The organism is Kribbella sp. NPDC056345, assembly GCF_042262745.1.
In the GTDB taxonomy this organism is placed as follows: Bacteria; Actinomycetota; Actinomycetes; order Propionibacteriales; family Kribbellaceae; genus Kribbella.
Genome location: NZ_JBHJQQ010000008.1, coordinates 334312 through 389492 on the forward strand (window position 1 = coordinate 334312; position 55181 = coordinate 389492).

General features: G+C 67.7%; 58 protein-coding genes and 1 pseudogene (2 of these 59 only partly in view). 27 read left to right on the top strand and 32 right to left on the bottom strand.

Annotated elements, in window-relative coordinates:
- The 6 genes from ACFCV3_RS28290 to ACFCV3_RS28315 form a co-directional block, all read left to right on the top strand.
- A protein-coding gene (locus tag ACFCV3_RS28290; protein ID WP_376035130.1) for a 2-isopropylmalate synthase crosses the window boundary here: on the top strand, positions 1-443 show its final stretch. Its footprint begins 892 nt before the window's first position; the window shows 443 of its 1335 coding nt (coding positions 893-1335); the start codon falls outside the window, past its left edge; it ends in the stop codon at positions 441-443.
- Positions 444-526: 83 nt separating this feature from the next.
- Complete coding sequence (locus ACFCV3_RS28295) at positions 527-1021, top strand: hypothetical protein (protein WP_376034851.1); 495 nt, start codon at positions 527-529, stop codon at positions 1019-1021.
- The gene (locus ACFCV3_RS28300) at positions 1014-1520 is read left to right on the top strand and encodes a hypothetical protein (protein ID WP_376034853.1); all 507 of its coding nucleotides are present in this window, start codon (positions 1014-1016) and stop codon (positions 1518-1520) included. Before ACFCV3_RS28295 ends, ACFCV3_RS28300 begins: the two co-directional genes overlap by 8 nt.
- Positions 1504-2019 (top strand): hypothetical protein, encoded by a 516-nt coding sequence (locus ACFCV3_RS28305; RefSeq protein ID WP_376034855.1) that lies wholly within the window; start codon positions 1504-1506, stop codon positions 2017-2019. The genes ACFCV3_RS28300 and ACFCV3_RS28305 overlap by 17 nt, the downstream gene beginning before the upstream one ends.
- Entirely contained in the window at positions 2003-2488 is a 486-nt protein-coding gene (locus ACFCV3_RS28310) for a hypothetical protein (RefSeq protein WP_376034857.1), read from the top strand. Before ACFCV3_RS28305 ends, ACFCV3_RS28310 begins: the two co-directional genes overlap by 17 nt.
- Positions 2488-2973: a hypothetical protein gene (locus ACFCV3_RS28315; protein WP_376034859.1), complete on the top strand. Its 486-nt coding sequence runs from the start codon at positions 2488-2490 to the stop codon at positions 2971-2973. Before ACFCV3_RS28310 ends, ACFCV3_RS28315 begins: the two co-directional genes overlap by 1 nt.
- Before the next feature lie 27 nt (positions 2974-3000).
- Here the strand turns inward: ACFCV3_RS28315 and ACFCV3_RS28320 are convergent, their stop codons facing one another.
- Positions 3001-3681 (bottom strand): DUF1707 domain-containing protein, encoded by a 681-nt coding sequence (locus ACFCV3_RS28320; protein ID WP_376034861.1) that lies wholly within the window; start codon positions 3679-3681, stop codon positions 3001-3003.
- A 120-nt stretch (positions 3682-3801) separates the two neighbouring features.
- On the opposite strand from ACFCV3_RS28320, the gene ACFCV3_RS28325 reads away from it, so the two are divergent.
- The 3 genes from ACFCV3_RS28325 to ACFCV3_RS28335 all read left to right on the top strand — a co-directional run bounded on the left by ACFCV3_RS28325 (position 3802) and on the right by ACFCV3_RS28335 (position 6545).
- Positions 3802-5463: a fumarate hydratase gene (locus ACFCV3_RS28325; RefSeq protein ID WP_376034862.1), complete on the top strand. Its 1662-nt coding sequence runs from the start codon at positions 3802-3804 to the stop codon at positions 5461-5463.
- Between the two features lie 150 nt (positions 5464-5613).
- Complete coding sequence (locus tag ACFCV3_RS28330; protein WP_376034864.1) at positions 5614-6114, top strand: VOC family protein; 501 nt, start codon at positions 5614-5616, stop codon at positions 6112-6114.
- The gene (locus tag ACFCV3_RS28335; protein WP_376034866.1) at positions 6111-6545 is read left to right on the top strand and encodes a nitroreductase/quinone reductase family protein; all 435 of its coding nucleotides are present in this window, start codon (positions 6111-6113) and stop codon (positions 6543-6545) included. The genes ACFCV3_RS28330 and ACFCV3_RS28335 overlap by 4 nt, the downstream gene beginning before the upstream one ends.
- Here the strand turns inward: ACFCV3_RS28335 and ACFCV3_RS28340 are convergent.
- From ACFCV3_RS28340 to ACFCV3_RS28360, 5 genes are read right to left on the bottom strand one after another with little or no spacing between them, the layout of a single operon-like run.
- Positions 6534-7187, bottom strand: a complete 654-nt coding sequence (locus tag ACFCV3_RS28340) for a DUF402 domain-containing protein (RefSeq protein WP_376034868.1) — start codon at positions 7185-7187, stop codon at positions 6534-6536. The two genes, ACFCV3_RS28335 and ACFCV3_RS28340, sit on opposite strands and share 12 nt — an antisense overlap.
- A complete protein-coding gene (locus ACFCV3_RS28345; protein WP_376034870.1) occupies positions 7184-8584 on the bottom strand; it encodes a class II fumarate hydratase in 1401 nt (466 codons plus the stop codon). The genes ACFCV3_RS28340 and ACFCV3_RS28345 overlap by 4 nt, the downstream gene beginning before the upstream one ends.
- Before the next feature lie 10 nt (positions 8585-8594).
- A complete protein-coding gene (locus ACFCV3_RS28350) occupies positions 8595-9236 on the bottom strand; it encodes a hypothetical protein (protein WP_376034872.1) in 642 nt (213 codons plus the stop codon).
- Positions 9236-9895 (bottom strand): response regulator, encoded by a 660-nt coding sequence (locus ACFCV3_RS28355; RefSeq protein WP_376034874.1) that lies wholly within the window; start codon positions 9893-9895, stop codon positions 9236-9238. The genes ACFCV3_RS28350 and ACFCV3_RS28355 overlap by 1 nt, the downstream gene beginning before the upstream one ends.
- Positions 9896-9899: 4 nt before the next feature.
- On the bottom strand, positions 9900-10991 hold the full coding sequence (locus ACFCV3_RS28360; RefSeq protein ID WP_376034876.1) for a sensor histidine kinase: 1092 nt from the start codon (positions 10989-10991) through the stop codon (positions 9900-9902).
- Between the two features lie 112 nt (positions 10992-11103).
- Between ACFCV3_RS28360 and ACFCV3_RS28365 the strand changes: the two genes are divergently transcribed.
- Positions 11104-12666, top strand: coding sequence for an alpha-L-fucosidase (locus ACFCV3_RS28365; RefSeq protein WP_376034878.1), 1563 nt, complete (start codon positions 11104-11106; stop codon positions 12664-12666).
- On the opposite strand, the gene ACFCV3_RS28370 is transcribed toward ACFCV3_RS28365, so the two are convergent.
- Both ACFCV3_RS28370 and ACFCV3_RS28375 read right to left on the bottom strand, forming a co-directional pair.
- Positions 12663-13349, bottom strand: a complete 687-nt coding sequence (locus ACFCV3_RS28370) for a transglycosylase SLT domain-containing protein (RefSeq protein ID WP_376034880.1) — start codon at positions 13347-13349, stop codon at positions 12663-12665. The two genes, ACFCV3_RS28365 and ACFCV3_RS28370, sit on opposite strands and share 4 nt — an antisense overlap.
- Positions 13350-13542: 193 nt before the next feature.
- Entirely contained in the window at positions 13543-14877 is a 1335-nt protein-coding gene (locus tag ACFCV3_RS28375) for a PhoH family protein (RefSeq protein WP_376034882.1), read from the bottom strand.
- A gap of 350 nt (positions 14878-15227) precedes the next feature.
- Between ACFCV3_RS28375 and ACFCV3_RS28380 the strand changes: the two genes are divergently transcribed.
- Positions 15228-16298 carry an NYN domain-containing protein gene (locus tag ACFCV3_RS28380; protein ID WP_376034884.1) on the top strand — a complete coding sequence of 357 codons (1071 nt, stop codon included), beginning with the start codon at positions 15228-15230 and terminating at the stop codon, positions 16296-16298.
- Here ACFCV3_RS28380 and ACFCV3_RS28385 read toward each other — a convergent pair.
- Positions 16258-17037: an isoprenyl transferase gene (locus ACFCV3_RS28385; RefSeq protein WP_376034886.1), complete on the bottom strand. Its 780-nt coding sequence runs from the start codon at positions 17035-17037 to the stop codon at positions 16258-16260. The genes ACFCV3_RS28380 and ACFCV3_RS28385 overlap by 41 nt on opposite strands.
- Positions 17038-17263: 226 nt before the next feature.
- Here ACFCV3_RS28385 and ACFCV3_RS28390 point away from each other — a divergent pair, with 226 nt between their 5' ends.
- The 4 genes from ACFCV3_RS28390 (at position 17264) to ACFCV3_RS28405 (ending at position 20499) form a co-directional block, all read left to right on the top strand.
- Positions 17264-17956, top strand: a complete 693-nt coding sequence (locus tag ACFCV3_RS28390; protein WP_376034888.1) for a hemolysin III family protein — start codon at positions 17264-17266, stop codon at positions 17954-17956.
- A gap of 42 nt (positions 17957-17998) precedes the next feature.
- Positions 17999-19120, top strand: a complete 1122-nt coding sequence (locus tag ACFCV3_RS28395; RefSeq protein ID WP_376034890.1) for a phosphotransferase — start codon at positions 17999-18001, stop codon at positions 19118-19120.
- 137 nt (positions 19121-19257) lie between these two features.
- Positions 19258-19797, top strand: a complete 540-nt coding sequence (locus ACFCV3_RS28400) for a hypothetical protein (RefSeq protein WP_376034892.1) — start codon at positions 19258-19260, stop codon at positions 19795-19797.
- A 198-nt stretch (positions 19798-19995) separates the two neighbouring features.
- Complete coding sequence (locus tag ACFCV3_RS28405; protein WP_376034894.1) at positions 19996-20499, top strand: hypothetical protein; 504 nt, start codon at positions 19996-19998, stop codon at positions 20497-20499.
- Here the strand turns inward: ACFCV3_RS28405 and ACFCV3_RS28410 are convergent.
- From ACFCV3_RS28410 to mca, 7 genes are all read right to left on the bottom strand, one after another.
- On the bottom strand, positions 20496-21923 hold the full coding sequence (locus ACFCV3_RS28410; RefSeq protein WP_376034896.1) for a M28 family metallopeptidase: 1428 nt from the start codon (positions 21921-21923) through the stop codon (positions 20496-20498). The genes ACFCV3_RS28405 and ACFCV3_RS28410 overlap by 4 nt on opposite strands.
- A gap of 92 nt (positions 21924-22015) precedes the next feature.
- The gene (locus ACFCV3_RS28415; protein WP_376034898.1) at positions 22016-23599 is read right to left on the bottom strand and encodes a M4 family metallopeptidase; all 1584 of its coding nucleotides are present in this window, start codon (positions 23597-23599) and stop codon (positions 22016-22018) included.
- A 119-nt stretch (positions 23600-23718) separates the two neighbouring features.
- Positions 23719-25791, bottom strand: coding sequence for a M4 family metallopeptidase (locus ACFCV3_RS28420; RefSeq protein WP_376034900.1), 2073 nt, complete (start codon positions 25789-25791; stop codon positions 23719-23721).
- 224 nt (positions 25792-26015) lie between these two features.
- Entirely contained in the window at positions 26016-27986 is a 1971-nt protein-coding gene (locus tag ACFCV3_RS28425; RefSeq protein WP_376034902.1) for a thioredoxin domain-containing protein, read from the bottom strand.
- A gap of 10 nt (positions 27987-27996) precedes the next feature.
- A complete protein-coding gene (locus ACFCV3_RS28430; protein WP_376034904.1) occupies positions 27997-29031 on the bottom strand; it encodes a CopD family protein in 1035 nt (344 codons plus the stop codon).
- Positions 29032-29160: 129 nt separating this feature from the next.
- Positions 29161-29430 carry a hypothetical protein gene (locus ACFCV3_RS28435; protein ID WP_376034905.1) on the bottom strand — a complete coding sequence of 90 codons (270 nt, stop codon included), beginning with the start codon at positions 29428-29430 and terminating at the stop codon, positions 29161-29163.
- A 40-nt stretch (positions 29431-29470) separates the two neighbouring features.
- Positions 29471-30334 (bottom strand): mycothiol conjugate amidase Mca, encoded by an 864-nt coding sequence (mca, locus tag ACFCV3_RS28440; protein WP_376034907.1) that lies wholly within the window; start codon positions 30332-30334, stop codon positions 29471-29473.
- Between the two features lie 58 nt (positions 30335-30392).
- On the opposite strand from mca, the gene ACFCV3_RS28445 reads away from it, so the two are divergent.
- The 3 genes from ACFCV3_RS28445 (at position 30393) to ACFCV3_RS28455 (ending at position 32579) form a co-directional block, all read left to right on the top strand.
- Positions 30393-30809 (top strand): DUF4307 domain-containing protein, encoded by a 417-nt coding sequence (locus ACFCV3_RS28445; RefSeq protein ID WP_376034909.1) that lies wholly within the window; start codon positions 30393-30395, stop codon positions 30807-30809.
- 243 nt (positions 30810-31052) lie between these two features.
- Positions 31053-31565: a transcription elongation factor GreA gene (gene greA / locus ACFCV3_RS28450; RefSeq protein WP_132411515.1), complete on the top strand. Its 513-nt coding sequence runs from the start codon at positions 31053-31055 to the stop codon at positions 31563-31565.
- A 252-nt stretch (positions 31566-31817) separates the two neighbouring features.
- Positions 31818-32579 (top strand): class I SAM-dependent methyltransferase, encoded by a 762-nt coding sequence (locus ACFCV3_RS28455; protein WP_376034911.1) that lies wholly within the window; start codon positions 31818-31820, stop codon positions 32577-32579.
- Here ACFCV3_RS28455 and ACFCV3_RS28460 read toward each other — a convergent pair.
- The 4 genes from ACFCV3_RS28460 to ACFCV3_RS28475 form a co-directional block, all read right to left on the bottom strand.
- A complete protein-coding gene (locus ACFCV3_RS28460; protein ID WP_376034913.1) occupies positions 32511-33218 on the bottom strand; it encodes an alpha/beta fold hydrolase in 708 nt (235 codons plus the stop codon). The two genes, ACFCV3_RS28455 and ACFCV3_RS28460, sit on opposite strands and share 69 nt — an antisense overlap.
- 216 nt (positions 33219-33434) lie before the next feature.
- On the bottom strand, positions 33435-34289 hold the full coding sequence (locus ACFCV3_RS28465) for an ABC transporter permease (RefSeq protein WP_376034915.1): 855 nt from the start codon (positions 34287-34289) through the stop codon (positions 33435-33437).
- Positions 34286-35263, bottom strand: a complete 978-nt coding sequence (locus ACFCV3_RS28470; protein ID WP_376034917.1) for an ATP-binding cassette domain-containing protein — start codon at positions 35261-35263, stop codon at positions 34286-34288. The genes ACFCV3_RS28465 and ACFCV3_RS28470 overlap by 4 nt, the downstream gene beginning before the upstream one ends.
- 87 nt (positions 35264-35350) lie before the next feature.
- Positions 35351-36241 carry a hypothetical protein gene (locus ACFCV3_RS28475; protein ID WP_376034919.1) on the bottom strand — a complete coding sequence of 297 codons (891 nt, stop codon included), beginning with the start codon at positions 36239-36241 and terminating at the stop codon, positions 35351-35353.
- A 295-nt stretch (positions 36242-36536) separates the two neighbouring features.
- Between ACFCV3_RS28475 and ACFCV3_RS28480 the strand changes: the two genes are divergently transcribed.
- From ACFCV3_RS28480 to ACFCV3_RS28490, 3 genes are all read left to right on the top strand, one after another.
- Positions 36537-36854 (top strand): hypothetical protein, encoded by a 318-nt coding sequence (locus ACFCV3_RS28480; RefSeq protein WP_376034921.1) that lies wholly within the window; start codon positions 36537-36539, stop codon positions 36852-36854.
- A 218-nt stretch (positions 36855-37072) separates the two neighbouring features.
- Positions 37073-37657 carry a copper resistance protein CopC gene (locus ACFCV3_RS28485; RefSeq protein WP_376034923.1) on the top strand — a complete coding sequence of 195 codons (585 nt, stop codon included), beginning with the start codon at positions 37073-37075 and terminating at the stop codon, positions 37655-37657.
- A 2-nt stretch (positions 37658-37659) separates the two neighbouring features.
- Positions 37660-38667: a copper resistance D family protein gene (locus ACFCV3_RS28490; RefSeq protein ID WP_376034925.1), complete on the top strand. Its 1008-nt coding sequence runs from the start codon at positions 37660-37662 to the stop codon at positions 38665-38667.
- A 56-nt stretch (positions 38668-38723) separates the two neighbouring features.
- Here ACFCV3_RS28490 and ACFCV3_RS28495 read toward each other — a convergent pair whose 3' ends face one another.
- The gene (locus tag ACFCV3_RS28495) at positions 38724-40223 is read right to left on the bottom strand and encodes an MFS transporter (RefSeq protein ID WP_376034927.1); all 1500 of its coding nucleotides are present in this window, start codon (positions 40221-40223) and stop codon (positions 38724-38726) included.
- Positions 40224-40311: 88 nt separating this feature from the next.
- On the opposite strand from ACFCV3_RS28495, the gene ACFCV3_RS28500 reads away from it, so the two are divergent.
- Complete coding sequence (locus tag ACFCV3_RS28500) at positions 40312-40743, top strand: MarR family winged helix-turn-helix transcriptional regulator (protein ID WP_376034929.1); 432 nt, start codon at positions 40312-40314, stop codon at positions 40741-40743.
- A 12-nt stretch (positions 40744-40755) separates the two neighbouring features.
- The gene (locus tag ACFCV3_RS28505) at positions 40756-41769 is read left to right on the top strand and encodes an alpha/beta fold hydrolase (RefSeq protein ID WP_376034931.1); all 1014 of its coding nucleotides are present in this window, start codon (positions 40756-40758) and stop codon (positions 41767-41769) included.
- Here ACFCV3_RS28505 and ACFCV3_RS28510 read toward each other — a convergent pair.
- From ACFCV3_RS28510 to ilvA, 4 genes are read right to left on the bottom strand one after another with little or no spacing between them, the layout of a single operon-like run.
- Positions 41759-42565, bottom strand: a complete 807-nt coding sequence (locus tag ACFCV3_RS28510) for a carbohydrate ABC transporter permease (RefSeq protein ID WP_376034933.1) — start codon at positions 42563-42565, stop codon at positions 41759-41761. The genes ACFCV3_RS28505 and ACFCV3_RS28510 overlap by 11 nt on opposite strands.
- Positions 42562-43416 (bottom strand): carbohydrate ABC transporter permease, encoded by an 855-nt coding sequence (locus tag ACFCV3_RS28515; protein WP_376034935.1) that lies wholly within the window; start codon positions 43414-43416, stop codon positions 42562-42564. The genes ACFCV3_RS28510 and ACFCV3_RS28515 overlap by 4 nt, the downstream gene beginning before the upstream one ends.
- A complete protein-coding gene (locus ACFCV3_RS28520) occupies positions 43413-44726 on the bottom strand; it encodes an extracellular solute-binding protein (protein WP_376034937.1) in 1314 nt (437 codons plus the stop codon). Before ACFCV3_RS28520 ends, ACFCV3_RS28515 begins: the two co-directional genes overlap by 4 nt.
- Positions 44727-44737: 11 nt before the next feature.
- Positions 44738-45940 carry a threonine ammonia-lyase gene (gene ilvA, locus ACFCV3_RS28525; protein ID WP_376034939.1) on the bottom strand — a complete coding sequence of 401 codons (1203 nt, stop codon included), beginning with the start codon at positions 45938-45940 and terminating at the stop codon, positions 44738-44740.
- A 28-nt stretch (positions 45941-45968) separates the two neighbouring features.
- On the opposite strand from ilvA, the gene ACFCV3_RS28530 reads away from it, so the two are divergent.
- Positions 45969-47045, top strand: coding sequence for a phosphotransferase family protein (locus ACFCV3_RS28530; RefSeq protein WP_376034941.1), 1077 nt, complete (start codon positions 45969-45971; stop codon positions 47043-47045).
- Here the strand turns inward: ACFCV3_RS28530 and ACFCV3_RS28535 are convergent.
- The 5 genes and pseudogenes from ACFCV3_RS28535 to ACFCV3_RS28555 form a co-directional block, all read right to left on the bottom strand.
- Positions 47026-47772, bottom strand: coding sequence for a hypothetical protein (locus tag ACFCV3_RS28535; RefSeq protein ID WP_376034943.1), 747 nt, complete (start codon positions 47770-47772; stop codon positions 47026-47028). The genes ACFCV3_RS28530 and ACFCV3_RS28535 overlap by 20 nt on opposite strands.
- A gap of 73 nt (positions 47773-47845) precedes the next feature.
- Positions 47846-48646, bottom strand: a complete 801-nt coding sequence (locus ACFCV3_RS28540; RefSeq protein ID WP_376034945.1) for an ABC transporter permease — start codon at positions 48644-48646, stop codon at positions 47846-47848.
- The gene (locus ACFCV3_RS28545; RefSeq protein WP_376034947.1) at positions 48646-49428 is read right to left on the bottom strand and encodes an ABC transporter permease; all 783 of its coding nucleotides are present in this window, start codon (positions 49426-49428) and stop codon (positions 48646-48648) included. Before ACFCV3_RS28545 ends, ACFCV3_RS28540 begins: the two co-directional genes overlap by 1 nt.
- Entirely contained in the window at positions 49428-50375 is a 948-nt protein-coding gene (locus tag ACFCV3_RS28550) for an ABC transporter ATP-binding protein (protein WP_376035132.1), read from the bottom strand. Before ACFCV3_RS28550 ends, ACFCV3_RS28545 begins: the two co-directional genes overlap by 1 nt.
- A 78-nt stretch (positions 50376-50453) precedes the next feature.
- Positions 50454-51194, bottom strand: a pseudogene (locus tag ACFCV3_RS28555) (MerR family transcriptional regulator); the annotation flags it as partial.
- Between the two features lie 56 nt (positions 51195-51250).
- Here ACFCV3_RS28555 and ACFCV3_RS28560 point away from each other — a divergent pair.
- On the top strand, positions 51251-52819 hold the full coding sequence (locus ACFCV3_RS28560) for an amidohydrolase family protein (protein ID WP_376034949.1): 1569 nt from the start codon (positions 51251-51253) through the stop codon (positions 52817-52819).
- Here the strand turns inward: ACFCV3_RS28560 and ACFCV3_RS28565 are convergent.
- Entirely contained in the window at positions 52816-53541 is a 726-nt protein-coding gene (locus tag ACFCV3_RS28565; protein WP_376034951.1) for an SDR family oxidoreductase, read from the bottom strand. The two genes, ACFCV3_RS28560 and ACFCV3_RS28565, sit on opposite strands and share 4 nt — an antisense overlap.
- Positions 53538-54320: a type II CAAX prenyl endopeptidase Rce1 family protein gene (locus ACFCV3_RS28570; protein ID WP_376035134.1), complete on the bottom strand. Its 783-nt coding sequence runs from the start codon at positions 54318-54320 to the stop codon at positions 53538-53540. The genes ACFCV3_RS28565 and ACFCV3_RS28570 overlap by 4 nt, the downstream gene beginning before the upstream one ends.
- Positions 54321-54510: 190 nt before the next feature.
- Here ACFCV3_RS28570 and ACFCV3_RS28575 point away from each other — a divergent pair, with 190 nt between their 5' ends.
- Both ACFCV3_RS28575 and ACFCV3_RS28580 read left to right on the top strand, forming a co-directional pair.
- Positions 54511-55092 carry a MarR family winged helix-turn-helix transcriptional regulator gene (locus ACFCV3_RS28575; protein WP_376034953.1) on the top strand — a complete coding sequence of 194 codons (582 nt, stop codon included), beginning with the start codon at positions 54511-54513 and terminating at the stop codon, positions 55090-55092.
- Positions 55089-55181 carry the 5' end (the start) of an MDR family MFS transporter gene (locus tag ACFCV3_RS28580; protein ID WP_376034954.1) on the top strand. 1509 nt of this gene lie beyond the right edge of the window, so only the first 93 of its 1602 coding nucleotides appear in the window; its start codon is at positions 55089-55091; its stop codon lies off the right edge, out of view. The genes ACFCV3_RS28575 and ACFCV3_RS28580 overlap by 4 nt, the downstream gene beginning before the upstream one ends.

Here is a 55181-nt window from a genome sequence, read left to right on the forward strand (position 1 = left end):
ACGCCCAGGGCGTCGACCCGATGATCGACTTCTCCGACATCGACGGGATCCGGGAGACGGTCGAGTACTGCACGCGGATGCCGATCCACCCGCGGCATCCGTACGTCGGCGAGCTGGTCTACACGGCGTTCTCCGGCACCCATCAGGACGCGATCCGGAAGGGGTTCGCCGTCCAGGGGGACGGGCTGTGGGAGGTACCGTATCTGCCGATCGACCCGGCCGATGTGGGCCGCGGGTACGAGGCCGTGGTGCGGGTGAACAGCCAGTCCGGCAAGGGCGGAATCGCACACGTCCTGGAGACCTCGTACGGCGTGCGGCTGTCGGCCGAGCAGGAGGTCGCGTTCGCGCGGCACGTGCAACGGCGTACCGACGCGACCGGGCGCGAGGCGACGGCGGCGGAGCTGAAGGCGTTGTACGAGGAGGTCTACGGGCACTCGAACTGAACGATGACCCCGGTTCGGCCGATTCTGCCGTTGGTGTCCCCCTCAGGCATTAGAGTTGCGCTTCCTGGGGAGGGGTGGGGCGCATGGCGGTCGTCATGGGTGAGTCGTCGGCGGAGGTTTGGGCCGAGGAGTACCGGCGGGTCAGCCGGGTCGAGTTCAGGAGCCGGGCGACGCCGTACCGGCGGGAGATGGTGGCGCTGCAGTTCTTGACGGCGATTCTGATCTGGCTGAATCTTTTCGTGATGCCGGATCGGTTGTGGTTGTTCCTGGTCACGCTGGTTGCGTCCGGGCGCGTGGCCTGGGTGGTGGCCCAGCTGGTTGGCAATCGGTTGCTGCTGCTCGTTGATGCCAACGGGATCCGGTACGGCAAGACTCGGCTGGAGTGGGGGCAGATCGGCGCGATCGGCGTACCGCATCAGAAGACGCTCGCGATCATCCCTGTGGCCGGCAAGGCGCGGCCGCTGACGATCAGGCATTGGGCGGTGCAGGACATGCCCGCGCTCGCCGGGTGGCTCGAGGAACTGCTGAAACAACACCGCGCGAACCTTCAGGGGGATTCACATGCCGACCATGGGTGAACGGCCGCCGGCCGACTGGACCGCGGAGTACGAGCGGACCGGACGGGTCGAGTTTCCCTTGCGCAGAATGGCTTTCGCCGTCCGGAGCACGCCTGTCTTCCTGATCCTGGTCCCACTGATTGTCCTGTCGGCGACCTCGATCGGGAACAGCAACGCTGTCGCGAAGCTCGCGATGGTGCTCGCCGGCCTGGGGTTCCTGCTCGGCGTCGGCGGTGTGAGCTGGCAGCTGATCACCCGTAAGCCGTACCTGATCGTCGACGCCGACGGCATCCAGCTGGGCCGCCGGGCGATCCTGTGGCCGGGCTTTGCCATGGCCCGGCTGCCTGCCGGCCGGCGCGGCAACCGATACGTCGCGCTCAAGCCGGTCGACGCCCGCGGGCTCGAGATCCGCGTCTCACAGGTGAGCGTCCAGGACCTCGACGCGTTCGCCCACTGGCTCAACGCCCTCCGCGACAGCCGCCGTACGGCGGAAGGAGACGCGCGTGCCGACCATGGGTGAGCTGGGCCCGGCGGAGTGGACCGAGGAGCTGCAGCGGAGCGGGCGGGTGGTGTTCCCGTTGCGGCGGCGGCCGGCGGCGTTGCGTGCAGCAGTCATCCTGCTGCTGCTGACGCCGACCAATGTGTTCAATATCGTCGACTTCGCGGACGAATCCACGGTGGGACGGATCTTCAACGCGGTCGGCCTGGCGGGGTATGCAGTCCTTCTCGGCGGGGCCACCTGGCAACAGGTGACCCGGCGGCCGATCGTGGTCGTCGATACGGAAGGCATTCGCAGTGGGAGCAAGTTCATGCCGTGGGACGCTGTCGGCACGGCCGGGATTCCCACCGGGACGAAGATCCTCCGGACGATGCCTGTGCTTCCCGCGGATGTGTGGGCCAAGCAGATCAGCATCCTCGGGGACAACGTCCGCGACCTGACCGCCTTCTCCGCCTGGCTGAACGATCTCCGGCCGCAGCGCCGCCGTACCGAAGAGGAACCACATGCCGACCACGGGTGAGCTGACCGCCGACGTCTGGGACGCCGAGTACCGCAGTACCGGTCAAGTCGTCTTCCCGGTACGACGTTTTCCTGCCGTCCTGCGGGTGGTTCTGATCGGCTTGCTGACGTTGTTGCAGATCGCCAGCATGGCCACCACTGATCAGGCTGTCGCCTGGTGGGTGATCGACTGGCTGATCTTGGCGATGGCCACGACCGCCCTGACCTACTGCCTCTGGCAGCTCGCCACTCGTCGTCCGACGGTGGTCGTCGACCGCGAAGGCATCCGGAAGGGCCGGAAGCTGATCACCTGGTCGACCATCACCACGCTCGACTTCTCGGCCTCGTCCAGCGGCCTGCGGGTCCGCTCCGAGGCGCCGCCGAAACGGATGTTCATCCCGCGGGACAACTTCCGCGACCTCGCGATGGCCCGCGCCTGGCTGATGCACCTGCACGAATTCCACCGCAACTCCGGGAGCCAGCAGTGGTGATGGGAGACACCGGCCCCGAACACTGGGACGCCGAATACCGCCGTACCGGCCGCGTGGTCTTCCCCCGCCGCCGGCAGTCGCTCTACAGCTGGCAGATGCTGCTCTCGTGGGTCATCGTGATCGGGCCTGTGTTCGGGACCGTCAACGACTGGGACACCCGCGGCACCTGGTTCTACATCCGCGCGGTCCTCGGCCTCATCCTGCTCGCAGGAGCCATCAGCACCACCGCCCAGATCCTTCGCGGCGGCCCTGTCCTGATCGTCGACACCACCGGCCTCCACCTCGGTAACAACTTCATCCCCTGGTCCGCCGTCACCACCATCGGCACCCCTGTCAGATCCTTCTTCAACAGCCATCTCCCGGTCCACCTGCTCGACGAGGACGGTGACGAAGACGAGCTCGAGATCCCGCGCGACAACGTCGACGACCTCCCCTCCCTGGCCGCCTGGCTGAACCACCTCCACACCGAACGCCAAGTCAGCTGAGCAGCCGAGCCTGGAACGCCTGGGCGCTCAGCTGAGGCCGAGGCGTTTGGTGAGGCGGGGGCCTCGTTTGATCTTGATGTCGCCGAGGATCGCGGTGCCGCGGATGTGGAAGGTTTTGGGGCGGTGGGGGGTGTTGGGGTCGGGGGCGGGGAGCAGGGTGGCGGCTTGTTCGGAGACGGCACCGAGGATGGGGTTGGAGTCGAGGTGGACGATCGCGTCGGCGGGGACGCGGATCTTGACGTCGGCGAGGATGCACTTGATGTCGACGTAGACCTCGTCGAACGGGATCTGGGCCTCGGTGTAGTCGAGGGTGACGTCGCCGAGGACCGCGTGCACCTCCTGGCGCTGGGGGGCGACCCAGTTGCCGAGGCGTTTGGTGTCGGAGAGGAAGACGTTGATCGTCGGCCCGTCCTGTACGACGGTTCCCGGGGAGTACTGGGGTGGCTGCGGAGCCGCGGGCTGCTGGAGACCGTTCGGGAGGTCGGCGGTCAGCGGGACGAGCTCGCCGTACGTCTTGGAGGAGTACAGCGTCTCGAGCCGCTCCTCGAGCTCGGTGTAGGACAGCCGGCCCTCGCCCGCGGCGTCGCGCAGGACATCGGCGACCTGCTCGCGTTCGAGGTCGGACACCCGTCGGCGCAGCGCCGGATCCACCGGCGCCGGTACAGCGTCCTGCGGTCGATTGTCCTGGGGAACCTCATCCTGTGCCACGGACAAAACCTTACGCTCGCCACGGGCCCTCCGCGCTCCGAAACCTCCCCTACCCGCCCCTGATCGGACCCCTGAGATTAGGCTGGATCAGTCCAGTCCACTGTCCATGGAGGTCTGCCGGTGTCCGCCGACTTCACGTACTCCGATCTGCTCCCGTTAGGTTCTGACGACACGGAGTACCGGCTGCTGAGCACCGAAGGTGTCAGCACGTTCACGGCGGGCGACCGCACCTTCCTCCAGATCGAGCCCGACGTACTGCGGATGCTCACCGCGGAGGCGATGCACGACATCTCGCACTACCTGCGGACCGCGCACCTCGCGCAGCTGCGCCGGATCATCGACGACCCCGAGGCCTCGGGGAACGACCGGTTCGTGGCGCTCGACCTACTGAAGAACGCGAACATCTCGGCCGGTGGTGTGCTGCCGATGTGCCAGGACACCGGTACGGCGATCGTGATGGGCAAGAAGTCCGAGGGTGTCCTGACCGGTGCGGTCGACGAGGAGTGGATCAGCCGGGGCGTGTACGACGCCTACACCAAGCTGAACCTGCGGTACTCGCAGATGGCCCCGCTGACCATGTGGGACGAGAAGAACACCGGCTCCAACCTGCCCGCGCAGATCGAGCTCTACTCGACACCGGGTGGCGGCGATCCGGCGTACAAGTTCCTGTTCATGGCCAAGGGTGGCGGGTCGGCGAACAAGTCGTTCCTGTTCCAGGAGACGAAGGCCGTGCTGAACCCGGCCGGGATGATGAAGTTCCTGGACGAGAAGATCCGCTCCCTCGGTACGGCGGCCTGTCCGCCGTACCACCTGGCGATCGTGGTCGGTGGCACGTCGGCCGAGTTCGCTCTGAAGACTGCGAAGTACGCGTCGGCGCACTACCTGGACGCGTTGCCGACGACCGGTTCGCCGGTGGGGCACGGGTTCCGGGATCTGGAGCTGGAGGAGGAGGTCTTCAAGCTCACCCAGGACTTCGGGATCGGGGCACAGTTCGGCGGGAAGTACTTCTGCCACGACGTCCGCGTGATCCGTCTCCCGCGGCACGGTGCGTCCTGCCCGGTCGCGATCGCGGTCTCCTGCTCGGCCGACCGCCAGGCCCGCGCGAAGATCACGCCGGAAGGTGTGTTCCTGGAGCAGCTGGAGCGCGACCCGGCCCGCTTCCTGCCGGATACGACCGACGAGCACCTGTCCGACGACGCGAACGTCGTACGGATCGATCTCAACCGGCCGATGTCGGAGATCCGGGCCGAGCTGTCGAAGCTGCCGGTGAAGACGCGACTGTCGCTGACCGGGCCGCTGGTGGTCGCCCGCGACATCGCGCACGCCAAGATCAAGGAGCGCCTGGACGCCGGCGAGCCGATGCCGCAGTACCTGCGCGACCACGCCGTCTACTACGCCGGCCCGGCCAAGACCCCCGAGGGCTACGCCTCCGGCTCCTTCGGCCCGACCACGGCCGGCCGGATGGACGCGTACGTCGACCAGTTCCAGGCGGCCGGCGGTTCCTTCGTCATGCTTGCCAAGGGCAACCGTTCCGCCAAGGTCACCGAGGCCTGCAAGACCCACGGCGGTTTCTACCTCGGCTCCATCGGCGGCCCCGCCGCCCGCCTCGCCCAGGACTGCATCAAGTCCGTCGAGGTGATCGAGTACGCCGAGCTAGGCATGGAAGCCGTCTGGAAGATCCAGGTCGAAGACTTCCCCGCCTTCGTCGTCGTCGACGACAAGGGCAACGACTTCTTCACCGACACCCGCAAACCGGTCCCCCTCACCACCCGCCCCCGCTAGCCCCACCCCGGCTGGGTGGGTGGGTGGCTCGTGCCGCGGGCGGGGCGGCTGGGTGCGGGTAGACCTCCTGTCGTTCGTGTTGAGGATCAACAGTGCTGAGGATTTAGTAGAGGCCATTTGTTGTCCTCTATTGGCGGCAGAATCGGGGGTATGACGACGACGCAGCGGTTTCCTGGTGGTAAGGCGGCAGTTACTCCTTATGTGGTGGTGAAGGGGGCGGCTCGGTTCCTGGAGTTTGTGGAGGAGACGTTCGAGGTCAAGCGGTCCTTCGACGTGCCGAACGAGGACGGGACACTGGGGCATGCGGAGATCACGGTTGACGGGTCCGTGCTGATGACGTTCGACGCGCAGCCGGATTGGCCGGATACGCCGGCGTTCTTGAGTGTGTTCGTGGCGGATGTGGATGCGGTGCTGGCGAGGGCGTTGGCGGCTGGGGCGACGTTGCTGACGCCGATGATGGAGTCGCGGATCAGTGGCGACCGGGGGTGCCGGATCACGGATCCGGTGGGGAACATCTGGTGGGTGCAGACGCCGCTGCATGAGGTTGACCCGGCCGAGCTGGAGGATGTGTTCAGGGACCCGGAGGAGCTTGCCAAGATGAAGATCGCGGTCGATACGCTGGTCGATGAGATGCGCGGCCGCGCCAAGTGACCCAGCCTGAAGAGATTCACGACAGCCCGACCGGCTGGGTGCACAAACACCTGCAGCAGTTCCTGGCCACGGACGGGAAGCAGAGCCGCGGCGCCACGCCGCGGCTGCTGTTGACCACGCGCGGTCGGCGGAGTGGGGTGCTGCGGCGGACGGTGCTGAACTACTGGACGGACGGTCCACGGTTCCTGGTCGTCGGCTCCAACGCCGGCTCCGCCACGCACCCGGCCTGGTACCTGAATGTGTGCGCCGAGCCGGAAGTGACTGTCCAGGTCGGCGCTGAGGTCTTCCAGGCCAGAGCGTCCACCGCGACCGCCGACGAGAAGGCCGGGTACTGGCCGCAGATCGTTGCGACCATGTCGTCGTACGCCGGCTTCCAGCGCAAGACCAGCCGGGACATCCCGGTCGTGATCCTCACACGGTTAGCTGGCTAGGTCTTCCGCGATCAGCGTGGGTTGGGGCGCGGTGGGAGCTGCGGGCAGGGGCCAGTCGGGCGGCGCCGTCCAGGACTGCCAGTTGGCGTTGAACGGGGCGGTCCAGGCGTGGATCTCGGCTACGGCCTGGTGGGCGGTGGCCGTGATGGCGTCGGCTTGGGACTGGGTGAAGCGGCCGGCGGTGACGGCGCCTTCGAGTTCGTCCTCGTCCTTCCAGTGAACCTCGCGGTCGGGGGTGATCCAGAGGTCGAGGACGTGGTCCTGGGTGGTGGTGCGGCGGCCTTCCAGGTCGCGGGTGTGCGGGTCCTCGAGGTTCACGTACCAGCCGCGGAAGTCGCCGTCGGAGCCCCAGAAGTACCAGACGGACCAGGGCTTCCCGGTGGGCGCCACCTTCAGGATGCCGGTGCCGTGCCAGATGTCGAGCTTCAGGACACGAGGTTCGGTGAACATGCCGACCGGGCCGGCGTGCCGGAGCTCACGACCGTCGGCCAGCACCGCCTTGAGGATCGGGGTCCGCGGGGCGAGCCAGGCGACCAGGCCGTCCGCGTCGTCGCGGACGACCGTCATCGGCCGCACGGTGGGCAGGGCGGGATTGCCGGCGTAGACCCACTCGATCGTGGTCCCGGGAGTCCAGTAGGTCATGACTCGGACGGCCGAGTCATCGACAGCACGTCGAGCGCCGCATCCAGCTGCTCTTCGGTCAGGTCACCTTGCGAGACGTGCCCGTTCTCGATGACGACCTCGCGGATCGTCTTGCCCTGCTTCAAAGCGCTCTTCGCCACCGCGGCCGCGTTCTCGTAGCCGATGTAGCGGTTCAGCGGTGTCACGATCGACGGCGACGACTCGGCCAGCGCGCGGGCGTGGTCGACGTTCGCGGTGATGCCGTCCACGCAGCGCTCGGCGAGCAGGCGGGACGCGTTGCTGAGCAGGGTGATCGACTCGAGCAGGTTGCGCGCGATCACCGGCAGCATCACGTTCAGCTCGAAGTTGCCGCCGGCACCGGCCACGGTGATCGTGGTGTCGTTGCCGATCACCTGGGCGGCGACCATCAGTGTGGCCTCGCAGATCACCGGATTCACCTTGCCCGGCATGATGCTCGATCCCGGCTGCAGATCCGGCAGCGCGATCTCACCGAGCCCCGCGCGCGGCCCGGAACCCATCCAGCGCAGGTCGTTACAGATCTTCGTCAGGCTGACCGCGATCGTCTTCAGCTGCCCCGACAACTCCACGAGCCCGTCGCGAGCACCCTGCGCCTCGAAGTGATCCTCCGCTTCGGTCAGCGCCAACCCGGTACGCCGGTTGAGCTCAGTGATCACCAAAGCCGCGAACCCGGGCGGCGTGTTGATCCCAGTCCCCACTGCAGTTCCACCCAACGGGAGCTCGGCAACCCGCGGCAGCGACGACCGCACCCGCTCCGCACCCCGCCGTACCTGCTGGGCGTATCCGTTGAACTCCTGCCCGAGCGTCACCGGCGTCGCGTCCATCAGGTGCGTGCGCCCCGACTTCACCACCTCGGCGAACTCGGCACCCTTCCGCGACAGCGACTCCACCAGTACGTCGAGCGCCGGCAGCAGCTCGCGGACGACCCCGGCCGTTGCGGCCACGTGGATCGCCGATGGGAAGGTGTCGTTGCTCGACTGCGACGCGTTCACGTGGTCGTTCGGGTGCACGTCCACGCCCGCCTGGGTTGCCAGGGTCGCGAGAACCTCGTTCACGTTCATATTGGTCGACGTACCGGAACCGGTCTGGAACACGTCGATCGGGAACTCCGCGTCGTACGCCCCCGAAGTCACCTGATCGGCGGCCGCCACGATCGCAGCCGCCCGCTCGCCGGACAGCACCCCGAGCTCGGCGTTCACCACGGCCGCCGAGGCCTTGATCTGCGCGAGCGCGTGCACCAGCTCCGGGGCCAGCGGCCGGCCGGAGATCGGGAAGTTCTCCACCGCACGCTGGGTCTGTGCCCGCCACAACGCGTCCTTGGGGACCTTGACCTCGCCCATGGTGTCGTGCTCGATCCGGTATTCCACGTTCTCGCCCATACCAGTCAGCCTACGTCGCGCCCTGATAGACGTAGTAGAGCTCCTCCCGTCCCTGCAGCAGCACGGGGACCGGCGTCACCTGGCACGCCCCGAAGACCACTTCCACCGCCTCACCCAACGCCGGCGACTCCGACGACGACCACACCGTCAGCACCCCACCGGCCCGCAACCGCTCCCGGCAGACGGTCAGGAACGACGACTCGTAGATGGCCGAATTCTCGTTGTACACAAGGAAGTCCGGCCCGTTGTCCACATCCAGCAGGATCGCGTCGTACGACGCCTTCGCCGCCGCCGCGATCACCGCCCGCACGTCCCCGACCTGCACCGACACCCGCGGATCGTCCAGCACCGACGGCACCAGACCACCCCGCATCCACCCCACCAGCTCCGGCTCGATCTCCGCGACCACCACCGCACCGAGACGAACATCACGCAGCAACGCCCGCACCGTGTACCCGAGCCCCAGCCCACCCACCAGCACCCGCTCGGGCCGCCCCACCGCCGCTAGCGCCACCGACGCCAGCAGCTCCTCACTGGACGTCTCCACGTCGTCCATCACAAACACCCCGTTGACCCGCAACTCCAGCGCCCCATCCGCGCGCCGCCGCAACAACAGATCTCCCCGCTCCGACTGAGCCCGCGCGATCTCCATCAGACGAGCTCCGCGTCGTGGGCGAGCAGCGCGAGCTGGACCCGGCTGCTGAGCTGAAGTTTGGTGAGTGCGTTGGCAAGGTGGGTCTTCACCGTGGCTACGCCCAATTGCAGGACGTCGGCGATCTCGGCATTGGTTTTGCCTTCGGCGACGGCTTGTACGACGTCTCGTTCGCGGTCGGTGAGTTGGGCCAGGGCGGCGCGGGCCGTCGTACGGCGGGTGCCTGGGTCGCCGTGAGCGGCTTGGGTCATGAGCTGGCGGGTGGATTGCGGGGAGAGGACGGATTCGCCGGCAGCGACCTTGAGGACTGCGGCGAGGATCTCGGCGGGCGCGGCGTCCTTCAAGAGGTAGCCTGCGGCGCCGGCTCGGAGGGCGTTGATCAGGTGGTCGTCGGAGCCGAAGGTGGTGAGGATGAGGACTTCGGGGGCGGCCGCGTGCCGGCGGATCTCGGTGGTGGCGGCGACGCCGTCGAGGACGGGCATGCCGATGTCCATCAGGACGACGTCCGGGCGCAGGTCGCGGACGGCGTCGATTGCTTCGCGTCCGTTGGCTGCCTCGCCGATCAGCTGCACCGAGGGGGTTCCGCCGAGCATGCTGGCGAGACCGGCTCGGACGAGCGGGTCGTCGTCCACCAGGAGCAGCCGGACGGGAGAACTCACGCGGTCATCGTAGGGTCCACGGCAGCCAGGCCGCCAACCGGAATTCGCCGTCCGCGGTGGCGCCGTACTCGATCCGCCCGCCGGCCAGTGTGGCTCGCTCGGTGAGGCCGATCAGCCCAACACGCGATCCCGGTCCATCAGCGCCCGGCTCAAGGCGGTTGGCCAGCTCAACCGTGAGCCCGTCGCCCGGTCCACCGCTGATGGTCAGGTGGACGGCCTGGTGTGGCGCGTGTTTGCGGGCGTTGGTGAGGCCTTCCTGGATGATCCGATAGGCGTGCCGCCCGATCGAGTCCGGTACGTCGGCCGGCTCGACCCGGACCGTCAGGTCCAGCTCCATCCCGGCCTGCTGGGATTCAGCCACCAGACGCAGTACGTCGAAGGTGTCGTGAGCCCGCAGTACGCCGACGATCTCGCGCAGGTCTTCGACGCACTCCCGAGCGCTCGTCCGGATCACGCCGGCCGCCCGGGACAGCTCGTCGGCCGGCATGTCCGGGCGGAACTCCAGCGCCCCGGCGTGGACGCTCAGCAAAGACAACCGGTGGCCGAGTGCATCGTGCATCTCCCGGGCGATCCGCTCCCGCTCCTCCCGAACCGCACGCTCGGTCAGCGAAGCCATCAACTCCCGGCGCGTCCGTACGACGATGCCCCAGGCAACGATCGCCAGACAGGCGAACGCGAACAGCGCGACCGCGATTGCATAAGAATGAGGCCCTTCCGCGATCGGGTAGAGCCAGAACTGCACCAGGCAGGACGCCATCGCAACGGCCCCGAGCGACAGGCTGACCGCCGGCCGCCGATGCACCGCGACACTGAACAACGCGATCCCCGCCGAACCACCGACGGACGGCACCAGCGTCGACGCCAGGATCATCACCACGGTCAACGCCACCGGCCACCGCCGCCGCGACAGCAACGCCAGCGCGCCGATGATCGCCAGCCCGAGGTCCAGCCAGAGCGGCAACGGCCCGAACCGTGGCGGCGGCTCCACGTCCCCGACAGCCAGCAGGCTGAGCAGGAACCCGAGCAGCACAGAAGCGATATCGACCACCCGATACCGCGCGATCAGCGCGGCCAGGGACCCCTGTGTACTCTGCACCCGACCGAAGGTACCGCGACTTTCGGTGGAGCCGGCGATCCACCGAAAGTCTCCACACCAGCTCCCGCCGACGGATCCGCCGTACCGGCCCGGTCGGGCAGAGTGACGGAGTATGAAGCGGCTCGGGAAGTTCCTCCTGCGGTTTGTTGCCTTGGTCATCGTCCTGGTGCTGGCGTTCGTGATCTCGTCGAAGGTCTGGATGTGGCAGGACGATCGCAAGGCGGAGCTGACGACCACCGGGCCCTATACGGCCGATGTGGAGTCGCTGAACAAGCATCCGCTGCCGAAGTGGTTCCAGGACGCGAAGTTCGGGGTGATGCTGCACTGGGGGCTCTACTCGGTGCCTGGGTTCGCGCCGAAGGGCAAGACGTTCACCCAGCTGCTCCAGACCGAGTACGGGCACACGATGACGCACAACCCGTACGCCGAGGACTATGCGAACGCCATGAAGGACCCGGACTCCCCCACCGCCCGCTATCACCGCGAGCACTACGGCAATGCGCCGTACAGCGACTTCGCCAAGCAGTTCGAGGCCGGACTGGCCAAGTGGGACCCGGACCGGTGGGCGAGTCAGTTCAAGGCGGCAGGGGCGTCGTACATCGTGGTGACTGCGAAGTACGCCGACGGCTACTCGCTCTGGCCGACCAAGGTCCGCAATCCGCACGCACCGGACTTCCACTCGCAGCGGGACCTGATGGGTGAGCTGGCCACCGCCGTACGCAAGCAGGGGCTCAAGTTCGGCGTGTACTACTCCGGCGGCGTCGACTGGACCTTCCAGAAGAAGACGGTGAAGACACTCGGCGACTACTCGTACCTGCACTACGGGGAGGACTACCGCCAGTACGCCGTCGCCCAGGTGCGCGAGCTGATCGACCTGTACAAACCGGACATCCTCTGGAACGACATCTCCTGGCCGACCGGTTCCAAACGCCTCTACGCCGTCATCGCGGACTACTACAACAAGGTTCCGGAGGGCGTGGTCGACGACCGCTGGAGTACGGCGTCGTTCGGCCGGCAGGTGATGGGGCTGAAACCGATCCGGTGGGGATTCGACCAGTTGATGCGCGGACTCTTCAAACTGCCCGAGGTGACCGACAGCGTCAGCACTCCGCGCGAAATGCCGCACAGCGACTTCAGAACACCCGAGTACGCCGATTTCGACACGATCCAGACCAAGTTCTGGCAGCAGGATCGCGGGATCGGCGGGTCGTTCGGCTACAACCGCGAAGAAACCGAGGCCGACTACACCAAGTCGCCCGAGCTGATCGGCGAACTGGCCAAGGCGAGCGCGAACAACGGCGCCCTACTCCTGAACGTCGGCCCGCGCGGCGGCGAGGGGGAGATCGTCCCGGAGCAGCTGAGCCGGCTCACCGATATCGGCGCCTGGCTGAAGACGAACCGGGAGGCGTACGACGGTTCCCGGCCCTGGACGCAGTCGTCGGCCGAGACCGCGGCCGGTGACACCGTCACCTTCACGCGGAAGGGCGAGACCGTTTATGCCACGGTGCTCGGCCGGCCGAAGGGCGACATCGTCATCCAGGGCGTCACGTTCCGGGGCACCGCAAGCCGTCTGGGCGGGGCGGCCGTCGTACTCGGCACTGCTGGTGGCAGCACCACGCTCAAAGCGGCCGCAGACGGGTCCTATGCGCCCGTCTACCGGCTGAGTGCGGGTTAGTACCAACCCTTGGCCTGGGAGTGGCTCCAGGCCGAGCAGGGCGAGCCGTAGCGGTCCTCGATGTAGTCGAGGCCCCACTTGATCTGGGTGACCGGGTTGGTCCGCCAGTCCGAGCCGTACGCCGCCATCCGGTTCCCCGGGAGGGCCTGGGCGATGCCGTACGCCGAGGAGGTCGGGTTGTCGGCGCGGGGGTTCCAGCGCGACTCCTTGTTCCACAGCTTCTCCAGGCAGCTGAACTGGCCCTGGCCCCAGCCGTGGTCGGGCAGCAGGTTCATCGCGATCTGCTTGGGGGTGCCCTCGTACTTCTTCCGCTCGGCATCCCGGCTGGCGCGCGCCTCGCGGGAGCTGCGGTCGGTCTTCTGCAGCGCCTGGTAGCGGGCGAGGGCGGCGTTCTTGGCGACGCGGCGGCGCCAGGCGGCGTCCTGGGAGGCCTGCATCTCCTGCGCCTTGGCCTCGACCTGGTTGCGGATCCGGATCGCTTCCTCGGCCTGTTCCTGTGCGGTCAGGACCTTCTCCGTCGGCTGCTTGACCGCGGACGCCTTCTCGCTGTTCACGACCGCGAGCTCGGCCCGCCCGGACGCGGAGCTGCTGCCGGCGGAGCTGAAGAGGTCGATACCCGTCACCAAGGTGACCACGGCGATCCCTGTCACAGAGAGAGCCGCGACGGAGCGCTTCGCTTTCATCTTTCCTTCCGAGAAACCCGACCCCCGTCGGCTGCAACAGAAACATACTTTGGCCTAAACCGACCGTGATCACAAGCAGGTCACAAGCCTCGGCGCGGCCGCCGCAGGGGCGACCGCGCCGTGGCGGACGAAGTCTTACGCGTGTCTTACAGACAGTGATGAGCGAAGCTCACCATGACTCCTTACCGGTCAGTCAGATCTGCAGGTCGTCGAGCATCTCGGTGACCAGCGCGGCGATCGGCGAACGCTCCGAACGGGTCAGCGTGACATGGGCGAACAACGGGTGGCCCTTGAGCTGCTCGACCACCGCGACCACACCGTCGTGCCGGCCGACCCGCAGGTTGTCGCGCTGGGCGACGTCGTGGGTCAGCACGACCCGCGAGTTCGCCCCGACCCGGGACAGCACGGTCAGGAGCACGTTGCGCTCCAGCGACTGCGCCTCGTCGACGATCACGAACGCGTCGTGCAGCGACCGGCCGCGGATGTGGGTCAACGGCAACACCTCGAGCATGCCGCGGTCCATCACCTCGTCGATCACGTCGGAACCGGCCAGCGCGCCCAGCGTGTCGAAGACCGCCTGCGCCCACGGCTGCATCTTCTCCGACTCGCTGCCCGGCAGGTAGCCGAGCTCCTGACCGCCGACCGCGAACAGCGGCCGGAAGACGACCACCTTCTTGTGCTGGCGGCGCTCCATCACCGCCTCCAGACCGGCGCACAGCGCGAGGGCCGACTTGCCGGTCCCCGCCCGGCCGCCGAGCGAGACGATCCCGACGTCCGGGTCGAGCAGGAGGTCGAGCGCGACCCGCTGCTCGGCCGACCGGCCGCGGATCCCGAAGGCCTCGCGGTCGCCGCGGACCAGCCGGACCCGCTTGTCCGGCATCACCCGGCCGAGCGCACTGCCCCGGTCCGACAGCAGCACCAGCCCGGTGTGGGTCGGGAACTCACCGGCCTGCTGAAGCTCCAGCACGCCTTCTTCGTACAGGTCGTCGACCACCGCGGTCTCGACCTCGAGCTCGGCCATACCGGTCCAGCCGGACTCGAAGGTGATCTCGGCCCGGTACTCCTCGGCCACCAGCCCGCAGGCCGAGGCCTTCACGCGCATCGGCAGGTCCTTGGAGACCAGCGTGACGTCGCGGCCCTCGGCCTTGAAGTTGCACGCGACCGCCAGGATCCGGCTGTCGTTGTCGCCGAGCCGGAAACCGGCCGGCAGGCTCTCTGGGTCGGTGTGGTTCAGTTCGACCCGCAGGCTTCCACCGTTCTCCCCCACTGGCAGGGGTGCGTCGAGACGTCCGTGCTGAATCCTGAGCTCGTCGAGCAGGCGTAGTGCGGTGCGAGCGAAGTAGCCGAGTTCAGGATGATGCCGTTTGGCCTCCAATTCGGTGACGACGACCACCGGGACGACCACCTCGTGCTCGTCGAACCGCAGCAGTGCGTGCGGGTCCGACAGAAGCACCGAGGTGTCCAGCACAAAAGTGCGCTGGTCCGGTGTGGATGAGGTACTTGACGCCTTGGCGTGGGTGGCAGCCATGTCGCACGTCCTCTCGGGCCGCGACGTGCACACCACGCCCGGCCCACCAGTGTTAGGTGTTGGACCGGGAGTCGGGGATCAGCCGGACCGAGACAGACCGTCTCGGACACTCCGTTCTGCCCCTCATAGGGCAACCGGCTGGCGAACGATTCTCAAACTGATCGCACCTCCCGTAACAGCCGGCTTCCCCTCCGACCGTCATTGTCAGAGTAGGAGGGTCCGGCAAACCCCGCAGCCCGACACGCCCGGCCACGGGGTTAACACGGTGTTACACGTTCCCCTCGCCCGGGGGACCCCGCTCACCCCGCCGGGTGATCCGGTACGACGGCGTTCCGGCCGACGCTCATGTCATGCGAAAAAACTGGCCGCTCCTGATGGGGTGTGCGACCGCCCTGTGGTCGTTTCTCTACGGCATTGCTGGCGTTTACTGGTCGTTAGGAGGTGCTGACTACCCGTTCGCCAAGGTGGAGGACGACCAGGCGACGGCGTCGATCCTGGAAGGCGCTCCAGTGGCGGTTGTCGGGCCGGTGATGGCCGTCGTGGGACTCGGCGGCGCCGTACTGGCAGTGGTGATGACCGTACGCCGGCCGCGCGGGTGGTTGCTGCAGACAATCGCCGCCGTACTCGCGGTCGGCCTGGCCCTCGTGATCCCCGACTACACGCCGCTCGGGATACTCGCCCTGTCTCCGGCGCTGGTGATCTTCGCCTTCACCGGGATCCCGGGCGAGCAGGATGGGGTCGGCGACATCCTGTACTGGCATCGGCTGAACCTGCTCATCGTGTTCGTCGGCGGCTTGCTGTGGGCGGGTACGGCGATCGCGTACCACCGCCGTACCCGCGACGCCTGCGTTTCCTGCGGCCGCAGCGACCGGCCCGCACCCGCGTGGACCACGCCCGAATCCGCACTGCGCTGGGGTCGCGTCGCGGTCGGCGTCTCCGTCGTGGCAAACCTGCCGTACGAGGCCACCCGGATCGCCTGGTACTTCGGCTGGCCGCTGGGCATCACCGACGAGTTCCACCAGATGATGGCCGATACGCCGGGCATGCTCGAGATGGGCCTCGGCCTGGCTGTGCTGGCCATCGGCGGCAGCATCCTCACCCACGGCCTGGTCCAGCGCTGGGGCGAGGTCTACCCACGCTGGATCTGGTTCAAAGCCGGTCGCCGGGTACCTCCACGACTGGCGATTATTCCGGCGTCGATCGTGGCCGTGGTTCTGATCCCGGCCGGCCTGATGAACGCCCAGCTGCCCCTGGACGGCGACAACTGGGCGCTGAACGCACCTGGCATCCTCTGGATCCTCTGGGGCGCAGGACTCGGTGCAGCGACGTACGCCTACTACCTCAGGCGTCGTACGGCGTGTGTGCGATGCGGACGCGGAGTCACGCGCCGAAGCGACGCTCTCGCTGGGAATAACTCCTGATCGCTCGCAGGAAGTCGACGTGGCGGAAGTCCGGCCAGAGGGCTTCGCAGAAGTAGAACTCGCTCCGGGCGCTCTGCCAGAGCAGGAAGCCGCCGAGGCGCTGCTCACCGGAGGTGCGGATGACCAGATCCGGGTCCGGCTGGCCCTTGGTGTACAGGTGGCGGGCGATGTGCTCGACGTCGACCCGCTCGGCCAGCTCCTCGATCGAGATGCCCTGGGCGGCCTCCTCGAGCAGCAGCGAGCGGACTGCGTCGGCGAGCTCGCGGCGGCCGCCGTACCCGACGGCGACGTTGACGAGCATGCCGTCGACGTCCCTGGTCGCGGTCTCGGCGCGCTTCAGCGTCTCGGCGGTCACACTCGGCAGCAGGTCCAGCGCGCCGACCGGGTGGATCCGCCAGCGGCCGATCGCGGTCAGCTCGTCGACGGCCTGCTCGATGATCCGCAGCAGCGGCTCGAGCTGGTCGGCGGGCCGGGTCAGGTTGTCGGTGGACAGCATCCAGACGGTGACGACCTTGACGTCGACCTCGTCGCACCAGTGCAGGAACTCGGTGATCTTGTTCGCGCCGGCCTCGTGGCCGTGCGACACCGGGTTGCCGGCCGAGCGGGCCCAGCGCCGGTTGCCGTCGATGATCACGCCGATGTGCCCCGGGATCCGGTCCGGCGGCAGCGAACGCCGCAGCCGGCGTTCGTAGATCAGCATCAGCGCGTCGCGCAGCTTCTGCTTGCCTGGTGTCTGCATGAGCAGGGATTCGCCTCCAACGTCCTCACCCTGAGGCTAGCCCACAACACCGGTGGAAAGAGAGGCCGAACTTTTCACTTGTTCGCCGCATCGTAGACACGGGACAAGGTGCGTCGACCGGGTGACTTCGCCTACATTTCAGCCTGCGGGGAGTCGTACCTACGGTTGCGTAGGTACGGTTGTGTAGATGCGGGTACAGCACACCCGGGACGATGAAAGGACAGCGATGACCGCTACCGGTGCCCAGCCCCAGAATGTCGGTCATGGACTGTCCGGACGACTCGGGCCGCTGAAACCGAAGCTGCGCGGCTGGCTGCACGCCGGCACCTTCCCCCTGGCCACCGCCGGCGGCATCGTGCTGATCTGCCTGGCCCCGCATTCGAACGCGCGCTGGGCGGCCGCGGTCTACACGATGGGCGCGATGCTGCTGTTCGGTATCTCCGCGCTCTACCACCGCTTCTACTGGGGTGCGACCGGCGAGGCGATCCTGCGCCGGCTGGACCACAGCAACATCTTCCTGCTGATCGCCGGCACCTACACCCCGCTCGGGATGCTGCTGCTGAGCGGCAAGGACCGCATCCTGATGCTGAGCCTGGTCTGGGGCGGCGCGACGCTGGGCATCCTGTTCCGGGTCTTCTGGGTCGGCGCCCCGCGCTGGCTCTACACCCCGATCTACCTGGCCATGGGCTGGGTCGCGGTCTTCTGGATGGGCGACATCTACCGCCAGGGCGGCGCGGCGGTCGTCACGCTGATCGCGGTCGGCGGCCTGCTCTACTCGGTCGGCGCGGTGATCTACGGCACCAAGCGGCCGAACCCGTCCCCCCGCTGGTTCGGCTTCCACGAGATCTTCCACGCCCTGACGGTGGCCGCCTTCATCTGCCACTACGTCGCTGTCAGCATCGTTACGTACCAATCCTGACGATCTGAAGGCTGTCTGAAGGGTCCGGCGCGACCCTGAGGTATGAGCACTCTTCCGGCGCTGAACGACGACGAGCTGGCCGAGCTGGGCCGCACCGTCACCGGAGTACCCACCGCACGCATCGGCGACGTACGGGTCGAGGTCGTGGACTACCCCATCGGGACGCCCACCACCGCAGGGCTCTACCGCGTCTTCGGTACGGCGGACGGCGTCGGCTGGTCGTGTTTCGTGAAGCAGCTCCAGTCGGTGCGGCACTGGGAGTTCCTCGGCATGGTCCCGGAGGAGCTGCGGGAGGAGTTCGTGCAGAACCTGCCCTGGCAGCTCGAGCTCGCCGTCCACCGCAGCAACCTGCCCGAGCTGCTACCGGACGGCATGCGCCTGCCCGCGACGTACCGGATCGACCTGTGCGACGACGATCGCGGCACACTGTGGATGGAGAACATCACCCCGGAACCGGGCCCCTGGCCGATCGCCCGGTTCGAGCGAGCGGCGTACCTGCTCGGTCGGCTCTCGGCGCGCAGACAGCCGCATCTGGTCGACCCCCTGCTCCCCCGCGCCGGAGTGACCACACCGGGCATCGGACTGCGGTACTACACCGGCGGCCGGGTGATGCGGAACGCCATACCGGCCCTTGCTGCCCCGGAGACCTGGAAGAACCCGATGCTCGCCGAGGCGGTCGACAACTTGGGTGATCACACCCTGCGGGACGACCTACTGGCGCTGGCGACGCGCCTGCCCGCCGTGCTGGATGCGCTCGACACCCTGCCGCAGTGCTACCAGCACGGCGATGCGAGTCCGCAGAACCTCCTTGTGCCGCAGGACTGCCCCGACGAGTTCGTAGTCATCGACTGGGGCTTCGACTGCCCCCAGGCGGTCGGCTTCGACCTAGGACAGTTGCTGATCGGCCTGGCCCACGCTGGAGAGCTCTCCCCAGAGGCACTGCCCGCTGTACACAAGGTGATCCTGAATGCCTTCCAGACCGGCCTGGCCGAGGAGGGCATGCAGGTGACCGAGGAGCAGGTCCTCTACGGCTACCTGGGTTCACTGTGCGCACGAGCAACGTTCACCGCGCTACCCCTCTGGGAGCCGGCCACCCCTGCACTCTTCGAGCAGCGCGTCCACCTCACCCGCGCCCTCGTCGACCTGGTCTCACCAGTCGTTTGAACGTAGTTGCCCGCCCTGCCCGGCCCCTGGCGCCCCGCCGCAGGCAGCTGCCCGTTCCACTCGGCACCTTCTGACCGACGAGAAGGCTCCGCCGCGCAGACTTGGGCCGAACAAGTTGCCACCTGGAGGAATCCAGCATGACTGCGACTGCCGGCTTGGAACTGCGCACGTTCACCACGATCGACGACGTACGAGGCGATCTCGTCGACGTCTACGCCGACGTGCGTTCAGAACTGCTCCACCTCCCGAACTACGCGGTGCCGGCGTTCGGTGAAAGGCTCGACAGGCACGGTGTCGAGCCGGGGTTCGTGGCGGTCCTTGCCTACGTGAATGGCGTCCCCGTCGGCTACGCCTACGCCAACACGATTGAGCATGGCGACCGGTATTGGGCACGCACGAGCCCGCCGCCCGCGGACAAGTACACCGACGGTCCAGCGGCCGCGCTCAAGGAGATCGGCGTACGCACGACCTGGCGCAAGACCGGTACGGCTCGACGGATCCACGATGCGCTCCTGGCAACTCGTACTGAGCCGTTCGTGACGCTCATGGTCAATCCGGCGGCCGGGGACGGAAAGGTCTACGCGCTCTACGAGTCGTGGGGGTACGAGGAGATCGGGCAGAGCCAGCCGTCACCCTCGTCACCCCTGCTCAAGGTGATGATCCGCCCAACGGGGTGACAGCCTGGTCGTTGTCCGGGTGTTACGCCGACGCCTCATCCGGCGGTTAGCTGCCCGCGGCGGGCCACCACGCACCGGGCCCGGGCGGGCAAAGCCTCCCGCACCACAGCGAAGCCGCACGGGTGGGCTCGACCACCTTTTTGATCTCAGTCCTGTTTCGGCTGCAACGAATCGGGGTGGATCGGGTATCCATGGTGCGTGAAGAACCTCAGTAGGTACACAGCGCTCGTTGCCCTCGCTGGTTTGGTTCTGAGCGGCTGCGGTGACGAGTCCAGCGTCGGTGGTACGCCGGCGACTACGCCAACGCCCAGTGAGCCGTCGGTGACCGAGTCGACGCCGGTCGGGGTCGGTCTGCCGCTGACGGTCACGCGGACCGGCGGGTTCGCCGGTTTCAACGACCAGGTGCAGGTGGACGCGGACGGCATCGCCACGGTGAGCTCACTCGGTAAGGAGACGATCCGGTGCAAGCTCGACCCGACTCTGCTGACCCCGCTGGCCTCCGCGGCTCAGCAGGTCGACTGGGCGAGCCTGACGATGGTCAAGCCGACCGTGCGGCACCCGGACGACATGATCATCGCGGTCTCCGCCAACGGCAAGGTCGCCCGGCTCGAGGACCCGAAGCTCAAGCCGCTGTCGGCCCCGGTGAGCAAGCTGCTCACCGAGGCCAAGATCCCACCTGGGAATCTCTGCAAACAGCTCTAAGGGACAGTGACCGCGGTGTCGTCGACGACGAAGCTCGTCTGGAGTGACGAGTCCTCGGCACCGAGGAACTTCACGGTGACCGTCTTCCCCTTGTAGGCAAGGAGGTTGAAGGTCTTCTCCGTGTACGTCGTGTTCTTGTTCAGGTTCGAGTACGTCGCCAGTGTGGTCGTCGTCCCGCCGTCGACCACCTGCACCTTGAGTGTGTCGTAGACCGTCGACGACGTCGTCTCGGCGGTGTCGATCCGGATCCAGAACGACAGCGTCGCGGTCGTCGCCGCGGCCGGGATCGCGACCGACTGGCCGGTGTTCTCGGTGCTGGTGCTGCCGTTACCCTGCAGCCACGCCTTCCACGTACCGGCGCGGGCCGGCTTGGACGAGCTGTTGGTGACGACACCCGACGTACCGGTCCAGTTCACTGCGCCGGACTCGAAGCCCGGGTTGGCGAGCAGGTTCGAACCACCCGGAGGCGGTCCGCTGCCGTAGTCCTTCTGGGCATAGTTCCAGATCATGTGGCCGATGGCATCGATGTTGCGGTCCAGCGCGGTCAGGTTGAGGTTGGTGATGGTGTCGCAGGACCGGTGGTAACACGGGTCGTACGCCTGCCCCGCCGTACCGCCCCACTTCGCCGCCTGGGCCGAGGTCTTGGTGCCTTCGGCGCCGGTGAAGGTGCCGGCCGTCGCGATCCCGAGCGAGCGGAACGCCGCGTGGTCGGAGCGGCCCTGGACGTCGATGTACTCCGTCTGGATGCTCTTGCTGGTGAAGTACGTCGTCAGGTCGTCGCGCGCGCCGTTACCGGCCGGATTGTCGTTGTAGACAAAGTATCCCGGGTTCGGCGAACCGATCATGTCGAAGTTCAGGTACAGCTCGATCTTGTCCCGCTCGGCCGCGGGCAGACCGTTCACGTAGTACTTGGAACCGAGGAGCCCGAGCTCCTCGGCACCCCAGAAACCGAAGCGCAGACGGTTCCTGGGAGTCTGGCCACTGGCGGCATAGGCGAGCGCGACCTCCAGGACGCCCGCGCTCCCGGTGCCGTTGTCGTTGATGCCCGGACCCGAACTGACGCTGTCCAGGTGCGATCCGGCCATCACGACATGGTTCGCGTCGCCGAACGGCCATTCGGCGATCACGTTGTACGACGTACCGGCCGAGGTGTTGAACTGCTGCAACGTGGTCGAGTAGCCGGCCGCGTCGAGTTTGGCCTTCGCCCAGTCGGCGGAGGCCTTGTAGCCGGGGCGGCCGGTGTAGCGGTTGCCGCCGTTGCTGGTGGCGATGGACTGGAACTGGTCCAGGTGCGCCTTGGCGTTGGTCACCGAGATGTCGGGATCGACGACCGCGGCGGTGGCGGCGGACGAGGAACCAGGGACGGCAAGCGCTCCGGCGGCGAGTGCCGCGGCGAGAGCCGCTGCAGACAAGGATCTACGCATGGGGACTTCTCCTTGCTTACAAGAGAAGATCCGGGGGCGAGCCATGGGCAGGGCCCGCCCCCGGACCTTCGAATCTCACGAACTACTTGCTGTTAGCAAGCAGCGGAACCGGCCGGCGCGTTGATGCCGGCCATGGCGCGCTGCACCGCGAGGCACTGGGCCGAACCGGCGCCGTACAGCTCCTTGGCGGAGTTGATGACACCGTTGCGGGCAGCCGCGTAGTTCGAACCGGAGCTGAGCTTGGTGGTCAGCGTGCGGTACCAGATCTTGCCGACCACATCACGGCCCGCACCGGCGAACGTCGTACCGTTGCAGGAGGTGGTGCTGTAGTTGACGCCGTTGATCGTCTTGGCGCCGGTGCCCTCGGAGGCCATGTAGAACCAGTGGTTCAGCGGTCCCGAGGAGTAGTGCGGGTCCAGGTTCTTCGTGCCGGTGGTCCAGCAGTCCTGGCTGCCGCGGCCGTCCTTCGACGGCTTGTCCATGTAGCGCAGCGGCGTACCGTTGCCGTTGATGTTGATCTTCTCGCCGATCAGGTAGTCACCCTTGTCGGTGGCGTTGTTCGCCGAGAACTCGACCAGCGTGCCGAAGATGTCCGAGGTGGCCTCGTTCAGGCCGCCCGCGTCACCCGAGTAGTTCAGGTTCGCGGTCGCCTGGGTGACACCGTGGCTCATCTCGTGACCCGCGACATCGATCGAGGTCAGCGGACGGGCGTTGCCCTGACCGTCGCCGTACGTCATCTGGGTGCCGTCCCAGAACGCGTTCACATAGGCGTTGCCGTAGTGCACGCGGGAGCGCGCACCTTGGCCGTTGTTGAAGATGCCGTTCCGGCCGTGGACGTTCTTGTAGTAGTCCCACGTCAGCTGGGAGCCGTAGTGGGCATCCACACCGGCGGTCTGGCGGCTGGACGTCGTACCGTTGCCCCAGACATCGTCTGCGTCGGTGAAGAGCGTGCCGGTGCCGGAGCTGCCGCCGTTCAGGTCGGTGGTGTTGTTGCCACCGCGAGCGGTGTCCCGCAGCTGGTAGCTGCCGGATGTGCCGATCGAGACCTGGCCGGAGTACATCGAGTTTCCGGTCCCGGTCTTGACCTCGTCGTCGGAGTCCAGCAGCGCACCGGTCTTCGCGTCGAAGAACGAGTGCAGCACCGACGGCGTCTGGTCGGCCTTGACGCCGGTGGTGACGACCTCGTAGGCCAGCACCGGCTTGGTCTCGCTGACGTAGATGACCAGGTCGCCCTTGTTGGCGGTGGCCTTGAAGCCTGCTGCCTTCGCACCCTTGGCGAGCGCGGCAGCCTCGGACAGCGTCGGTTTGGTGGAGGTGAGCCCAACGGTCTTCGCGTTGCGGTTGTACGTGACCTGGCTGACGGTTCCGGCCGCGTCGCGCTTGACGATGAAGTCACCACCGACGACCTTCAGGCCGTTGAAGGTGCGGTCGTAGCGGACGAACTCGGTGCCGTCGGCATCTTTCACGACATCCTTGACCTGCAGGACCTCGCCCTTGCCGAGCCCGAGAGCCTGGGCGGTCTTCGCCGCCAGCACCTGCTCGGACTTGACGGCCGCCGGCTGGTCGAAACCAGAGGCCGGCAGCGGCTGGGAGGCAAGGTTCGCGCCGGCCGGCGCAGCCACCATGGCGGCTGCGGCGATGACGGCGATGGCCCCAACAGAAGTTGCTCGTTTCAAGACAGCTCTCCTCACATAGCGGTCGCTGAATGGGCGCAGCGACCCGGGCGATGGGATGACGCGTCCTTGACACAGGGGAAGGCGGGTCCGGAGGCGCTCAGGCCTCCGGACCCCGGGTATCAGCTACCCGCAACCAGGGAGGTGTCGTCCACGACGAAGCTGGTCTGCAGGGAGGAGTCCTCCGCGCCGACGAACTTCACCGTGACGGTCTTGCCCTTGTACGCCGCGACGTTGAACGTCTTCTGCGTGTACGTCGTGTTCTTGTTCAGGTTCGAGTACGTCGCCAGCGTGGTGGTCGTGCTGCCGTCGACGATCTGCACCTTGAGCGTGTCGTACACCGTCGAGCTGGTGGTCTCGGTGGTGTCGATACGCAGCCAGAACGAGAGCGAAGCGGTAGTCGCCGTGGCCGGGATGGCGACGGACTGGCCGATGTTCTCGGTGCTCGAACGGCCGTTGCCCTGCAGCCACGCCTTCCAGGTACCGGTGCGCGCCGGCTTCGACGTGCTGCTGGTGACGACTCCCGACGTACCGGTCCAGTTGACCGCACCGGACTCGAAGCCCGGGTTCTTCAGCAGGTTGTCGCCGGTCGGCGGCTCGGTGGTGCCACCACAGGCGGCGGCGCCGGCCGGGACGGAGATGCCGTTGAAGGCCGCCGCGATGCCCTTGCACTCGGCGGAGTCGTTGCCGTACAGCTCCTTGGCGGACGTGATCGCACCTTCACGGGCGTCCTTGTAGGTGCTGCCCGAGCTGAGCTTGGTGCTCAACGTGCGGTACCAGACCTTGGCGGCCACATCGCGCCCGACCGGGGTGACGGTGGAACCGTCGCAGGCGGTGGAGGTGTGGGTGACGCCACCGATGACCTTGGTGCCGGTGCCCTCGGAGGCCAGGTAGAACCAGTGGTTCAGCGGGCCGGAGGAGTAGTGCGGGTCGGCGCCGCCGACCGAGGTGCTCCAGCAGTCGTAGCTGCGGCCGTCCTTGTTCGGCTTGTCCATGTAGCGCAACGGGGTGCCGTTGCCGTTGATGTTGATCTTCTCGCCGATCAGGTAGTCACCCGGGTCCTGCGCGTTGTTCGCGGAGAACTCGACAGCGGTGCCGAAGATGTCCGAGGTGGCCTCGTTCAGGCCGCCCGCGTCACCGAAGTAGTTCAGGTTCGCGGTGGCCTCGGTGACACCGTGGCTCATCTCGTGACCGGCCACGTCGATCGACGTCAGCGGACGGGCGTTGCCCGCGCCGTCGCCGTACGTCATCTGGGTGCCGTCCCAGAACGCGTTCACGTACGCGTTGCCGTAGTGGACCCGCGAGCGCGCGCCCTGGCCGTTGTTGAAGATTCCGTTGCGGCCGTGGACGTTCTTGTAGTAGTCCCAGGTGAGCTGGGCACCGAAGTGGGCGTCGACGCCGGCGGTCTGGCGGTTCGCCGTCGTGCCACTGCCCCAGGTGTCGTCCGGGTCGGTGAAGACCGTGCCGGTACCGGAGGTGGCGCCGTTCAGGTCCGTGGTGTTGTTGCCACCGCGGCTCGGGTCCGACATCGAGTAGCTGCCGGAGGTGCCGATCGAGACCTGTCCGGAGTACATCGAGTTTCCGGTACCGGTCTTGATCTCGTCGGTCTGGGCGAGCACCGCGCCGGACTTGGCGTCGATGAACGAGTGCAGCACCGACGGGGTCTGGTCGGCCTTGACGCCGGTGGTGACGACCTCGTAGGCGAGCACAGGCTTGGTCGGAGTGACGAAGACGACCAGCGTCCCCTTGTTGCCGGTGGCCTTGAAGTCGGCTGCCTTGGCACCCTTGGCGAGCGCGGCCGACTGGGACAGCGTCGGCTTGGTCGCGACACCGACGGCCTTGGCGCCGTAGTTGTACTTCACCTGACCGATGGCCTCACCCTTGCGCTTCACGATGAGGTCACCGCCGACGACCTTGAGGCCGTTGAAGGTGCGGTCGTAGCGGACGAACTCGGTGCCGTCGGCGTCCTTGACGACGTCGCGCACCTGGAGCTGCTCGCCACTGGCGAGTCCGAGAGCTGCGGCCGTCTGCGCGGTCAGCGCCTTTTCGGCCTGGACGGCGGCCGGCTGGTCGAAGCCGGACGCCGGGAGCGGCGCCGTACGGTCGGCGGCACCGGCGGTGGTGCCGGTGAAGCCTGCAGCCAGTCCGGCTGCCGCGACGATGGCCACCGCCCCTGCTGATGTCAGTCGTTTCAAGACAACATCTCCTCACGGTGTGGTCGCTGTTTGGGCGCAACGACCGAATTCAGTTGGGGACGCCGGATGTCTGGCCCATCAGTGCCACTGCTCACTTGTGACACTGCGTGTCAGGACATGCGAATTCTGTTACATCCGACTGAGGGAGGACTCTCGCCTGCGGCGGGCCCGGAGTCAAGCGATAGTGCCGAAATGACAGGGAAAACCCGCATTGACCACGATGGTCAGCTCAGCTGCTCGCGGAGGGCGTCCGGTTCCGGAACCGGCAGCTGGCAAGTGAATTTCTGACACACATATGCCACCGGCCGGTCATCGACCAACGACCTGCCGGCCATCAGCGGTACGTCGAGACCCGGCTCCGCCTGGACGATCGCCGTACCCCAGGGCGCATGGGTGAACGCGACCTGAAGGAGCTCGGGCGAACGGCCGGCGATCGCGATCTCGAGCGGTCCGGCGGCGATCGTCTCGGCCACCGCCAGCGCCCGCCCGGCGAACCGCGGCGCCCGGGCCGCGATCGCCGCCGAGGCACTCAGGGCCTGCTCGGCCGCGGTCTCATACCGGACTGATCCGGTCAGGCTCGCGAGCGTGCTGAACGCCTCGGCGGCCAGGCTCACACCGGACGGACTCGCGTTGTCCGTCGGGTCCTGCGGCCGCCACACCAGCTCCTCGGCGTCCGCGGCCGTGTCGAAATAGGAGCCGTCGGCAACGAATTGCTCGAGCGTCCGATCCAGTAGCGTCTGTGCGGTCTCGAACCACTTGATGTTGCCGTTGACACCGAACAACGTGAGACAACTCTGCGCAAAAGCCGCATAGTCCTCCAGTACGCCGTGCGCCGTACCCACCACGCCGTCCCGCGAGGTCCGGTGCAGCCTGCCCGTGGTCGGGTCGAGATGGACCGTCCGGATCAATTCGGCCGCGTCGGTCGCGGCCTCGACGTACTCGGGTTTGCCGAGGACGATGCCGGCGCGGACCAGTGCGGTGATGGCCAGACCGTTCCAGGCCGCGACCACCTTGTCGTCGCGACCGGGGTACGTGCGGGCCTTGCGGGCCTCGCTCAAGGTCGCTCGGATCCGCTGCCAACGATCGGCGTCATCGGGGTCCTGACGGAGTTGCAGAACCGAGGATCCGTGCTCGAAAGTGCCGGTCACGTCGCAGAGTTCGACGACCCAGGCCGCGTCCTCCGCGGGCAGTGCCGCGTAGATCTCGGCCGCTGTCCAGACGTAGTACTTGCCTTCCTCGCCTTCGGTATCCGCATCGAGCGCCGACGCGAACCCACCTTCCGGCGTCCGCAGTTCCGTGCGGAGGAACTCGGCCGTCTCCTCGGCGATCCGGCGCGCGATCGGCTCGCCACCGACTGCCCACCACTGGGTATAGACGTCGAGCAGCAACGCGTTGTCGTACAACATCTTCTCGAAATGCGGGACGACCCACTGCCCGTCGACGGAGTACCGCGCGAAGCCACCGGCGAGCTGGTCGTACATCCCGCCCCGCGCCATCCGCTCACAGGTCTGCACAACCATCCGGAGCGCATCCGCCGAACCGGTCCGCCGGTGATGCCGCAACAGGAAGTCCAGCACCATCGACGGCGGAAACTTCGGCGCTCCCCCGAACCCACCGTCCACCGGATCGAAGTCCGTCCCCAGCAACTGCGCCGCCCGATCCAGATCAAGGTCCCCACCACCGGCCTGCTGCCGGGCCCCCAACTGCTCGACCACCCGCCGCCCGATCCCGTCGATCTGCTCCCGCTTCCCCCGCCAGGCCTCCACCAACGACTCCAGCACCTGCCGGAACGACGCCATCCCGTGCCGCGCATCCTTCGGAAAGTACGTCCCACAGAAGAACGGCTCCGCCTCCGGCGTCAGGAACACCGACATCGGCCACCCGCCCTGCCCGGTCATCGCCACGGTCGCCGCCATGTAGATCGCATCCACATCCGGCCGCTCTTCCCGATCCACCTTCACACACACGAAGTGCGCGTTCAGATACTCCGCCGTCGCCGCATCCTCGAACGACTCGTGCGCCATCACATGACACCAGTGACAAGCCGAGTACCCCACCGACAAGAACACCGGTACGTCGCGCTCCCGCGCCTCAGCGAACGCCGCCTCGGACCACTCCCGCCACGCCACCGGATTCCCCGCGTGCTGCCGCAGATAAGGACTGGTACTCCGACCGAGCTCGTTCACGGGGGTCATGCCCCCAACGTTAGGTGGTCTGCGAGAGGGCCACGGACAGGCCCAGGGTGAGGGCCATGACGACGAGCTCGAAGCCGACGATCTGCCAGAAGGGGATGTTGCGGTCGAGGAGGTTGCCGGTGGCGCGGGTGCGGCTGAGCTGGGCCGCGACGATCAGCGCGGCGAACGCGAGGACCTTGACGATCAGGAGGACGCCGTACGCGTCGGAGGTGAGGACGTCGAAGACGCCGTTCCAGCCGCCGGCCTTCGCGGCCAGCCGGCCGGCGGCGCTGATCAGGCCGCTGAGGACGAGGGCGATCGAGGAGAGGGTGGCGACCTGGTTGTAGCGCTCGAGGACGATCGGGAGGCCGCCGCGGCTGGCGCGGCCGTAGCGGACGAGGCCGGCCAGGCCGCCGATCCAGGTGGTGGCGGCGATCACGTGGATGACCAGGGCGGCTCCGGCGAGGACGACGTACGACTCGTTGCGCGGGAACGCTGTGAGTGCGTTCGGGATCAGGGCGGCGATGGCGACCAGGACACCGAGGCGGGCGGCTTGGGAGGTCTGGACGCGGCGGATGCCGATGGCCAGGGCCACGACCAGGATGCCGGTGATCAGGAGGGACTTGACCTCGGGGACGGCGAGGGCGTCGTCGAGGCGGAGGTACAGGAGGTTGACGGGGGTGTCGAGGATGACGGCGGCGGTGACCACGGCGCCGGCGAAGGAGCAGGCGGCCCAGATGACTGCCGAGTTGCTCGCGTCGTGGACCGCGCGGCGGCCTTGGGTGCCGAGCAGGCCGCCTTCGATGCGGAGCAGGACGACGGCGGCGAGCAAGGCGCCGGCGCAGCCGACGGTGGCCAGGGTCGCGATCAGGCGGAGCAGCGGGAGGAGCCAGGCGACGAACAGGCTCGGGCCGCCGATACCACCGGTGTCCTGCGGCTCACTGCCGGTGGCGAACATGGCGATCACGAGAGCGATCGAGGCCACCACAACCGCACTCAGCCCACCGACTACCAGGCGTCCGGGCATGCGGTGCCGGGCGGCGCGAGTGGCACGGGTCGTGCTCATCGCACCGACCCGCGCCCGGCATTGGTGGGCACGCGGCCACTATAGGGTCACGTGGAGGTGGGCAGCCCAGTCCGACACCATCTCGTGATCACGGTCAGGCGGGGACTGCCGAGAATCGTTCTGTGGGCGTTACTTGGGCTCACTCTGCGTCGGTGTCGTAGCCACCGTAGGGATCGGATCGACACCGTCCGGGTCCGCAGAACTGGCGGGACTCGCTGGGCCGGAAGACGGAGCTGGGGCGTCCGCGCCGGCGTCGTCGAAGTCGATCTTCTTCAGCTGCTTGCCCATGTTGCGCCACAGGAGCACCGTGACGGCACCGAGAGCGAGCACGATCAGCAGCGCGACCCAGCCGGGACGCACCGAGTTCGGGTCGATCTCGACCGGCGCAAGGGAGGTCATCGCTATCACGCCACCATTCTCTCACTGTCATCCCCCGCCGTCAGCGGAGCCCCGCGAAGAGGTCGGTCTCCGGCAGTTCCGACTCGACCAGACTCCGCGCCAACTCGTAGTCCTCGGTCGGCCAGGCCGCCTGGTGAACCTCCAGCGGTACGTCGAACCACGCACCGTCGGGGTCGATCTGCGTCGCGTGCGCCAGCAGCGCCTTGTCGCGGGTCTCGAAGTACTGCGCACACTCGACCCGGGTGGTGATGCGGCGCTCGTTCTCCGGGTCGGGCTTCCAGTCCTTGAGGCGGTCCTCGTACGGCGACTTCAGCCCGCGCGCGACCATCGCGTCGTGCAGGGCCTTCATCCGCTCGCGGTGGAACGTGTGGTGGTAGTACAGCTTCAGCGGCTGCCAGGGCTCACCGAGCTCCGGGTACGCGTCCGCGTCACCGGCCGCCTCGAAGGCAGCCACGGTGATCTGGTGGCACATCACGTGATCGGGATGCGGGTACCCGCCGTTCTCATCGTACGTCGTGACGACCTGCGGACGGAACTCGCGGATCAGCTTCACCAGCGGAGCGGCCGCGTCCTCCACCTTCCGGGCGGCGAAACAGCCGTCCGGCAGCGGTGGGAGCGGATCACCCTCGGGGTAGCCGGAGTCGACCCAGCCGAGCCACTCCTGCCGGATCCCGAGAATCTCGCGCGCCGCGTCCATCTCCTTGCGGCGGATCTCGCTGATGTTGGCCAGCACCTCGGGCCGGTCCATCTTCGGATTCAGGATGGATCCACGCTCACCACCGGTACAGGTGGCGACCAGCACCTCGACGCCCTCAGCGACGTACCGGGCCGTCGAAGCGGCACCCTTGCTCGACTCGTCATCCGGGTGGGCATGCACATGCAACAACCGCAACTCTCCACTCACAAGACACAATGGTCCTCCACCGGACCCCAAAACCCACAACCAACCCCCTGGACCCCCGTTGACAGAGCCAGCCAGCAGCACCCTCGACTCCCGTTACGGACGCACTGCACGGTCCCGGCGACCGCTGATCATCGGCCTGGTCGCCGTGATCGCCGTGGCCGGCCTGGGATGGCTGCTGTGGGCCGCGGTGGTCGGATCGAACCCGCCGGTGACGTCGCGACTGCTGGCCTTCAAGATCGTCTCGGAGACGCAGGTGACGGCCACGGTCCAGGTCGACCGCACCAAGTCCGTCGAAGCGACCTGCCGGGTGCAGGCCAAGGCCGCGGACTTCTCGATCGTCGGTGAGCTGACCCTGACGGTCCCCGCGGACTCTCCCCGGAACCAATCGCTCCCGGCCACTCTGACCACCCAGCGAACCGCGACCTCGGTCGTCCTGATCGGCTGTACGACGGCCGATTCGCAGCGCCCGCACTGACCTGCAAAAGCGCAGGTCAGAGCCGGTTTCTGGTTGACGCGGAACCTGAATCGGCAACCGATTGCCCTCGGTCCGTCCAGAATTCGGAAAAAACCGTCGGGAAAGCGTTCTCCTGGCGGCTGGGAGGCCTGGGAACGGTGGGGTTCTCGGGCAGATCTTGCTACGCTGATTGGATTGGTCGCCGTCGTCGACGGCGGCCAGCAGCATTTCCTGCCCACCTATCCAACCCTCAAGGAGCAGCCCATGACGCAGAGAATCGAAGAGGCGAGCGTTGTCTGGCTGACACAGGAGGGCTACGACCAGCTGAAGGCCGAGCTGGAGCAGCTGAAGGGCCCGGCCCGGGCCGAGATCACCCAGCGGATCAGCGACGCCCGCGACGAGGGTGACCTCAAGGAGAACGGCGGCTACCACGCCGCCAAGGACGAGCAGGGCAAGATCGAGGCCCGCATCCGCCAGCTCGAGGACATGCTCCGCCGCGCCCAGGTCGGCGAGACCCCGAAGAAGGGCGGCAAGGTCGAGCCCGGGATGAAGGTCTCCATCACCTTCGCCGGTGACGACGAGGTCGAGACCTTCCTGCTCGGCTCCCGCGAGCTGCTCGCCCTGGACGCCTCGGTGGACATCGACGTCTACTCGCCGCAGTCCCCCCTCGGCGCCGCCATCCTCGGCAAGAAGAAGGGCGAGAAGGCCACCTACGAGGCCCCGAACGGCAAGCCCGTCACCGTCCAGATCGTCGCCGCCGAACCCTTCACCGGCTGACCCACCACCTTCGCGGCGCCCCGGTGGACAACCACCGGGGCGCTTCGCTTTTCCCTGCCGCGCCCCTCCTCGCCGTACCGGCGCACGCCCGTTCGCCCGCGCCTCAAGTCGTGGGTCCGCACAGCCGACGGTGGGCTTGAACAAGAAATAACCTGTTCACACCCACCACTGCCTGTTCACGCCCCCGGCAACTGGCTTCCCGTTTGGGCAAAACGGGGTGCGGGTGGATGGGGGTACGGCGAGACTTCGGGCGTGGGCGGGTATGACGAGGGTGAGGTGTTTCGGGGGCTGGCGGCGGAGCAGTGGGCCGCTAGTTCGGTGACCGATGCCCGGCTGGATGCACCGCTTTATCGGGAGGTCATCCGGGAGCAGGGCGGGCGCGCACTGGAGTTGGGATGTGGTGCCGGGCGGTTGCTGCTCACGTTCCTGGGCGAAGGTCTGGAGGTCGAGGGGTGTGACATCTCGGCCGACATGCTGGCGATGTGCCGGCGCCAGGCCGCGGTCGCCGGGTTGACGCCGCCTCTGTACGAACAGGCGATGCAGGATCTCGACGTACCGGGGAAGTTCCGCACGATCTACATCCCGTGCGGCAGCTTCGTGTGTGTGATGGATCGGCAGGAAGCACTCGAGACTCTGAGGCGCTGTCGCGAACACCTCGAGCCTGGTGGAGTCCTTGTTTTCAACGTGTTCCCGGTCCCTGTCAACTACACCGAACCGCCTGCCGACGACTTCCCCACGCCTTGGCAGACGGGGACCGGCACCGTCCTGCCCGACGGTCGCCGTCTGCAGGTCTCATCGCGCTGGACCGCGTTGGATCGCGTCGAGCAGACCTGGCACGAGGAACGCCGTTACGACCTGTACGACGGCGCTTCGCTGATCCGGACCGAGATCCGCGCTGGCCAAGGCCGCTGGTACTTCCGCAACGAACTCCTCTGGATGCTCCAGCTAGCCGGCTTCGCTGCCGCCGACGTCACCACCACCGGCGATCTCACGATCCGTGCCATGAACCGCTAGAAACTCGGTCAGCAGCTCGACGAACGCCTCCGGTGCCTCTCGATGCACCCCGTGGCCCACCGCCAGCTCGTGGAAGCGGCCACCCGGCACCTGCTCAGCCATCGCCCGCATCTGCTCCTGCGGGAACGGACTGGTCGGTCCTCCCCCGATCACCAACGTCGGCGCCCGCACTCCCGCCAGCTCGCCGAACCATCCAGGGTCCGGCGCATTCACCTGCCCCATCAGCTCCACCCGAGCCCGCCAGTCATACGTCAACGGCCCGTCCGGCCGCTCCGGTATCGGCCGCGCCTGCGGAAACGGCGGCGGTGACTCGACCAGCACCAACGCCCCTACCCGCTCCGGCTGGCGTGCCGCATGCAGGTAGGCCGCAACAGCTCCCATCGAATGCCCAACCACCACCGGCGCCACCAACCCGTGCTCATCGAGGAACTCCCCCAGGTCAGCCGCCAGCAACTCGAACGAGTACTCGTCCGCTGCCCCCGTCTCCCCATGCCCCCGCTGATCCGGCACCAACACCCGCCACCGCCGAGCCAACTCCCCCACCACCCCGTCGAACGACCCCCCATCCGACGTCAACCCATGCAGCAACACCATCCCCGGCGCCCCCGCCGCCCCAACCTCCCGAAAAGCCAACCGCACAGCCCACTCCTCGCTTCGACCGAACCCCCACGCCATCACAACTGCCCACCCCACGAACTCCCCCGCGGGACGACACCCGATCCCCCCAATTGTGATGGCCCACCGGTCCGCCCCACGGCGCGGCGAAGGGCGCCGCCCCCTCCATCCGTCCGCCATCTGATGGGTTCACCCGGGTGGCCGCCGCCAGAGGGGGCCTTTGGCGGCGGCGGTTGGGGGTTAGTGGGTGGTGGCGCTTCGGTATTTGCGGACTGCGAGGGGGGCGAAGACGAGGATGATGGCCAGGCACCAGAGCAGTGACAGGAGGACTGGGTGCTGGGCGGGGAAGCCTTCGGGGCTGGCGAAGGGGGACGGGTTGCCGAAGAGGTGGCGGCAGGCGGCGACGATGGCCGAGATCGGGTTCCACTCGGCGACCGGTTGGAGGCCGCTGGGGAGGTTGGGGGTGGGGACGAAGGCGTTGGACAGGAAGGTGAGGGGGAAGAGCCAGATCAGGCCGGCGGAGGCGGCGACCTCGGGGCCGCCGACGGAGAGGCCGATCAGGGCGCCCACCCAGAGCATGGCGAAGGCGAACAGGAGCAGGATCGCGAACGCCGCGAAGGCGTTGCCGAGGCCGTTGTGCCAGCGCCAGCCGACGATGAAACCGCAGATCACCATCACGACCATCACGAAGGTGTTGAAGACGAGGTCACCGACGACCCGGCCGGCGATCACCCCGGACCTTGCCATCGGCAACGAACGGAACCGGTCGATCAGGCCCTTCGACATGTCGTCGGCCAGGCCGACGCTGGCGGAGGCGACCGCGAAGGCCATCGTCTGCGCGAAGATCCCCGACATCAGGAACTCCCGGTACGCCCGGGCGCCGGGGAACCCCGGGATCGGGATCGCGTTCCCGAAGACGTACGCGAACAGCAGCACGAACATGATCGGCTGGATGGTCGCGTAGATCAGCATGTCCGGTGTCCGCGGGATGCGCTTGAGACTGCGCCAGGCCAGTACGCCGGCATCGGACAGCGCGCGGCTGAGCGGGTTCACGTGCTCCGGGCCCACGGTCTCGGGGCCGGTCGTCGTACTCATGCCTGTTCCTTCTGCTCGGCCTCGTGCCCGGTCAGGGTGAGGAAGACGTCGTCCAGGGTCGGCCGGCGCAGGCCGATGTCGGCGATCCGGATACCGGCGGCGTCGAGGGTGCGGATCACCTCGACCAGTGCACTCGATCCGCCCGGCGCCGGCACCGTCATCCGCCGGCTGTGCTGGTCGAGGGTGGTCGCCTCGGGGTCGGTGATGTCGAGCGCCCCGGTCAGCAGCTCGAGCGCCCGGTAGGTGTCGCCGGCGTCGTGGACCACGACCTCGATCCGCTCACCACCGACCTTCGCCTTCAGCTCGTCGGCCGTCCCGCGGGCGATCACCGATCCGTGGTCGACCACGACGATGCTGTCGGCCAGCTCGTCGGCCTCCTCCAGATACTGCGTGGTCAGCAGGATCGTGACGCCTTCGCTGACGCGGTCCCGGATGATCTTCCACAGATCGAGCCGCGACCGCGGATCCAGCCCGGTCGTCGGCTCGTCCAGGAACAGCACCTTCGGGTGGGCGATCAGCGAACCGGCCAGGTCGAGGCGCCGCCGCATGCCGCCCGAGTACGTCTTCAGGGTCCGGTCGGCGGCGTCGGTCAGGTCGAAGATCTCGAGCAGCTCCTCTGCCCGCTGTTTCGCCTGCTGACTACTGAGCCGGTAGAGCCGGCCGAACATCCACAGGTTCTCCCGGCCGGTGAGCAGCTCGTCGACGGCCGCATACTGCCCCGACAGCCCCACCAGCGAGCGAACCGTGTCCGCCTCCTTGACCACGTCGTGGCCGAGCACCCGGGCCGAGCCCGCATCCGGCTTCATCAGCGTGGTGAGCAGGCGCACCGCGGTGGTCTTGCCGGCACCGTTCGGCCCGAGCAGCCCGAGGACGGTCCCCTCGGGCACCTCGAGATCGATCCCGTCGAGCGCCTTCACGACGTTCTTCCGGGACCGGAAGGTCTTGACGAGACCGGTGGCCTCGATGGCTGGCATCTGCACGTCCCCCTTCTGGATGTGACGCAGGCCACCCATCCTGGCGGAGACCGCCGACAATTTTCGAGCCATTAACCCCAGAGCGCGCTAGTCGGCGCTGATCTGGGCGCTTCCGACCAGTACCTCGACATCCAGGCCGGCGCGGCCGCGGCCGATCTCTACGTCCTTGGACTGGCCGGAGACGGCACCGGTCCAGTTGACGCGGCCCAGCTGGGCTTCGGTGTGGACGTGGACGTCGGAGCCGCGGCGCAGGTTGACCGTGGCCATTCCGGACTCGACTCGCACCCGGGAACGGCCCTTGGTGAGCTGGGCGTCCAGGGTGACCGAACCAGCCTGCACCAGTACGTCGATCGGTCCGTCCACGTCGGTGACCTTCGCCGTACCGGCCGTGACGCGCACTCGGGTCAGACCGGGCACGCGCTCGGCGTTGACGCTGCCGCCGGTCACCTCGACCTCGACCTGCAGGTTCGGGTTGACCCGGATCTGCAGCTCCTTGGCCAGACCGTTCACGTGTGCCTTCAGGTCGGTCGGGTTGCGCAGCATGCTGAACCCGTCGATCGAGACGCCCATGTCACCCTCGCTGTTGATCGCGAGCGTGTCGCCGTCCTTCTTGATCACGTGCGGCCCGTCGACCGAGACGCCGTTCACCGCCGGCTCGCCGATCAGCCGCACCCGCCGCCCGATCGCGCGGATCGTCACCCGCTGCACCCCGGACGGGATCGGCACCGTGCTGTGCTCGATCTCCTCCTCGGCCGGCGCCTCGTCCACCACGCTGTCCTCGACAACCGGAGAGTCAACCACCGGGGAGTCCACCGCCTCGGCCCACGCCGAGGGAGACGGAGTCGCATCAGCAACTGGAGCCTCGCCGGCCCGGAGTGCGGAGATCAGGGTCGTGGCCTCGTCCGGCGACAGGTGCCCCTTGGCCACCCGATCCAGGATGTCCTTGACCCGCCCGTCGTACTCACTCTGGTTGCTCATGCCCCCAGTGCAGCACCCCAGAGGTCCGAAACCAATCCGGGATCGCCCCCAACCGCAGCCGTCCGCACCCTGATTCTGCGCCCGGAGCTCTCACCGGCTACCGCCGAAAAGAGATGCGGTGTGAGCATTCATATCTTTCTGTGAACGAAAAACTACGAATTGCTTGTCATTCCGGTGCCGGACTCAATACATTCATTTCAAGCGCCGCACCGACTGGCCATCGACGGCGCTGAAACACCATTCACCGGTCAATGGCGACCGACGCTGCCCTCCCATTCCCCAAGGAGAATTCGTCATGCCCAATCTCAAGACCCGCCTGATCGCCGTCCCGTTCGCGAGCATCGCACTGGCCATCGGTGCCGCTGCCGCCGGCGCCGGCACCGCTTCGGCGCACGACCACCCGGCCCCGATCGCCAACACCGGCGCAGCGATCGCCTACGCGACCAACCAGGTCCAGCTGCACGTGGACGCACCGGCCCTGGGCCTCTACCCGGCGATCGAAAACCCCTTGGGGTACACGACAAGCCACGTGGTCCCGGTCGGCGTGAACGTCGTGTCGCTCACCCTGACCGGACACAAGGCCGTCGACGACGGCACCGGCCACGACCACTGACGAACACCTAGCACCTCGATCACCCGTGGCCGCGGAGTCCGATCCGCGACCACGGGTGATCTGCATCCGGCACCCGTTCGACCTCACACCCCCAGCGTAACAATGAGAGGTTTCCTGAGCATTTCCAGAATCCTCGGAATTGTTACGGCACAATGACCGGACCCGTCATTCCAGAGTTATGCAATTCCCCCCGCTATTTCTCCGACAGGAGGATCCGGATGTCCTCGCCCGTGACTTCCCGGCTGCGCTCGCTGCGACGGAGCTGTGCACCGATCCTGGCCGTTCTCGCCATCACCACCACCCTGACCGTCGCGCCCGTCGTCCCCGCGGCCGCGCACAGCAGGCTCACGGCCAGTACGCCGGCCAACGGCGCCCGGCTGTCCGCCACGCCCGAATCCCTCAGCTTCACCTTCGACCAGACCCTGCAGCCGGTCCCCAGCTGGGACGCCGTCCTCGTCACCGGACCGAGCGGCGCCCGCCACCCCGCCCGATCGGTGCGGATCGAGGGCAACACGCTCTACGCGACCTGCGACCGCCTCGGGGCCGCCGGGACCTACGCGATCAGCTACCGCGTCATCTCCGGCGACGGCCATCCGATCGCAGGCCACATCACGATCAACCTCGCACGCCCGGACACCGGCACACCGGTCGCCGCCATGTCGTTGCCCGAGGGCAGCGTCCCCGCCTGGCTCTGGATCCTCGAACTCGCCACCGCACTCCTGCTGCTGCAGGGCTTCCGTCGCTGGCGGTCCGAGCAAGGCAGATCCGTCGTCCACGCCCGCCTCGAAACCACCCGGGACTAGCGATGGATGTCCTCATCCCGGTCGTCAAAGCACGACGCCCGGTAGTAGTCACTGCCATCGCGATCGCCAGCGTCACCGCGCTGGTGTGCGCGATCATCGTGACCCGCCCGCCTCCCGAACCCGCCATGACCACGGCAGGCCCGGGCATCCTCTACATGACCCCACTCGCCCGCCTCGTCACGAACGGAGCGGCCATCCTCGCGGCCGGCGCCGTACTGCTGCTGTTGCTGCTCGGCACCCAGGGCAGAGAACGGTACGACGCGATCGCCGCGCGGGCACGGGTCATCGGGGTCGCGGCCGGCATCGCCTGGATCACCGCGACCACGACCACGTGGTGGCTCCAGGCGGCCGCGATCTCGCAGTCCGGCTCGATGATGCCGTTCGCGGGGATGGCGACGTACCCGATCGATGTCAGCTCGGGCACAGCACTCGTCCTGACTGTGCTCGCTGCGATCGGATACACGACAGCCACCGCCACCCGCCGACCAGCGCTCGGTCTCGGCTGCGCATTGGTCGGTCTGGTCGCCGTACCCGTCACGGGGCATGCCTCGCAGAGTGAGGCGGCCTGGCTGACCACACCGGCTATCACTGCTCACATGTGTGCGGTCAGTCTGTGGGTCGGCGGGCTCGCACTGGTCACCCTGCTGGTGGCGCGCAACCGGTCCGCACTCGCACTGGTCCTGCCACGCTTCTCAACCGTGGCCGGTGGTGCAATCGCCACGGTCGCGGTCACCGGCGTACTGCTGGCAGGGCCGCGGCTGACGCACGACCTGACTCCACATCCGTCCGTACTCGTCCACGCCCTGCTGGAGACACCTGCGGGCTGGCTGGTGCTGGGCAAGCTGGTAGGGCTGATGATCCTGGCCGCAACAGGTGGTGCGATCAGGCAGATCCTCCTACCGGCAGTACAACGCGAGGAGACCGCCGCGCTCGCCACACTGGCGACCGTCGAGCTCACCGTGATGGCAGTGACGATCGCACTCGCCACCGTCCTGGCCAGACCGCTGTAGAACGCAGTTGCGGGCCCTGGGGAGTAGCCCAGGACCCGCAACGTTCCATATGTGACTCAGGCGGCCGGAGTCATCTCCTCTTCCGCCAGTTCTTTCTGTACGGCGGTCAGTTCGGCCGCCTCCTGCTCTTCGAGAGCCCGGCGGCTGCGCAGGCCGCGCAGACCCGTCAGGGCGATGACCAGGCCGAGTACTGCGACGCCCGTGACGACCGCGAGGCCCGGCTTGTACGCCGAGAGCATGTCCGCCGGCACGGTCACGCCGACCGACTGGCTGCTGATCACGGCCGTGACGCTGGCCAGGACAACCGCGCCACCGACCTGGGTGGACGTGTTGAAGAGACCGGACGCGAGCCCCTGCTCGTCGTCGGCCACGCCGGAGACGGCCTGGATGTTCAGCGCCGGGAACCCGATCGCGAAGCCGATGCCGATCAGCATGATGCTCGGGAAGATCGTCGAGAAGTACGCCGACTCCGGGCCGATCCGCAGGCTGAGCCCGTACCCGACGACGAACAGTGCCATCGCCCCGATGATCATCTTGTCGGTCCCGATCCGGTCGGCGATCTTGCCGGCGTTCGGGGACAGGCTGATGACCAGCAGGCCGGCCGGCAGGAACGCCAGCGCGGTCTCGAGTGACGACCAGCCGAGCAGGTTCTGCAGGTACAAGGTGCCGATGAACTGGAAGGCGACGTACGCACCGAAGACGGTCAGGCCGGCCAGGTTCGCCCGGCGCAACGAGCCGCTGCGCAGGATGCCGAGCCGGACCAGCGGGTGCTTGGAGCGCTGCTCGATCACGACGAAGGCAGTGAGCAGGACCGCCGCGAGCACGAACATCCCGATGGTCTGGAACGAGACCCAGCCGGCGTGCTCGGCGCCGACCACCGCGTAGACCAGGGACAGCATGCCGCCGGTCACGGTGACCGCACCCGGTACGTCGTACCCGCCGGAGACCTCTTCGCGCGGGCTGTGCGGGATCAGCTTGATGGCGAACAGCAGGACGATGAGGGCGACCGGGCCAGGCATCAGGAAGGTCCAGCGCCAACCGATCTCGGTCAGCGCACCACCGAGGATCAGACCCATCGAGAAGCCGCTGGCGGCGCAGGTGGTGAAGATCGAGAGGGCGCGGTTGCGATCCGGCCCCTCGTGGAAGGTGGTGGTGATGATGGAGAGCGCGGCCGGCGCAGTGAAGGCGGCGGCAACTCCCTTCACGAACCGCGCGGCGATGAGCAGTTCGGGATTCGTGGCCAGCGAGCTGAGCATCGAGACCACGGCGAAGACGGCCAGCGCGACCAGGAAGACCCGGCGCCGGCCCAGCAGGTCGGCGGTCCGGCCGCCGAGGAGCAGCAGGCCGCCGTACCCGAGCACGTAGCCGGTCACGACCCACTGGAGCGAGGAGAGGGAGACGCCCAGATCGGCGCCGATGGACGGCAGGGACATGCCGACCATGGAGACGTCCAGGCCGTCGAGGAAGATCACGCCGCAGACGACCAGCAGGGCACCCCAGAGTCGGGCGTCCCAGGTCATCCGCGCAGGCGGTGTGGTGTGCGTTGTCTGTGTCACGGGAGGAGACTATTCCATGCACGTGCATCTAATGTCTAGGCATTAAATGCATTTGCATAGGATGCGCGTGCATGCTATGGTCGGCGTCATGACCGCCACGAAGGTCAGCGCTGAGACTGGTGAGATCAGCGCCGATGTCCGCGCCTGGCGCGAGCTGCTGGCTCGCCACGGCGATATCACCTGCGCACTGGACCGCGCCTTGCAGGCCGGTCACTCACTCGGCATGAGTGAGTACGAGGTGCTCGAGCGCCTCGCCGAGCTGCCCGACCACTCCGCGAAGATCGCCGTCGTGGCGAAGTCGGTCCACTTGAGCCAGAGTGCGCTCTCACGAGTGATCGCCCGGCTGGAGAACGACGGCCTGGTCACCCGCGACGTCTGCACCCAGGACCGCCGCGCGGTCATCGTCTGCCTCACCGACGAAGGCCTGCTACGCCAGCACGAGGCCCGTTCCACCCATCGCGCCGTGCTGGCCGAGCGCCTGCACGCCCCGCTGCTCAAAAGCTGCGAACCCGCGGACTGACACCATCGGCGAGTGACCGACGAAGCTCGCGAGATCATCGCCGACCTGCACCACATCGTCTCCCCCAACGGCATCCAGGAGAACTTCCGGCTGCCCGCGGGCGGAATCGACCACTGGGTCTACACCCGCGGCCAGGACCGGTCGAACCCGGTGATCTTCCTCGTCCACGGCGGTCCGGCTACGCCGCTCGCGCCGGTGGCCTGGCAGTTCCAGCGGCCGATCGAGGAGTACTTCACCGTTGTCACCTACGACCAGCGCGGCGCGGGCAAGACCTTGCGCGAGGTCGATCCGGCGACGATCGCGGACACTCTCACGATTGCGCAGTACGTCCAGGATGCGATCGAGCTCGCCGAGCAGGTCCGCGACCGGTACGGCGTGGAGAAGCTGATTCTGATCGGCCACAGCTGGGGCACGTTGATCGGCATCCGGGCGGCCGCACGCCGTCCGGACCTCTTCCACGCGTACGTCGGGATCGGTCAGATCGTCGACGGACGGGCCAACGAGACGCTCTGCTACGAGTACGCCGTCGCCCAGGCCGAGCTGCACGATCACACCGAGGCACGCGAGCAGCTCGCGTCGATCGCGCCGTACCCGGGCGATGAGCCACTCACCCGGGAGCGGATCATCATCGCCCGCCAGTGGGCGCAGTACCGGGGTGGTCTGAGCGCCTACCGGCATGAGAGCGACTACTACTTCGGCGCGCCGATCCTGTCCCCGGACTACGCCCCGGAGGACGTCTCGACCATCGAGGAGGGCAATCTCTTCACGCTCGGCCGGGTGCTCGACGAGATGCTCGCGACGGACCTGACGACCACCACCGAGTTCCCGATCCCGGTGGTGATGTTCTTCGGCCGGCACGACTACACGACACCGACCAAGCCCGTCGAGGACTGGCTGGCCACGGTCGAAGCGCCGTACAAGCAGGCTGTCTGGTTCGAGAACTCCGCTCACCTGGCGCCATGGGAGGAGCCCGGCAAGACTCTGGTCAGCCTGCTCACCTACGTCCGGCCGCTGGTCACTCCCTGACTGCGCCCTCCAGCATGCCTTGGATGAAGTGGCGTTGGAGGAAGGCGTAGACGAGGACGACCGGTGTGCCGACTATGACGGCGCCGGCGGCGAGCAGGGTGAAGCCGGAGGTGTATTGGCCGGAGAAGAAGGCCAGGCCCAGCGGCGCCGTTCGTAGGGACTCCGAAGTCACCATCACCAGCGGGATCAGGAATTCGTTCCAGGTCCACATGAAGACCAGGACGATCAGCGTTACCAGCGCCGGGCGGGCCGGTGGGACGAGGATCAGCCAGAGCGTCCGCCAGTGGCCGGCGCCGTCGAGGCGGGCGGCCTCCACCAGGGAGCGGGACGACGAGCGGAAGTACGCGCGCATCCAGAAGGTGCCGAAGGCAACGGATTGGGCGATCTGGGGCAGCACGACTGCCCAGAAGGTGTTGGTCAGGCCGAGGGTGCGGAGGTCGAAGTACAGCGGTACGACGATCGCCTCGGTCGGCATCATGATCCCGATCAGGAACAGGTAGAACAGCGCCGATGCGCCCCGGAATCGCATCGTCCCGAAGGCGTAGCCGGACAGGATCGAGAACAGCACACTGACCACCACGACGGTCACCGACACCGCGACGCTCATCCGCAGATAGGTGCCGAAGTGGCCGATCTCCCAGGCCTTGCCGAAGTTCCCGAAACCGCTCGTGCCACCACCAGCGTCATCAGGACCGAGCGCAGCAGCAAGGATCGTCACGATCGGCCCGAGCGCGAACAACCCGAAGACGATCAGCAGGGTGTAGTTGCCGATCCGTTCCCCCAACGACGCTCTCATGCCCGCTCCGCAATACGGTTGACTCCGAGCGTGATCAGGAAGATCAGTGCCGTCAGGCACACCCCGATCGCCGCGGCCGAACCGACCTGGCCGAGCTCGAAGGCCCGGTGATACACCTCGTACGACGGAACGCTGGTCGACGTACCGGGCCCTCCGCTCGTGGTCACGTACACCAGGTCGAAGGTCCGCAGCGCCGCGATCACGGTCAGCGTCACCGCAACCGCGATCTCACCCCGCACTGCGGGAAGCACGACGGCGAAGAACTCGGCCACCGGCCCGGCACCGTCGAGCCGTGCGGCCTCGTACCGTTCGGCCGGGATCCGCGCCATACCGGCCAGCAGCAACACCGTCACCAGCCCGGTCTCGAACCACGTCCCGATCACGCCGACCGCCGGCAACGCGAACGTGTAGTCGCCCAACCAGCCCCGGGATCCACCCAGTACGTCGTTCAGCGGGCCGTCGGGCGCGTAGATGTGGCGCCAGGCGACGGCCACCACGACCATCGCCACCACCTGCGGCAGGAACACGATCGTCCGGAAGAACCCGAGCCCGCGAACCCTGGCCCGCTGCAACACAGTCGCCAGCGCCAGCCCGATCAGCACCGGAAGCACGGCATAGAAGACGATCAGCACCAACGCATGTCCGAAGGCCGCGCGCAGTCCGGCGTCCCGGACCACATCCAGGTAGTTGCTCAGGCCAACGAACTTGCCCAGCGTGATCCCATCCCACTCGAACAACGACAGGTGGACCGCGCGGAGCAACGGGTAGAGCAGGAACGCGCCGTACACGAGCAGCGCCGGAAGGATGTACAGGTACCCGATCCGGCGCGGCTCACCAGGTGGTGAACTCACTTCCCGGCGTACTTGCTGTAGTCGGCTTCGAGCTTGTCCAGGAACTGTTGCGGGGTGGCCTTCTTCGCGAGCAGGTCCTGCAGCGCGGCGCCGAGGGTGTCGTACATGGTCGGCGTCGCGTAGTCGAGGTACGGCACCAGCTTGCTCTCACCGACCGCCGTACCGAAGCTCTTGAAGATGTCACCCGCGAGCCCGGCCGGCGCCTGCTGCGCAGCGGTGTCGGCGATCGGCAGGTTGCCCGTATCCGTCAGCACCTTCATCGCGTCCGGGCTGGTGATGTAGTTGATGTACGCGGCAGCCGCGTCCGGGTTCTTGGCCTTGTTCGTGATCGCGAACGGCAGCCCGGTGCCACCGGTCACCGCAGGCGCCCCCGGCGGCAGCATGAAGCCGACCTTGTCGCCGAGCGCCTTCTGCAGATCCGCCTGCAGCCAGGTGCCGGCGATCAGGAACGTGCCCTTGCCCTTGCCGAAGTCCTGCCAGGCCGGGTCGTACCCCTGCCCGTTGAAACCGGTGTTGAAGTAGCCGGTGTTCACCCAGGACACCAGTGTCTCGGCGGCCTTCAGGTTCTCCGGCGTCTTCCACGACGCTTCGGGCCGGCCGAACGCCAGCTTGGTGATCTGATCGGCCGGGACGAACTGGTCCTGGATGGTGCCGAAGACATGGATCGCCGGCCACTTGTCCAGGTTGCCGAGCTGCAGCGGTACGTCGCCGCCCGCCCTCGCCTTCGTCATCGCGTTCTCGAAGTCTGCCCAGTCCTTCGGCGGAACCGGGACCTTCGTCTTGTTGTAGTAGAGCCCGACCACCTCACCGACCTGCGGCAGGCCGTACAGGTTCCCCTCGCCGAACGTCTTGCCGTCCGCGGAGTACCGCGAGTACTGCAGCACCGAGGCCGGGTAGCGGTCGCCCCACTTGTAGGCCTCGGCCCACTTGTCCAACGGCACCAGCTGACCGGCCTTGACGAACTCACCCATGTCCGACCGGCCGTTGTTCGCCTGTACGACGTCCGGCGCGTCGTTGCCGGACAGCGCCAGCCGCAGCGTGGTCTTCAGGTCGTCGAACGAGCGCGACACCCGCTTGATCTTGATATTCGGGTACTTCGCCTCGAAGCCCTTGATCTGCGCAGCCATCTGAGCCGCCTGCCCGCCCCGGACCTCCTGGTCCCAGACCGTCAGCTCGACCTGGCCGAGGGCGGCCGCATCCGTCTGCACCGTGCTCGGCGCGCTCGCGCCACCACTCGGGCTGTCCGATCCCGGCGCACAGGCAGTAGCGGTGAGCGCCAGCGCAACGGCCGCGATGATCGTCTTCTTCACGTTCGGGCTCCTCAGTTCAGCAGGTACGTGTAGCCGTTGCCGGTCAGTCCGGCCAATACCCGGTCGCGGTGGTCCTCACCCCGCAACTCGAGCTGCAGCGCGACCTCGACCTCGTCCAGGCTCAGTGACTCCGAGATCCGCTCGTGCACCACCTCGATGATGTTGGCGTCCAGCTGGGCGAGCTGGGTCAGCAGCGTGGCCAGGCCACCGGGGTTGTCCGGGATCCGCACCCGCAGCGACAGGTACCGCCCGGCCGCCGCCATACCGTTGCGGATCACCCGCATCAGCAGCAGCGGGTCGATGTTGCCGCCGGACAGCACCACCACGACCGGCGGTTTGAAGGCCTTCGGATCGTCCAGTACGGCGGCCACCGCCGCGGCCCCGGCCGGCTCGACCACGAGCTTCGCCCGCTCCAGGACCAGCAGGAGGGCCTTGGACAGCGAACTCTCGGTGACCGTGCGGATGTCACCGACGTACTGCTGCACCGCTTCGAACGGCACCTTGCCCGGCAGCCCGACCGCGATCCCGTCGGCCATCGTGCTCATCCCGGCGAGCTGGACGGGAACGCCCGCCGCAAGCGAGGCCGGGTACGCCGCCGCGCCGGCCGCCTGGACGCCGACGACCCCGATCGGCATCCCGTCGCGCTGCATCGCGGTCGCGATCCCGGCGACCAGCCCACCACCACCGGTCGGTACGACGACCGTCCGCACCTGCGGGCACTGCTCGACGATCTCCAGCCCGGCGGTCGCCTGGCCGGCGACGATGTCGGGATGGTCGAACGGGTGGATGAGCACGGCGCCGGTCTCCGCCTCGAACTTCAGCGCCTCGCGCAGACAGTCGTCGATCGACGTCCCGGTGAACCGGATGTCGGCGCCGTACGCGCGGGTCGCCTTCTCTTTCGGGATAGGCGCGCCGTTCGGCATGAACACGGTCGCCTTGATCCCGAGCAGTTGCGCGGCCAGCGCGACCCCCTGCGCGTGGTTCCCGGCGCTCGCCGCGACCACCCCGCGGGACCGCTCGGCCTTCGACAGCCGCGCCATCCGCACGTAGGCGCCACGGAGTTTGAAGGATCCGGTGCGCTGCAGGTTCTCGCATTTGAGGAACACGTCCCCACCGACCAGTTCACTGAGCCACCGCGAGTACTCCAACGGCGTCGGCGCGACCACGTCGTGCAGCAGATCCGCGGCCCGCGCGATGTCCTTGGCATCGATCACGGTTTCACCTTACGACTACTCTGCATCGATGAAGGTCACCGCGCTCGTACAGCTTGAGATCGATATCCCTGGTGACTTCTGGTATCCGGACGTCGAACCGGTCCTGAAGGCCTTGCAGGAGCAGCACGGCGTGGTGGCCTACGTCCTCAGCTGCCAGCAGGCAGACGTCGAGAACACCACCTACATGGTGACGCCCGCGGACGCACCGACAGGCTGGTACGCCGATGCGCTGCCGTGGATCGACGAACACATCACCCGGACGGGTCCCCCGGTGCAAGTCCGTGGCTGGGGTCTCTCGAACGTTCTGCGCATTCCGACTGCCGACGGCAACGTCTACTTCAAAGCGCACGCGCACTCCAGCACCCTGCCTCCGGCGAGGTTGCCGCTCCTGTTCGCACACGAACCACTGCTACTGACCGCCCTCGAAGGCACAGTGCCGCGGCCGCTGGCCATCGACGAGAAGCGCGTCTGGATGCTGCTGCCCGACCTCGGCCCGGTGCTGGCCGGCCAGTCCGACATCGGGCTCTGGATCGAGGCCGTGCAGAGCCACGCACGACTGCAACGGTCGTACGCCGGCCGCGCCGACCACCTGCTCGGCATCAGCTGCGTCGACCGCCGACTCGCCGTACTGGATGCGGCGCTCGACCAGCTGCTCGACGCCGGCTCAGACCCCGCACTGCCACAGCGTGCGGCCGAGTTGCGGGCGGCAATCACCGAACTGGCGGCCATCGGCGTACCGGAGACGTTGCTGCACGGCGATCTGCATCCGCGCAATGTGGCGGTTCGCGACGGTCAGGTGCTCGCCTTCGACTGGACGGACGCGGCTGTCTCGCATCCCTTTCTCGATCTCATCACGTTCCTCGAGAAGCGGTCGCCGCTGTCGATGGATCCGCGCGTCGTGGACGCCTATCTGGCGGAGTGGACGGACTACGCGCCGCCGGCGGATCTGCGCCGGGCCCTTGAACTCGCCGGCAAACTCGGCCCGCTGCACCAGCTGATGACGTCGTTGCACCTGCATGCCAACCTGACCGGGCCCGACCAGGAGTCCATGCTGCGTGGCGCCGAGTCGTGGCTCCGATGGATCGTCAACGGCAGAGCAGATTGAGGTGGTTGCGCAACACCCGGCGTACTGGTGGATCGAGGTGCCGGTCCCAGGCCGGGTAGCGTTCATTGCGGAGGAACGCGTAGTACGCCAACGCCTCGGCGAGCGCGGTCTCCCGAAGGTAGCCGCGGGCCAGCGGCTGCTTCCCACGGCCGTTCGGACGCGGACGACGCTCGTACGCCGCATTGGCCGTGAAGATGCCCAGGCCGTAGAACACGGTGATCAGGTCGGTCAGCGACTCGTGGTCCGGGCGGTGTGCGAACGTGATCCGTCCGGTCCCGAGCAGTAGCTCATGCCCGACCTCATGCGCGTAGATCGCCACCAACGCCACTGGGTCCTTGGCGAGACTCGCAGCCAGATGGATCTCGTTCCCCGCTGCTGCACGAATCCAGCGCCCGGTCGGCTCCCGCACCGTCCCGACCCGATGCCGGTGAACCCCGCCCTCGAGCTCGAAGCTCAACGCACACTGCCCCGGCGACAGCCCCATCCGCTCCGCAACCCGAGCACACACGTCCCCGGCCGCGGCGAGCGAACCGTCGTACCCAGCCGGTATGACATCACCCGGCACCACGATCGGCCGCAGCACCACCTCCCGCCCGAACTCCCCCACCAGCCAGTCCATCGACGACCGAATCCACCGCCGCCGCCCGCCGGCCAACCGCTCCCGCGGCAATTTCAGCCGCGCCCGTAATTGCTGCCCCCGCCGCAACACACCGATCGGATTCCTCACCCGCCGCATCATTCCTGTACGACGCCCCACCAAACCTGTTCGTTCCGATCCGTAGCAATCCCCTTACATCTGGTTACTTCAGCAGGAGGGTGCCGAGGCGGCGGGAGGCGATGTACATGCCGGTGGCGCCCATGGCGGTGAGGTAGGCGGCGTTGAGGAGGAGGGTCCAGCTGACGGTGCCGGTGGTGAGAGCGCGTTCGAGGTGGACGCCTTGGTAGAGCGGGGTGATCTCGACGAGCCAGCGGATCGCGCCCGGGTAGGTCTCGATCGGGTAGAAGGTCGCGGAGAACAGGAACATCGGGATGGTTGCCAGCTGGACGAACTCGAAGTCCTGCCAGCTGCGCATGAACGTGGTCAGCGCCATCCCGGCGCCGGCGAAGGCGAACCCGATCAGCACCGAGGCCGGTAGCGCGACGAGCGCCCACCACGACTCGACCAGACCGAGCGCGAGCATCACCAGCACGAACATGGCCGAGTAGCAGGCACCGCGCAGCAAGGCCCAGGTCACTTCGCCGGTGGCGATGTCCCACGGCCGCATCGGCGTGGCCAGCATCGAGTCGTACAGCTTCGCGTACTTCATCCGGAAGAAGATGTTGTACGTCGAGTCGAAGATCGCCCCGTTCATCGCGGAACTGGCCAGCATCGCCGGGGCGACGAAAGCGGCGTACCCGATCGTGGTGCCGTCGGCCAGCGTGAAGTCGCCGACCAGCTGGGCGACACCGATCCCGATCGACAGCAGATAGAAGACAGGTTCGGTGAAGCCGGACAGGAAGACGACCCAGGATCGCTTGTAGAGCAGGAAGTTGCGCTCGACGATGTGCCGGCCGCCGAGCCGGAGCGGGACCGGGACAACCCGGACGGCCAGGGTCGCCATCAGCCGATCAGCTTTCTCGTGAAACCGCGGATCGCGAGCTTGGTCCCGATCCCGAACCAGGCCAGCAGATACGCGAGATTGAGCAGCACGAGCCATGGGTGGAGCGTGCCGAGGCTGAGGTCCCGTGACAGCTGAACGCCGTGCCACAACGGGCTCAGGTAGGCCAGCCACTCGATCCAGTTCGGTAGTTGGGAGACCGGGAAGAACGCACCGGAGAACAGGAAAGCCGGAACCACGCCGAACCGGAACACCATCGCCAGGCCGGAATCGTTCTCCAGTCCACTGGCAAAGGCGACCACGGGCGCCGCGGCCGCCATACCGACCAGGACCACGACCGGCAACGCGAGCAGGCCCAGCGGCGAATGCAGTCCACCGAACAACGCGATGATGCCCAGGAACACCACGCACGTGCTCGCGACCCGGAACGCGATGAACGTGAGCTGCCCATAGACCACATCAGCCGGACGCAACGGTGTAGCGATCATCGAGTGGTAGAACTTCTGCCACTTCAACCCGCTCAACACCGGGTACGTCGACTCGCCGACAGCGATCTGCAGTGCGGTCGACGCGAGCAGACCGGGCGCGATGAACTGCAGATAGCTCACGCCACCGAGCGCATCCGTCCCTTTGCTGTCCACGAACGAGCCCAGACCGATCCCCATCGCGGCCAGGTAGAGCATCGGCAGCAGGAAGCTGCTGATCAGCGTGCCCTTCCACGTCCGTTTGTAGACCGTCAGCCAGTAGTCGTACTGACGGCGACCGTTCTCCAGTGCGACTGACATCAGTCCACCAACGTCCGGCCGGTGAGCCGCAGGAACACGTCCTCGAGCGTCGACCGCCGTACCAGCACCGCAGCCGGGCTCAGGCCACGCTCGTGTACGGCGGCGACCGCGCGCTCACCGTCATCCGTGTAAAGCAGGAGCCGGTCCGGCAGCACCTCGACCCGCTGGGCCAGATCGGACACCTTCCCAGCCAGGGCGTCGTGATCGGACATCATCACCTCGGGCCCGAACCGCAGCTCGGTCACCTCACGGGTCGAGTAGTCCCGGATCAGCTCGGCCGGCGACCCCTCGGCCGCGATCAGACCGCCGTCCATCACCACCAGCCGGTCGCAGAGCTGCTCGGCCTCGTCCATGTAGTGGGTGGTGATGATGAGCGTGACACCGGCCTGTTTGAGCCGGAACAGCTTGTCCCACAACAGATGCCGGGCCTGCGGATCGAGACCGGTGGTCGGCTCGTCGAGCAGCAGCAGATCGGGTTTGCTGACCAGCGACCGGGCGATCGTCAGCCGCCGCTTCATCCCGCCGGAGAGCTCGTCGACCTTGACCTTGGCCTTCTCGGTCAGCGCGACGAACTCGAGCAACTCGTCGGCCCGCTCCCGGCACTCGGCCCGGCTGAGGCCGAAGTACCGGCCGTAGATGGTCAGGTTCTCCCGGACGGACAGCTCGGTGTCGAGGGTGTCGTCCTGCGGGCAGACGCCGAGCCTGGCCCGGATCGCCGGGCCCTCGGTGGCCGGGTCCATGCCGAGGATCCGCAGGGTGCCGCCGCTGGTCGGCGAGACCGCGCCGATCATCCGCATCGTCGACGACTTACCGGCGCCGTTCGGCCCCAGGAAGCCGAAGGCCTCACCCCGCCACACGTCCAGGTCGATCCCGCGCACCGCCTCGAAGTCGCCGTACGACTTCTTCAGGTCGCGCACATGAACCAAGGACTCCCGCTGTTCATCCACACTCACGACCCTAGACCGGGTCGTCGACAGTTTCTTGTCGATTTGGTACCCGAGCCTGCTGACCGCATAAGCCTGGACGGCGGCGGACAGCCACGGCGGCAGTTCGGGGTCGACCGACGCGATCAGCGCCCGCTGATCGGCGTTGTCCAGCAGCACCGACCCCAGGTTGTAGTAGCCCGTGGCATCGGCCGGCCACAGCTCCAGCACACCTTGGTAGTGCAGCTCGGTCAGCTCAAGCGCCTCCGGCGAATCCGGTACGACGCCCCGCGCCCGGGCCGCGGCCATCCGCAGCAGCAACCGCCGCCCCTCGTCGGCCATCCGCTCGTAGTCGTCCCGGTCCCAGCCGTCAGTCGCCCGTACGGCGGCCTCGAACGACGCACCCACTTCGGGCCCGAACCGCTCGGTCAGGTCCTCCTGCAGCTCCGACCGCTTGGCCGACAACCCGGCGAAGAACTCCTCGTCCCCGACAGTCTCGTCACCCGACAACCCCTGCAGAGTCCGATCCACCGAGCCGATCACGGCATCGAGCCGCTGACGCTCCTGGACCAGCTGCTCCCGGTGCTCCCGCAGTGCGGCGATCTCGTCGTCCTGCTCGGCCAGGATCCGGCCGATCGCCGGCAACGGTACGTCGAGTTCCCGCAACAGCAGGATGCGCTGCAACCGCAGCAACTCCGCGCGGCCGTAGTACCGGTAGCCGTTCGGCGCGACGTGCCCCGGCGGCAGCAGTCCGATCGCGTCGTAGTGCCGCAGCGTCCGGACCGAAACCCCGGCCAGCCGCGCGACCTCGCTGACCGTGCGCTCCATGGCTGTGCGCTCCATGGATGTGACCTTACTGATTTGAGGCTCACGTAACGTCAGCCTTTAGCTTCGGCTCCATGGCAATCACCTTCCTGCACACCCGTCTCATCGACCGCGGCGCGCTGCTGGCCGCTGACTGCCTGCGGGTGGCCGACGGCCGCATCACCGCGATCGGCGGCCCCGACCTCGCGCAGCCGGGCGACGAGGTCGTCCACGGCGGCACCCTGCTCCCCGGCCTCATCGACGCCCACGTCCACCTGGTCCCGGGAGCCACCCGCCTGGCCGCCACGTACGGCGTCACCACGCTCATCGACCAGTTCAGTAAGCCCGACCTCATCGCCGCCGAACGCGCCGCCGGAGCCGACTTCCGCACCTCTTCCATCGGTGCCACTGCCCCCGGCGGCCACCCCACGCTTGCCTACGCGCCCTTCCCGTACGTCTCCGGGCCTGCCGACGCCAAACAGTTCGTCGCAGACCGGGTCGCCGAGGGCGCCGACCACCTGAAGCTGATCTACGACGACGGCTCCGGCGCGGCCATGAACATCCCCACCCTCGACGACCCCACCATCCGAGCCCTCGCCGAAGCCGCCCACGCCCACAACCTCAAGGTCGTCGCCCACGTCTCAACCGCAGCAGGCGCCGTCAAGGTCGTCGAGTGCGGCGCAGACGTCCTGGCCCACGCCCCATCAGACCTGATGACGCCGGCCCAGGTAGAAGCAATCGCCCAAGCCGGAGCAGCAGTCATCGCCACCCTCGACATCACCGACGGCTTCGCCCCAGCTGGTGGCGGCGGACTGCCGTTGATGGGCGAGGTTGAGCTGATGGCTCGGTTGCCTGCGCGGTGGCGGCGAGTGCTGGACAAGCAGTCGCGGCGGTGGATGCCTCCTGAGGCACCGGACAACACCATCGCCCGGGCGAACACGCTCGCCCTGCACCGGGCCGGCGTACCGGTGCTCGCCGGGACTGACGCGCCCAACCCGGGGCTCGTGTTCGGGGCTTCTCTGCATCGCGAACTGTGGCATCTCGTGCAGGCCGGGCTTACTCCGGCGGAGGCGATCGTCGCGGCGACGGCGGGTCCGGCTGAGGTGTTCGGGCTGGCCGACCGTGGCCGGTTGGCGGTTGGTGCGCGGGCGGACCTGCTGCTGGTCGATGGCGACCCGTTGGCCGACATCACGGCCACGCAGCAGATCCGCCGTACCTGGGTTTCCGGGGAGATCGCCGTACCGGCAAGCGACGAGATCGAACTGGCCGGCATCCGCTTCATCGGCGAAACCACCGACCGGATCATCACCGCCCTCAAGGAGATGTGGCCCGGATTCCCCGCCCCGGAGGACGTGTACCGCGAAGACGGCGAGCTGCTCGGCCACGTCGTACCGATGACCGGCGGCTGGCTTCCGATCACCGTCTTCGGCGCCGCCCTCGGCCCGGTCACCGACCGCGACACAGCGGTCGAAACCCTGGAGGACAAGGGATTGTCCAGCCTCGGCGAGACCTGGTGGGCGCGCACCGACGGCGACTGGCAGGAGGCGACCATCATCGAAGCGCAGCCCGACCGCGTCCGCCTCCGCTGGAAGGACCCGATGCTCGACCAGCCGCCCGCCGGCCAGTGGTATCCACTGACCGACCTGGATCTCGAGCTGCGTTAACCCCGCCCGGCGTACGGCATCCCCGCCGCCATCACCGTCAGCTGCGGTACGGCGACCGAGGTCGGCAACTTCGCCACCTGCACCACGAACTCCGCCACGATCTTCGGATCGAACGTCGGCTCGACCGCGATCGACCCGTCCGGCTGGAGCGCACCCTGTTCCATCCGCTCGGTCATCGCGGTCGCCGCGTTCCCGATGTCGATCTGGCAGGCCGTGATCCCGTGCGGCCGGCCATCCAGTTCGAGCTGCTTGGTCAGTCCGGTGATCGCGTGTTTGCTGGCCGTGTAGGCGATGCTCCGCGGCCGCGGTACGTGCGCGGAGATCGAGCCGTTGTTGATGATCCGCCCACCTTTCGGATCCTGCTCGAGCATCCGCGCGAACGCAGCCTGCGCACACAGGAACGACCCGGTCAGGTTGGTGTCGATCACCCGCCGCCAGTCCTCCTCCGTCACATCCGGTACGGCGGCCGCGGGCGCTCCGGTCCCGGCGTTGTTCACCAGTACGTCGATGCGGTCGAGTTCGCCGAAGAATCGCCGTACCGCGGCTCCATCGGCCACGTCCAGTACGCCGTACCCCTCGACGTCACCCAGTTCGACGGTCTCCCGGAGCTTGGCTTCGGTCCGTCCGGTGACGAACACCTGGAAACCGGCCGCAGCCAGTGCCAGTGCCATCTCCCGTCCGAGCCCGGACCCACCACCAGTCACCACTGCCACCTGATTCATGCAGGCAAGGTACGCCGCCAGTACCAGCCGGCGGCACCCGCCACGGCGGTCACCACGAGGAGCTCCAGCCAGACCGCGTTGCCGAGCGGCGGGATGAGTTCGGTCGACAGGTTCCACGCTGCATGCATGAGGATCGCTGCCGGCACGCCGCCCCGGAGCCGCTCGGTCACGAACAGCATCAGGAAGGTCAGCGGGAACAACTCCAGGAAGAACACCAGCGCCTGCTGCGTGAACAGCCCGTCCTCGTGCTGGCCCGTGCCGGTCAGGAAGTACAGCGGCACGTGCCACAGCCCCCATGCAGCACCCAGTACGGCGGTGGTCGCCAACGGACCGAAGTACTGGCGAAGCCGCGGCTGCACGTACCCCCGCCAGCCGAACTCCTCAGCCACCGGACCGGCCAGGAACGTGTAGACAGCCGCCCCCAGGAGCCCGCCGGCCCCAGCGATCACTGACTCCGCATGGCCAGGCAGCTCAGGCAGGTTCCCGACCAGTGCAGTGGTGACCAGTGGCGCGGCCGCCCCCAGTACGACGGCCGCGACCGGCCAGCCCGGTGACCAGCGAACCCCACGCCGCCGTTCCCGATGCCAGATCCACATCACCAAGGCGGCCAGCGACGGACCGGACGCGGCCAGCCCGAAGACCAGCTGACCGGCCCCCTCGTCGGGCCGCATGCCCGACACCCCCATGAGTAGCCACGGCAACCAGCTCAGCGCCACACAGATGACGCCGAACTCAGTCAGCCGGCGTCTCGTCACCGTCTTGTTCTCCACCGCGCTCATCGACACCTGACCAGCGTGGCGGCCACGCTGCGTAGCGACCAGGGCGGTGAACCACCCTCCATGGTGGTGCCAGACCTACCTCGACTCCAGTCCGTGACTCGATCAGCACAAAGCGTAAATAAGTGGCTGCTCACTTGTTGGTAACGGAAACTATTTGCGTGCGTAACACAACTATGTATATGCTTGCAGCATGCAAGTAAACGACGCGTACACCCCACAGACCCCGATCGAGGGCGTCATGCACGCGTTCACCCGGATCGGCCGCCGGCTGAAGGCCAAGCAGCCCGGCGACACGATCGACCACAGCGCCCACATCGCGCTGTTCGCACTGCGCTGCAGTGGCGCCCTGCGGCTGTCCGAGCTGGCTGCCCGGATGGAGCTGGACGCGTCGACCACGAGCCGGCACGTCCGCGCCCTCGAACAGCTCGGCCTGGTCCGCCGCTCCCCCGATCCCGCCGACGGCCGCGCCTTCCGCGTCGAGCTGACCGAGCAGGGCATCGCGCAGTGGGAGGACAACTCCCGCCGCCGGATGGAGCTGCTCAGCACCGCGCTGGAGGGCTGGTCCGAGGAAGACGTCGAAACCTTCGGACGGCTGATGACCCGGTTCGCCGACGCCGTCACCGCCCGCACCGAGCCCTCGCCGCAGACGGCCTGGGCCGACAAGGGCTGGGCCGCCATGCAGGCCGCCCGCCGTACCGAAAGCTCCGCGCCCGGCGTCGAGGCCGACGCCGCCCGCGAGAACACCGAGAAGAACCTGGAGAGCACCACATGAGCACCACCGAGCCCGCCACCGCCGGCGGCGCACCCGCTTCAGGGCCGGGTGACAACGCCCCGCAGTACCTGTCCCACAAGCAGATCCTC

What these genes read in the sequence shown, in the direction of transcription:
- ACFCV3_RS28425 (WP_376034902.1), bottom strand. Translation starts at nt 27,986, where the DNA reads ATGACCCCCGTGAACGAGCTCGGTCGGAGTACCAGTCCTTATCTGCGG.
- ACFCV3_RS28340 (WP_376034868.1), bottom strand. Translation starts at nt 7,187, where the DNA reads ATGACCTACTGGACTCCCGGGACCACGATCGAGTGGGTCTACGCCGGC.
- ACFCV3_RS28410 (WP_376034896.1), bottom strand. Translation starts at nt 21,923, where the DNA reads ATGCGTAGATCCTTGTCTGCAGCGGCTCTCGCCGCGGCACTCGCCGCC.
- ACFCV3_RS28490 (WP_376034925.1), top strand. Translation starts at nt 37,660, where the DNA reads ATGGATGTCCTCATCCCGGTCGTCAAAGCACGACGCCCGGTAGTAGTC.
- ACFCV3_RS28395 (WP_376034890.1), top strand. Translation starts at nt 17,999, where the DNA reads ATGAGCACTCTTCCGGCGCTGAACGACGACGAGCTGGCCGAGCTGGGC.
- ACFCV3_RS28485 (WP_376034923.1), top strand. Translation starts at nt 37,073, where the DNA reads ATGTCCTCGCCCGTGACTTCCCGGCTGCGCTCGCTGCGACGGAGCTGT.
- ACFCV3_RS28465 (WP_376034915.1), bottom strand. Translation starts at nt 34,289, where the DNA reads ATGAGTACGACGACCGGCCCCGAGACCGTGGGCCCGGAGCACGTGAAC.
- ACFCV3_RS28435 (WP_376034905.1), bottom strand. Translation starts at nt 29,430, where the DNA reads ATGACCTCCCTTGCGCCGGTCGAGATCGACCCGAACTCGGTGCGTCCC.
- ACFCV3_RS28315 (WP_376034859.1), top strand. Translation starts at nt 2,488, where the DNA reads ATGGGAGACACCGGCCCCGAACACTGGGACGCCGAATACCGCCGTACC.
- ACFCV3_RS28365 (WP_376034878.1), top strand. Translation starts at nt 11,104, where the DNA reads ATGAAGCGGCTCGGGAAGTTCCTCCTGCGGTTTGTTGCCTTGGTCATC.
- ACFCV3_RS28390 (WP_376034888.1), top strand. Translation starts at nt 17,264, where the DNA reads ATGACCGCTACCGGTGCCCAGCCCCAGAATGTCGGTCATGGACTGTCC.
- ACFCV3_RS28430 (WP_376034904.1), bottom strand. Translation starts at nt 29,031, where the DNA reads ATGAGCACGACCCGTGCCACTCGCGCCGCCCGGCACCGCATGCCCGGA.
- ACFCV3_RS28575 (WP_376034953.1), top strand. Translation starts at nt 54,511, where the DNA reads ATGCAAGTAAACGACGCGTACACCCCACAGACCCCGATCGAGGGCGTC.
- ACFCV3_RS28570 (WP_376035134.1), bottom strand. Translation starts at nt 54,320, where the DNA reads ATGAGCGCGGTGGAGAACAAGACGGTGACGAGACGCCGGCTGACTGAG.
- ACFCV3_RS28470 (WP_376034917.1), bottom strand. Translation starts at nt 35,263, where the DNA reads ATGCCAGCCATCGAGGCCACCGGTCTCGTCAAGACCTTCCGGTCCCGG.
- ACFCV3_RS28295 (WP_376034851.1), top strand. Translation starts at nt 527, where the DNA reads ATGGCGGTCGTCATGGGTGAGTCGTCGGCGGAGGTTTGGGCCGAGGAG.
- ACFCV3_RS28380 (WP_376034884.1), top strand. Translation starts at nt 15,228, where the DNA reads ATGCGAAAAAACTGGCCGCTCCTGATGGGGTGTGCGACCGCCCTGTGG.
- ACFCV3_RS28510 (WP_376034933.1), bottom strand. Translation starts at nt 42,565, where the DNA reads ATGAGAGCGTCGTTGGGGGAACGGATCGGCAACTACACCCTGCTGATC.
- ACFCV3_RS28310 (WP_376034857.1), top strand. Translation starts at nt 2,003, where the DNA reads ATGCCGACCACGGGTGAGCTGACCGCCGACGTCTGGGACGCCGAGTAC.
- ACFCV3_RS28345 (WP_376034870.1), bottom strand. Translation starts at nt 8,584, where the DNA reads ATGGGCGAGAACGTGGAATACCGGATCGAGCACGACACCATGGGCGAG.
- ACFCV3_RS28480 (WP_376034921.1), top strand. Translation starts at nt 36,537, where the DNA reads ATGCCCAATCTCAAGACCCGCCTGATCGCCGTCCCGTTCGCGAGCATC.
- ACFCV3_RS28500 (WP_376034929.1), top strand. Translation starts at nt 40,312, where the DNA reads ATGACCGCCACGAAGGTCAGCGCTGAGACTGGTGAGATCAGCGCCGAT.
- greA (WP_132411515.1), top strand. Translation starts at nt 31,053, where the DNA reads ATGACGCAGAGAATCGAAGAGGCGAGCGTTGTCTGGCTGACACAGGAG.
- ACFCV3_RS28540 (WP_376034945.1), bottom strand. Translation starts at nt 48,646, where the DNA reads ATGGCGACCCTGGCCGTCCGGGTTGTCCCGGTCCCGCTCCGGCTCGGC.
- ACFCV3_RS28475 (WP_376034919.1), bottom strand. Translation starts at nt 36,241, where the DNA reads ATGAGCAACCAGAGTGAGTACGACGGGCGGGTCAAGGACATCCTGGAT.
- ACFCV3_RS28385 (WP_376034886.1), bottom strand. Translation starts at nt 17,037, where the DNA reads ATGCAGACACCAGGCAAGCAGAAGCTGCGCGACGCGCTGATGCTGATC.
- ACFCV3_RS28370 (WP_376034880.1), bottom strand. Translation starts at nt 13,349, where the DNA reads ATGAAAGCGAAGCGCTCCGTCGCGGCTCTCTCTGTGACAGGGATCGCC.
- ACFCV3_RS28350 (WP_376034872.1), bottom strand. Translation starts at nt 9,236, where the DNA reads ATGGAGATCGCGCGGGCTCAGTCGGAGCGGGGAGATCTGTTGTTGCGG.
- ACFCV3_RS28565 (WP_376034951.1), bottom strand. Translation starts at nt 53,541, where the DNA reads ATGAATCAGGTGGCAGTGGTGACTGGTGGTGGGTCCGGGCTCGGACGG.
- ACFCV3_RS28560 (WP_376034949.1), top strand. Translation starts at nt 51,251, where the DNA reads ATGGCAATCACCTTCCTGCACACCCGTCTCATCGACCGCGGCGCGCTG.
- ACFCV3_RS28330 (WP_376034864.1), top strand. Translation starts at nt 5,614, where the DNA reads ATGACGACGACGCAGCGGTTTCCTGGTGGTAAGGCGGCAGTTACTCCT.
- ACFCV3_RS28400 (WP_376034892.1), top strand. Translation starts at nt 19,258, where the DNA reads ATGACTGCGACTGCCGGCTTGGAACTGCGCACGTTCACCACGATCGAC.
- ACFCV3_RS28300 (WP_376034853.1), top strand. Translation starts at nt 1,014, where the DNA reads ATGGGTGAACGGCCGCCGGCCGACTGGACCGCGGAGTACGAGCGGACC.
- ACFCV3_RS28530 (WP_376034941.1), top strand. Translation starts at nt 45,969, where the DNA reads ATGAAGGTCACCGCGCTCGTACAGCTTGAGATCGATATCCCTGGTGAC.
- ACFCV3_RS28545 (WP_376034947.1), bottom strand. Translation starts at nt 49,428, where the DNA reads ATGTCAGTCGCACTGGAGAACGGTCGCCGTCAGTACGACTACTGGCTG.
- ACFCV3_RS28375 (WP_376034882.1), bottom strand. Translation starts at nt 14,877, where the DNA reads ATGGCTGCCACCCACGCCAAGGCGTCAAGTACCTCATCCACACCGGAC.